The 45,687-nt window shown below is 57.2% G+C and carries 43 protein-coding genes and 1 rRNA gene; 14 read left to right on the plus strand and 30 right to left on the minus strand.

Annotated elements, in window-relative coordinates; all coding sequences use genetic code 11:
- Positions 1 to 59: 59 nt before the first annotated feature.
- The 12 genes from Q1K07_RS19590 to radC all read right to left on the minus strand — a co-directional run bounded on the left by Q1K07_RS19590 (position 60) and on the right by radC (position 11,616).
- The gene (locus Q1K07_RS19590) at positions 60 to 1,739 is read right to left on the minus strand and encodes an NAD-dependent malic enzyme (protein ID WP_300315086.1); all 1,680 of its coding nucleotides are present in this window, start codon (positions 1,737 to 1,739) and stop codon (positions 60 to 62) included.
- A 145-nt stretch (positions 1,740 to 1,884) separates the two neighbouring features.
- Positions 1,885 to 2,952 (minus strand): tryptophan--tRNA ligase, encoded by a 1,068-nt coding sequence (trpS, locus tag Q1K07_RS19595; protein WP_300315089.1) that lies wholly within the window; start codon positions 2,950 to 2,952, stop codon positions 1,885 to 1,887.
- A 92-nt stretch (positions 2,953 to 3,044) separates the two neighbouring features.
- On the minus strand, positions 3,045 to 4,160 hold the full coding sequence (gene ald / locus Q1K07_RS19600; protein WP_300315093.1) for an alanine dehydrogenase: 1,116 nt from the start codon (positions 4,158 to 4,160) through the stop codon (positions 3,045 to 3,047).
- Between the two features lie 295 nt (positions 4,161 to 4,455).
- Positions 4,456 to 5,124: a response regulator transcription factor gene (locus Q1K07_RS19605; protein ID WP_300315115.1), complete on the minus strand. Its 669-nt coding sequence runs from the start codon at positions 5,122 to 5,124 to the stop codon at positions 4,456 to 4,458.
- Positions 5,121 to 6,680 (minus strand): HAMP domain-containing sensor histidine kinase, encoded by a 1,560-nt coding sequence (locus Q1K07_RS19610; RefSeq protein ID WP_300315118.1) that lies wholly within the window; start codon positions 6,678 to 6,680, stop codon positions 5,121 to 5,123. The genes Q1K07_RS19605 and Q1K07_RS19610 overlap by 4 nt, the downstream gene beginning before the upstream one ends.
- A gap of 424 nt (positions 6,681 to 7,104) precedes the next feature.
- Positions 7,105 to 7,551, minus strand: a complete 447-nt coding sequence (locus Q1K07_RS19615; protein ID WP_300315121.1) for a thioesterase family protein — start codon at positions 7,549 to 7,551, stop codon at positions 7,105 to 7,107.
- Between the two features lie 20 nt (positions 7,552 to 7,571).
- Positions 7,572 to 7,895, minus strand: a complete 324-nt coding sequence (locus tag Q1K07_RS19620) for a DUF2007 domain-containing protein (RefSeq protein WP_300315123.1) — start codon at positions 7,893 to 7,895, stop codon at positions 7,572 to 7,574.
- A gap of 45 nt (positions 7,896 to 7,940) precedes the next feature.
- Positions 7,941 to 9,134, minus strand: coding sequence for a class I SAM-dependent rRNA methyltransferase (locus Q1K07_RS19625; protein WP_300315200.1), 1,194 nt, complete (start codon positions 9,132 to 9,134; stop codon positions 7,941 to 7,943).
- Positions 9,135 to 9,170: 36 nt separating this feature from the next.
- Positions 9,171 to 10,022, minus strand: a complete 852-nt coding sequence (gene mutM / locus Q1K07_RS19630; RefSeq protein ID WP_300315125.1) for a bifunctional DNA-formamidopyrimidine glycosylase/DNA-(apurinic or apyrimidinic site) lyase — start codon at positions 10,020 to 10,022, stop codon at positions 9,171 to 9,173.
- A gap of 86 nt (positions 10,023 to 10,108) precedes the next feature.
- The gene (rpmG, locus tag Q1K07_RS19635) at positions 10,109 to 10,264 is read right to left on the minus strand and encodes a 50S ribosomal protein L33 (protein ID WP_021819788.1); all 156 of its coding nucleotides are present in this window, start codon (positions 10,262 to 10,264) and stop codon (positions 10,109 to 10,111) included.
- A 31-nt stretch (positions 10,265 to 10,295) separates the two neighbouring features.
- Entirely contained in the window at positions 10,296 to 10,532 is a 237-nt protein-coding gene (rpmB, locus tag Q1K07_RS19640) for a 50S ribosomal protein L28 (RefSeq protein WP_149283334.1), read from the minus strand.
- Positions 10,533 to 10,941: 409 nt separating this feature from the next.
- A complete protein-coding gene (radC, locus tag Q1K07_RS19645) occupies positions 10,942 to 11,616 on the minus strand; it encodes a DNA repair protein RadC (RefSeq protein WP_300315127.1) in 675 nt (224 codons plus the stop codon).
- 173 nt (positions 11,617 to 11,789) lie between these two features.
- On the opposite strand from radC, the gene coaBC reads away from it, so the two are divergent.
- The 5 genes from coaBC (at position 11,790) to slmA (ending at position 16,733) form a co-directional block, all read left to right on the plus strand.
- Positions 11,790 to 13,082 (plus strand): bifunctional phosphopantothenoylcysteine decarboxylase/phosphopantothenate--cysteine ligase CoaBC, encoded by a 1,293-nt coding sequence (gene coaBC, locus Q1K07_RS19650; RefSeq protein ID WP_300315130.1) that lies wholly within the window; start codon positions 11,790 to 11,792, stop codon positions 13,080 to 13,082.
- A gap of 21 nt (positions 13,083 to 13,103) precedes the next feature.
- The gene (gene dut, locus Q1K07_RS19655) at positions 13,104 to 13,571 is read left to right on the plus strand and encodes a dUTP diphosphatase (protein ID WP_300315133.1); all 468 of its coding nucleotides are present in this window, start codon (positions 13,104 to 13,106) and stop codon (positions 13,569 to 13,571) included.
- Positions 13,572 to 13,616: 45 nt separating this feature from the next.
- The gene (locus Q1K07_RS19660) at positions 13,617 to 15,002 is read left to right on the plus strand and encodes a phosphomannomutase/phosphoglucomutase (RefSeq protein WP_300315136.1); all 1,386 of its coding nucleotides are present in this window, start codon (positions 13,617 to 13,619) and stop codon (positions 15,000 to 15,002) included.
- A gap of 79 nt (positions 15,003 to 15,081) precedes the next feature.
- The gene (gene argB / locus Q1K07_RS19665; RefSeq protein WP_300315138.1) at positions 15,082 to 15,993 is read left to right on the plus strand and encodes an acetylglutamate kinase; all 912 of its coding nucleotides are present in this window, start codon (positions 15,082 to 15,084) and stop codon (positions 15,991 to 15,993) included.
- 128 nt (positions 15,994 to 16,121) lie between these two features.
- Positions 16,122 to 16,733: a nucleoid occlusion factor SlmA gene (slmA, locus tag Q1K07_RS19670; RefSeq protein WP_300315140.1), complete on the plus strand. Its 612-nt coding sequence runs from the start codon at positions 16,122 to 16,124 to the stop codon at positions 16,731 to 16,733.
- A 69-nt stretch (positions 16,734 to 16,802) separates the two neighbouring features.
- Here slmA and Q1K07_RS19675 read toward each other — a convergent pair whose 3' ends face one another.
- The 5 genes from Q1K07_RS19675 to ftsY form a co-directional block, all read right to left on the minus strand.
- Positions 16,803 to 17,333: a GNAT family N-acetyltransferase gene (locus Q1K07_RS19675; RefSeq protein ID WP_300315141.1), complete on the minus strand. Its 531-nt coding sequence runs from the start codon at positions 17,331 to 17,333 to the stop codon at positions 16,803 to 16,805.
- Positions 17,334 to 17,519: 186 nt separating this feature from the next.
- Entirely contained in the window at positions 17,520 to 18,389 is an 870-nt protein-coding gene (gene rpoH, locus Q1K07_RS19680; RefSeq protein ID WP_300315144.1) for an RNA polymerase sigma factor RpoH, read from the minus strand.
- A 161-nt stretch (positions 18,390 to 18,550) separates the two neighbouring features.
- Positions 18,551 to 19,582 carry a permease-like cell division protein FtsX gene (gene ftsX, locus Q1K07_RS19685; protein ID WP_300315146.1) on the minus strand — a complete coding sequence of 344 codons (1,032 nt, stop codon included), beginning with the start codon at positions 19,580 to 19,582 and terminating at the stop codon, positions 18,551 to 18,553.
- Positions 19,579 to 20,247, minus strand: a complete 669-nt coding sequence (ftsE, locus tag Q1K07_RS19690) for a cell division ATP-binding protein FtsE (RefSeq protein ID WP_300315149.1) — start codon at positions 20,245 to 20,247, stop codon at positions 19,579 to 19,581. Before ftsE ends, ftsX begins: the two co-directional genes overlap by 4 nt.
- A complete protein-coding gene (ftsY, locus tag Q1K07_RS19695) occupies positions 20,244 to 21,671 on the minus strand; it encodes a signal recognition particle-docking protein FtsY (protein WP_300315152.1) in 1,428 nt (475 codons plus the stop codon). The genes ftsE and ftsY overlap by 4 nt, the downstream gene beginning before the upstream one ends.
- A gap of 94 nt (positions 21,672 to 21,765) precedes the next feature.
- Here ftsY and rsmD point away from each other — a divergent pair, with 94 nt between their 5' ends.
- Entirely contained in the window at positions 21,766 to 22,389 is a 624-nt protein-coding gene (gene rsmD / locus Q1K07_RS19700) for a 16S rRNA (guanine(966)-N(2))-methyltransferase RsmD (protein WP_300315154.1), read from the plus strand.
- Complete coding sequence (locus Q1K07_RS19705) at positions 22,349 to 23,320, plus strand: LysR family transcriptional regulator (RefSeq protein WP_300315157.1); 972 nt, start codon at positions 22,349 to 22,351, stop codon at positions 23,318 to 23,320. Before rsmD ends, Q1K07_RS19705 begins: the two co-directional genes overlap by 41 nt.
- Before the next feature lie 4 nt (positions 23,321 to 23,324).
- On the opposite strand, the gene Q1K07_RS19710 is transcribed toward Q1K07_RS19705, so the two are convergent.
- Positions 23,325 to 24,830: an AbgT family transporter gene (locus tag Q1K07_RS19710; protein ID WP_300315160.1), complete on the minus strand. Its 1,506-nt coding sequence runs from the start codon at positions 24,828 to 24,830 to the stop codon at positions 23,325 to 23,327.
- Between the two features lie 52 nt (positions 24,831 to 24,882).
- Positions 24,883 to 26,040 (minus strand): M20 family metallopeptidase, encoded by a 1,158-nt coding sequence (locus Q1K07_RS19715; protein ID WP_300315163.1) that lies wholly within the window; start codon positions 26,038 to 26,040, stop codon positions 24,883 to 24,885.
- Between the two features lie 233 nt (positions 26,041 to 26,273).
- Here Q1K07_RS19715 and Q1K07_RS19720 point away from each other — a divergent pair, with 233 nt between their 5' ends.
- Positions 26,274 to 26,495: a cell division protein ZapB gene (locus Q1K07_RS19720; RefSeq protein WP_300315202.1), complete on the plus strand. Its 222-nt coding sequence runs from the start codon at positions 26,274 to 26,276 to the stop codon at positions 26,493 to 26,495.
- 37 nt (positions 26,496 to 26,532) lie between these two features.
- On the opposite strand, the gene rimI is transcribed toward Q1K07_RS19720, so the two are convergent.
- From rimI to Q1K07_RS19760, 8 genes are all read right to left on the minus strand, one after another.
- Positions 26,533 to 27,000, minus strand: coding sequence for a ribosomal protein S18-alanine N-acetyltransferase (gene rimI / locus Q1K07_RS19725; RefSeq protein ID WP_300315166.1), 468 nt, complete (start codon positions 26,998 to 27,000; stop codon positions 26,533 to 26,535).
- Positions 26,993 to 27,874 carry a hypothetical protein gene (locus tag Q1K07_RS19730; RefSeq protein ID WP_300315169.1) on the minus strand — a complete coding sequence of 294 codons (882 nt, stop codon included), beginning with the start codon at positions 27,872 to 27,874 and terminating at the stop codon, positions 26,993 to 26,995. Before Q1K07_RS19730 ends, rimI begins: the two co-directional genes overlap by 8 nt.
- Positions 27,871 to 28,182, minus strand: coding sequence for a BolA/IbaG family iron-sulfur metabolism protein (locus Q1K07_RS19735; protein WP_149283296.1), 312 nt, complete (start codon positions 28,180 to 28,182; stop codon positions 27,871 to 27,873). The genes Q1K07_RS19730 and Q1K07_RS19735 overlap by 4 nt, the downstream gene beginning before the upstream one ends.
- A gap of 65 nt (positions 28,183 to 28,247) precedes the next feature.
- Entirely contained in the window at positions 28,248 to 29,672 is a 1,425-nt protein-coding gene (locus tag Q1K07_RS19740) for an MFS transporter (protein WP_300315173.1), read from the minus strand.
- Positions 29,673 to 29,957: 285 nt separating this feature from the next.
- A complete protein-coding gene (locus tag Q1K07_RS19745) occupies positions 29,958 to 30,344 on the minus strand; it encodes a hypothetical protein (RefSeq protein ID WP_300315177.1) in 387 nt (128 codons plus the stop codon).
- 187 nt (positions 30,345 to 30,531) lie between these two features.
- The gene (lysS, locus tag Q1K07_RS19750) at positions 30,532 to 32,067 is read right to left on the minus strand and encodes a lysine--tRNA ligase (RefSeq protein WP_300315179.1); all 1,536 of its coding nucleotides are present in this window, start codon (positions 32,065 to 32,067) and stop codon (positions 30,532 to 30,534) included.
- 149 nt (positions 32,068 to 32,216) lie between these two features.
- Positions 32,217 to 33,315, minus strand: a protein-coding gene (prfB, locus tag Q1K07_RS19755) for a peptide chain release factor 2 (RefSeq protein ID WP_366945098.1) whose coding sequence is annotated in 2 segments (ribosomal slippage) — positions 32,217 to 33,239 and positions 33,241 to 33,315 — 1,098 coding nt in all. Because the reading frame shifts where the segments join, the coding sequence is not laid out codon by codon here.
- Positions 33,238 to 33,510, minus strand: coding sequence for a hypothetical protein (locus Q1K07_RS19760; RefSeq protein WP_300315206.1), 273 nt, complete (start codon positions 33,508 to 33,510; stop codon positions 33,238 to 33,240). The genes prfB and Q1K07_RS19760 overlap by 78 nt, the downstream gene beginning before the upstream one ends.
- A gap of 186 nt (positions 33,511 to 33,696) precedes the next feature.
- On the opposite strand from Q1K07_RS19760, the gene Q1K07_RS19765 reads away from it, so the two are divergent.
- The 5 genes from Q1K07_RS19765 (at position 33,697) to Q1K07_RS19785 (ending at position 41,171) form a co-directional block, all read left to right on the plus strand.
- A complete protein-coding gene (locus tag Q1K07_RS19765; protein WP_300315181.1) occupies positions 33,697 to 35,322 on the plus strand; it encodes a peptide ABC transporter substrate-binding protein in 1,626 nt (541 codons plus the stop codon).
- A gap of 151 nt (positions 35,323 to 35,473) precedes the next feature.
- Entirely contained in the window at positions 35,474 to 36,400 is a 927-nt protein-coding gene (oppB, locus tag Q1K07_RS19770; RefSeq protein ID WP_300315184.1) for an oligopeptide ABC transporter permease OppB, read from the plus strand.
- Positions 36,401 to 36,428: 28 nt separating this feature from the next.
- Positions 36,429 to 37,331 (plus strand): ABC transporter permease, encoded by a 903-nt coding sequence (locus Q1K07_RS19775; protein WP_300315186.1) that lies wholly within the window; start codon positions 36,429 to 36,431, stop codon positions 37,329 to 37,331.
- 21 nt (positions 37,332 to 37,352) lie between these two features.
- On the plus strand, positions 37,353 to 38,990 hold the full coding sequence (locus tag Q1K07_RS19780) for an ABC transporter ATP-binding protein (protein WP_300315189.1): 1,638 nt from the start codon (positions 37,353 to 37,355) through the stop codon (positions 38,988 to 38,990).
- A gap of 198 nt (positions 38,991 to 39,188) precedes the next feature.
- Positions 39,189 to 41,171 carry a DUF4139 domain-containing protein gene (locus tag Q1K07_RS19785; RefSeq protein WP_300315192.1) on the plus strand — a complete coding sequence of 661 codons (1,983 nt, stop codon included), beginning with the start codon at positions 39,189 to 39,191 and terminating at the stop codon, positions 41,169 to 41,171.
- On the opposite strand, the gene Q1K07_RS19790 is transcribed toward Q1K07_RS19785, so the two are convergent.
- Together Q1K07_RS19790 and Q1K07_RS19795 are read right to left on the minus strand one after the other, a co-directional pair.
- Positions 41,143 to 42,018: an alpha/beta hydrolase-fold protein gene (locus Q1K07_RS19790; RefSeq protein ID WP_300315194.1), complete on the minus strand. Its 876-nt coding sequence runs from the start codon at positions 42,016 to 42,018 to the stop codon at positions 41,143 to 41,145. The two genes, Q1K07_RS19785 and Q1K07_RS19790, sit on opposite strands and share 29 nt — an antisense overlap.
- A 64-nt stretch (positions 42,019 to 42,082) precedes the next feature.
- Positions 42,083 to 44,233: a TonB-dependent siderophore receptor gene (locus Q1K07_RS19795; protein WP_300315196.1), complete on the minus strand. Its 2,151-nt coding sequence runs from the start codon at positions 44,231 to 44,233 to the stop codon at positions 42,083 to 42,085.
- Between the two features lie 160 nt (positions 44,234 to 44,393).
- Here Q1K07_RS19795 and Q1K07_RS19800 point away from each other — a divergent pair, with 160 nt between their 5' ends.
- On the plus strand, positions 44,394 to 45,380 hold the full coding sequence (locus Q1K07_RS19800; RefSeq protein ID WP_300315198.1) for a helix-turn-helix domain-containing protein: 987 nt from the start codon (positions 44,394 to 44,396) through the stop codon (positions 45,378 to 45,380).
- A gap of 211 nt (positions 45,381 to 45,591) precedes the next feature.
- On the opposite strand, the gene rrf is transcribed toward Q1K07_RS19800, so the two are convergent.
- A 5S ribosomal RNA gene (gene rrf / locus Q1K07_RS19805) occupies positions 45,592 to 45,687 on the minus strand; the annotation flags it as partial.

Raw genomic sequence — 45,687 nt, forward strand, 5'->3', positions numbered from 1 at the left:
GCTTATAGCTTATAGCTTATAGCTCTACAGCTTATAGCTCGAGTCGCTATGCGACTCGCTTAGAAAGCCCGACGACGATAGTCGCGGTAGTCCGGTTCCCAGCATACCTGCTCGATGGCACGGCGCAGCTTGGTACCATTCGTCTTGAGCGCGACGCCTTCCCCTTGGGCCTGTGCCGCCACATCGAAGGCAATAGACTTGGAAAGCTCACGAATGGATGACAATGGCGGCAACATGGCGCCTTCACCATTCTTGACGATCGGAGCTTCACGAGCCAGCGCACGAGACGCCGCCATCAGCATGGAATCCGTGACCCGGCGAGCGCCAGCAGCCACGACACCCAATCCAATGCCAGGGAAGATATAGGCATTGTTGCACTGCGCGATGGGAATCGTGCGGCCATTGATCTCCACCGGAGCGAAGGGGCTACCCGTCGCAACGAGAGCCTCGCCATTGGTCCATTTGAGAATATCCTCTGGCTGCGCTTCAGCACGCGACGTGGGGTTGGACAGCGGCATGATCAGAGGCTTGTCGCAACCTGCATGCATCGTCTTGACCACATCTTCAGTAAAGATGCCCGGCTGGCCACACACACCCAGCAGAACGGTCGGCCTGACCTGCTTGACCACCTCAAGCAGATTCTGTCCATCCCAACCTTCTACACGGCTGGTGGGATGGGCCAGACGGACCTGGAAGTCACGCAACCAGCTCTGATCATCCGTCACCAGGCCTTCACGGTCGACCATGAACACTCGCTCACGCGCCTGCGTTTCGCTCAAGCCTTCTGCCATCATGGATTGAACGACCATCTCGGCAATACCACAGCCGGCAGAACCCGCTCCAACAAAGACCACGCGCTGATCGGCCATGCCTTCACCACGTGCCTGACAGGCGGCCATCAAGGTACCCACGCACACAGCGGCAGTACCTTGAACATCATCGTTGAAGCAGCACAGCTCATCACGATAACGCTCCAGCAACGGCATGGCATTGGCCTGGGCAAAATCTTCGAACTGCAGCAAGGCCTTGGGCCAACGACGCTTCACTGCCTGGATGAAGGTCTCGATGAAGGCATCGTACTCATCCTGACTGATACGCGAGTGGCGCCAGCCCATATAGCGCGGATCGTCGAGCAAAGTCTGGTTATTGGTGCCAACATCCAGCATGATCGGCAGCGTATTGGCCGGGCTGATGCCACCACAGGCGGTGTACAGCGACAGCTTGCCGATCGGAATTCCCATACCACCGATTCCCTGGTCGCCCAGCCCCAGAATACGTTCGCCATCCGTCACCACGATGACCTTGACGTTATCCTTGGTCGCACTGCGCAGAATGTCATCCATGTGCTCGCGATCAGGGTAGGAAATGAACAGGCCCCGGTGATTGCGATAGATGTTGGAAAACTCTTCACAGGCCTTGCCGACCGTAGGGGTATAGATGATCGGCAGCATCTCTTCGAGATGTCCTGAAACAAGGCGGAAGAACAACGTCTCGTTATCGTCCTGGATCGCACGCAGGTAGATATGACGATCCAGGTCCGTCTGGCACTGCTGGTACTGATGATAAGCGCGCTCTACCTGTTCATCGATGGTCTCGACATTCTGCGGCAACAGGCCAATCAGGTTGAACTGCAGGCGCTCTTTCTGGGTGAAGGCACTGCCCTTGTTCAACAGAGGCATTTCCAGCAGGGATGGGCCGGCGTAGGGAATATACAGAGGACGCTTGGGTTGTGTGCTCATTGCTTATCTCATTCTATGTCTAGGCGCACGACAGCAGGCTAATGTCGTACAGGCCCAAATCCATGTTGTCGGCGCTCTCAGCACCCATCGTCAGCAACTCTATCACGCTGTCGTGTGACAACAGCGCAAGTTGCCTGGGAGGGAATCAGATGAAACGCCCAAGACCTGCGGCGATGCGCAGCCTGTCCATCAATGGCGCCGCCTGTGCCCGAGCCTTCTCGGCACCTTTCTGCAATACGGCCTCGATATAGGCCGGATCCTCGAGCAACGCCAGGTAGCGCTCACGGGGTTCGCGAAGGTGCTCGTTGAGATATTCGAAGACACGGTTCTTGGCATCTCCCCAGCCAATGCCTGCCGCATACTCCTCGCGCATGGCCTGGGTGTCCTCGGCACTGGCGAAGGCAGAATATATCTGGAACAACGTACAGGTATCCGGATCCTTGGGTTCACCAGGCTCCAGGGAGTTGGTCTTGATCTTGCGCACCAGCTTGAGCAGCTTCTTCTCAGCCACGAACAACGGAATGGTGTTGTTGTAGCTCTTGGACATCTTGCGCCCATCAAGGCCATTGAGAACCTGGACCTTTTCGTCTACCACGGCTTCCGGCAGAGTGAAGAAGCTTCCCTTGTACAGATGGTTGAAGCGCCCCGCCATGTCCCGCGCCATCTCGATGTGCTGGATCTGGTCACGGCCCACCGGCACCTTGTTGGCATTAAACATGAGGATGTCAGCCGCCATCAGCACCGGATAGCCGAACAGCCCCATGGTCACGCCTTTGTCCGGATCCTGGTTGCCGGCTTCTTCGTTCTCGGCGACCGCTGCCTTGTAGGCATGGGCACGGTTCATCAATCCCTTGGCGCAGACACAGGACAGCATCCAGGTCAACTCGGGGATTTCCGGAATATCCGACTGACGATAAAACGTAGCGTTATCGGTATCCAGTCCCAGGGCCATCCAGGTGGCGGCAATCTCCAGACGCGACTCCTGCACACGCTTGGGATCCTGACACTTGATCAGGGCATGCAGGTCGGCGAGGAAATAGAAGGACTCGACATTGGGATCGAGGCTAGCCTCGATGGCAGGCTTGATGGCACCAACGTAGTTGCCGAGGTGCGGCGTACCCGTAGTGGTGATGCCAGTAAGCACACGTGTCACTTTCTGAGACTGGGGTTGCCCGGTCGAAGCCTGGGCGGAGAACGCTGACGTTGCGGACATTAGGTCGAACTCTGCTGACTCACGAATGCCCGCTATGGTAACGCGCTGCCCCGCCCATGGCTAAGGAAACACTCTCAAATTGGCGACACAGGTCATTCCAGCAGCTTTGCTGGTGCAACATGCTCCATGCCAAAGGCTTCTGCCACTGCGGCATACGTCAACTGACCGCCATGCACATTGAGGCCTGCGGCAAAGTGAACGTCGTCACTCAAGGCTCGGCGCCAGCCCTTGTCCGCCAGGGCCACGACAAAAGGCTGCGTGGCGTTGGTCAGCGCCTGGGTCGAAGTTCGCGCTACGGCGCCCGGCATGTTGGCAACACAATAATGCACGACACCATCCACCACATAAGTGGGGTCAGCATGCGTGGTGGGGTGGCTGGTCTCGAAACAGCCACCCTGGTCAATGGCCACATCCACCAGCACCGATCCTGGCTTCATGTCCGCCAGCATATTGCGGCTGATCAACTTGGGCGCGGCCGCTCCCGGCACCAGCACCGCACCGATGATCAGGTCAGACTCTCGCACAGCCTCCTCAACGCTATCCGCGGTGGAGAATACCGTCTTCATACGGCCTTGATAGCGATCGTCCAGCACTTCCAGACGCGGGATCGATCTGTCCAGCACACTGACTTCCGCCCCCAGTCCCAAGGCCATGCGTGCTGCATTCTCTCCGACAACACCACCACCGATCACCGTGACCCTGGCCGGCGGCACCCCCGGAACACCTGGCAGCAGGATACCCGCTCCCCCCTGAGCCTTTTCCAGGCTGTGCGCCCCGGCCTGTACCGCCATACGGCCAGCCACCGTACTCATTGGTGCCAGTAGCGGCAAACCGCCCTGTGGCGCGGTGATGGTTTCATAGGCAATGCAGGTGGCACCACTGGCCAGCAAGCCACGCGTCAGCTCTTCTGCAGCGGCCAGATGCAGATAGGTAAACAGCGTCTGGCCGGAGTGAAGACGCTCAACTTCCTCTGGTTGCGGCTCCTTGACCTTGAGGATCAGCTCAGCGCTCTCCCATAAGGCCGCCACATCGACTTCAATCTTTGCACCAGCGGCAATATAGGCGTCATCAGTGAAGCCCGCGCCTTCCCCGGCACTTTCCTGAACCACTACCTGATGGCCACGAGCACACAGCTCACGGGCACCACTGGGCGTCAAGGCAACGCGATATTCGTGATTCTTGATTTCCTTGGGTACGGCAATATGCATGTCTACAGCCCCCTGGTCTGGGCCCTGCCTGTCATGGCTAGGCATCTTGCCCACCGCCCAGGCCGCCTCATGGTTGAAGTTGAAAAACCGTCAACTTCATTACAGCACAAGAGTTTTTTGCTGTGGATCAACCATGATAAAAACGGAAAAACAGTCATTCGGCATTTTCTCAGCCGAAAATCACTCGACAGACAAAGGGATTGTCAGCAAGAACTGCGGTACTTACGCCCAAAGTACTACCCCATCAAGGAAGGCTCATCGAAGGGTAAAGCCCAATATCAGGGCAACGCACTGTCTAACGGGAGTCATCATAGCGATACCCTGTCCCGCGCACCGTGGTAATACGACAGGAATAGCGGCCAAGCTTCTTGCGCAGGCGAGCGATATAGACATCGACGGTATTGGTCATAGGGTCTTCATTGAGTCCCCAGACCGAACTGAGTATGCGCTCACGACTCAGGACTCGCCCCCGATTGGCCAGCAGCAACGCCATGAGATCCCGCTCACGAGTGGACAGCTCCACTACTTCACCAGCCACCATCAGGCACAAGGCATCACGATTGAACAGTACATCATCAGCGCCAGGCTCGGAGGGAGCAAAGGCCGCAGCACGCCGGTGCAGCGCTTCGATACGGGCAATCAATTCATCGAAACTGAAGGGCTTGGATAAATAATCATCCGCCCCTCGACGCAATCCCGCGACCTTTTCGTCAATAGCGTCCAGGGCCGTCAGCATCAACACAGGGACATGATTCCCCGTTGCTCGCAGTCGCGAACACACTTCATGCCCCGAGATCCCTGGTAACACAATGTCCAGGAGCACCACATCAAAGACATTGTCACGCAACATTGCCAGACCTGACTCACCATCTGCACAATGTGTCGCGCACCATCCTTCACCACGCAACCCTCGACAGATAAAGTCAGCAACTCGATCCTCATCCTCGATCACGAGAATATTCACGCACTCGCCTCGTCGAAAACACTCCAAGGCAGGTCAATATAGACCACTAAACCTCCTCCATGGCGATCATGCAGGCCTGCTTCACCACCGTGGGCTCTTGCTATGGCCCTCACGATAGGCAACCCCAGGCCACTCCCTTCGGTATGTTGGTATGCAGCATTGGCTCCGCGAAAGAAACGCTCGAATACCAGCTCCTTGTCAGAATCAGCCAACCCGGAGCCGTCATCCTCGACGGAAATACGGTAGCCGCCCTGCCGCACCTGGAGACTGACCGCCACATGCACTCCTCCATGCATGGAAGCATTATGCAAGAGTGCTAGAACCGACTGCCTCAAACGCAGCCGATCACCATGGATAATGGCCCGCGACAATGCCGTGTCCAGAGAAACCTGTCTTGGTGACAAGCTCAGCGCATCCTTGAGGAAGGCAACCAGATCCACTCTCTCATGCTGTATATTCAGCTCTCCACCTTCCTGGCGGGCAATGAACAACAGGTCGTCGATCAATGCTGAAGTGTGAGCCGCGGCTTCACGCGTACGACAAAGCGCTTCGCGATACTCCGCCTCTGATGTGCGGCGTCCGCGCAACGCCACATCACTTTCGCCATGGATGATGGTCAATGGAGTCTTGAGCTCGTGGCTGACCTCTGCCAAAAGCCGTCGCCGGTTGACTTCCGCCCTATGGGCTTCCTCCAGCAGCCTTTCAAGCTCCTCTGTACGCTCTGCCACAGCACTTTCCAGCATGGCATTCTGCCGCTCGAGGGCCTGGCGGTGCTTGCCGACATCCGCCGCCAACTGGTTGATCAGGTGGCTGATGTGCCCCACTTCATCACGCCCTGTCACCACGATCGGGCGATTGAATTCACCGGCGCGCATATGCTCCACACCTTGCATCAAACGTCTTAACGGCGCGGCAACCCGGGCCCGGTAATAAAATGTCACCGCGAGCGTCAGAGCACTGGCAATCAGAGCGAACACCATCGCAATGAGACGAATCCGCTGCGCGCCTTTCTCCAGCTCACGGCGCGCAGCATCCGCCTCCTCACTTTCTTCCCTGATCGCATCTTCCATGAGCGAACGAAACTCCTGATCAATCTTCTCGTCCAGCAAGTCGGAGAAACGCAGCCAGCGTGTCACAGGGTCAAGGCTGCGCCCAGTTCGAATCAAGTCTTCGAATTCATATATCAATACGTTGATCTTGTTGGCGATTTCATCCATCACCACCAGTTCTTCCCGCTCCTGTTCTCCGGCCAGACGAATTTCAGCAGCAATGATCAAGCGTATTTCGTTGATATCATCGAACACGCGACTGATCATTTCTCGCTCACCAACCCCACCATCCTGATCGCCGATGACGATGGCATCTCCAAACTGCTTGAACAACTGATAGCTATGTGCTGACAAGCGCAAGTGCGTGCTGTAGGAGCGATGGGCCAGATTCATGCGCTCTGTCAGCCTAGTGGTACGCTCGACATTCCAGTACGCCAGCAAAGCCCCGCCAAACGCCATGGTCAACAGGATCAGGGTATAACTTGCCACCACACCAACAATCTTCATGACTCATCCATGAGTGAGATCTTTACCTGTGACAACAATGGTGGTTTGCCCACCGAGCACCATCCGTTACCTGAAGCACAAGGATATGGCTATTCCAGCGTCGATACCGGCAGGCAGAAGCGAGCAAGTACCAGGCGCTATAAACCACTGTCATTCGGGCACCGAACAAGCCGAGTTTGAAACCCATCGGGCATTACCGGGAATACACTCAGGCTGGAAGGGGTTCATGCAAGTCATCGCGAGATCCTCTGTATTGCGCCAGCACACGGATGCTACGGATGACACAGGATCAAGTCCTGACAATAATGTGAGACAAGCATGAACATAAGATGAATAAATAGTGATGAGGCCGAGCCCAGGACACTACCTTCAGGCGCATGGCAATAAACGCCAATGTCGGCAGCGCTCAATCCCCCAGAACGCCTCAGCTGGACACGATGGCACGACCATAGCCGCGAATGAAAGATGCGGGCAAACGCTTCGGACGACCGCTGGATAGTGCAATGCAGGCATAACGGGTACACGCACGCAGTAACGTCACACCATCAGCCAGACGCTGCAGCTGAAAGCGACGTGTCAGGGTCAACCGGCCATCACATTCCACAATCCAGGTTGCCATGGCCAGCTTTTCCCCAAGGAAACACGGAGCCAGATAATCCAACTCATGACGATGCACGGCCATGGCCCGATCAAGCTCTCGATAATGCTCCAGGGTCAGCCCCAGATCATTGGAGTGCGCCCAGCTGGCCTGCTCCACCCAGCGCAGATACTGAGCATTGTTCGCATGTCCGTAGTGATCGATGGCCTCTTCGTCGACCTCTATCTCAGTGATGAAAGGGTCAGGCAGATCCCATTCGAGTTGGCAACTCATCGCTCCTCCCTCACTTTCCTTTACTCTTCCCTTAAGTGGCCGCACTTCCAGCAGGTATCGAAGGCGCCCTCCAGATGCTCTCCGCATCGCGAACAGCGCCAATCAGGGTTGGAACTTTCCTTTTCCAGCGCATCGCGCACCAGCGTTTCCGCCCGATAGCGATTATGTGCCGCCACCCATACTTCTGGCTCACACTCAAGCAGCGGCAGCTCGCCCGCGCCACCGCCCAAGGTCATGTTGCGCAGCTCACAGGGAATGCCGGCAGCACAGAGCAGATTATGCACATGGCCAACCAGAAGGGCATTGCTATGGGAAAAGACACGAACCCACTCGACACTCGCCATAGTTACCTCCCGGCTGGGCAACGCTATTGCACTGTGATGCTGGCATCAGTCACGAAAGACACGAACGCCCAAGGCCTTGAGATAGGACGTCTCGGGAATCGCCGGGTGCACCGGATGGTCCGGCCCCTGATGACCCTGGAACAGAATCTGGCCCTGTCGATCCTGGTGCCGGATGGCCCCACGCACGACTTCCGTGAGTCGCTCACTCGCCAGGTGCATGGAGCAGGACGCGGACAACAACAGGCCATCACGCCCCAGCAGACGCATGGCAGCACGGTTCAACTTGGCATAGGCTCGTTCGCCATTGGGGATATCCTTGCGCTTCTTGATGAACGCCGGGGGATCAAGAATCACTACATCGAACTGCTCACCTTCCGCCTTGAGCGCGGTAAGCACATCGAAAGCATCGCCCTGCCCCACAGCCACCTGTTCATGCAGACCATTGAGCGCAGCATTCTCGGCAACGCGATCCAGCGCCGTCGCACTGGCATCCACGCACAGGACTTCACTGGCACCGTGAGCTGCGGCCTGAATACCCCAACCTCCAACATAACTGAAGAGGTCCAGCACACGCTTGCCGGCTACCTGCTGATTGAGCCAGGCACGGTTGACGCGGTGATCATAGAACCAACCCGTCTTCTGGCCATCGATTACCGCCGCAGCAAAGTTGACCCCGTTCTCCCTGAGCAGAACCTGATCCGGCAGCTCGCCCTTGATCACCACCACATCCTGGTCGAGGCCTTCCTGGCGACGGCCGCTGGTATCATTACGCAGCACCACGCAGGATGGCTTGATAACCTTGTCCAGGGCATCCAGCAGCTCATCCTTCACCGCCTCCATACCAGCTGTATTGAGCTGCACGACCAGCACATCGCCAAAACGATCGATCACCAGACCAGGAAGCAGGTCACCTTCACCATGTACCAGGCGGTAATATGGCTCGGAAAACATGCGCTGACGCAGCGACAGGGCCTGATTGAGACGATGAACCAGCAAGGAGCGATCCAGGCGCATGCTCGGATCACGCGATACGATGCGCGCACAGATCAACGAGTTGGGATTGACGTAGGCCAGCCCCATTGGCTTGCCGTTGGCAGCCTCAACAATCGCCTGCTCACCAGTCTGAAAACCCTTGAGCGGCGTTTCGGCAATATCGATCTCGTTGGAGTACAGCCATAGATGGCCTGCCTTGAGGCGGCGGTCGGCATTCTTTTTCAAGCGCAGTGAGCGGGTCACGATAGGAATTCTCTCGTACAGGGAATGTGGTGAAGCAAATCAATGCTGACAATGGGGGCAGAACACACTGGCCCGCTGCCCAAGGGTGACGCGCTTGAGTTCAGCGCCACACTGCTGACAAGGTTGGCCGTCACGGCCGTACACCCGAAGTTTCTGGACAAAGTAACCAGGCTCGCCTTTACCGCTGACGAAATCCCGCAGCGTCGTTCCTCCCTGGGCAATGGCAGCAGCCAGCACTTCCTTGGCCGCGGCAGCCAGGGCGTCATAGCGCTCCTGCGAAATACGCCCCGCAGCACGACGGGGATCGATACCGGCCATGAACAGTGCTTCGCTGGCATAGATATTCCCTACCCCGACCACGATAGCGTTGTCCATCAGGAAAGGCTTGACCGCCATCTTGCGTCCACGAGACAGGTCGAACAGGCGAGAACCATCAAAAGCCTCCGACAATGGCTCAGGACCAAGGCGGTTCAAGCGCGGATCACCGCCTTGGTCCTGCCGCAACCAGTCGACGAAGCCGAAACGACGTGGGTCTCGGTAACGCAGGATCATCCCGTCTTCGAGTACCAGATCGACATGATCATGCTTTCCGGGCAACTCACCAAGAGGCACGATTCGCAGGCTGCCAGACATGCCCAGATGCCACAACAGGGTGCCTTTTTCGGTCGCGCCACACCCATCGATCACTGCCTCGGAAACTATTGGCAGCTTCAGGTACTTGGCACGCCGAGCGATAGTGCCAATACGACTCCCTACCAGACGTTCAGACAGATCATCAGGCACCGGCACGCGCAAGCGCGACTCGCGCACGATCACCTCACGAACCTCTCTCCCCTCCACATGCGGAGCGATACCGCGGCGCGTGGTTTCGACTTCAGGCAGTTCAGGCATGGCAGCGACTTTCCTTTAGGCCTTCACGCAAGAACCCGACGCAAAGGCCGGGTTCCAGGGTAGCACCAGAAGCGTTGGATCAAGAATTACTTGATCTTGGCTTCCTTGTACATCACGTGCTTGCGAACAACCGGGTCAAACTTCTTCATTTCAAGCTTGTCCGGAGTGTTACGCTTGTTCTTGTCGGTGGTGTAAAAATGGCCGGTACCGGCGCTGGACACCATACGAATCTTGTCACGCATCGGAGTTCTCCCGTCTTGGTATTAGCGAAACTTAAACGCGCTCACCGCGCTTACGGATATCGCTGAGCACCTCTTCGATGCCCTTCTTGTCGATGATGCGCATGCCCTTGGAGGAAACGCGCAGAGTCACGAAACGCTTTTCGGACTCCACCCAGAAACGGTGGGTGTGCAGGTTCGGCAAGAAACGACGACGAGTCTTGCGCTGGGAGTGTGAAACATTGTTACCAGTCACCGGGCGCTTGCCGGTAACCTGACATACTTTGGACATGAGAGCCTCCAACCGCGTGGCGAGTTGTTCAAAACCTGTCGGGCAAACCGGGAAGGGCGAGGAATGCTGAGCATCATGACGCTGCATGCACTGCTCATGGTGCCAGCCTCGGTCTACGAATCGCTCCATAAACGTCTGGCCTGCCAATCCTCTAGCCCACGAATAAGCCCCGTGCTTTTGACCCAAGGGAATTCAAAGGGTGCACTTTATAGCAGATATACGCACCCCTAGCAAGGAAAGCGGTAAACATACACCGCCATTCCCGCAGGTTGCCAGTTTTTGGAAACATGCTGCTTGGCAACGCAGCACAAGCCGACCGTAAGCGCTGGCACTCACAGTACGGTGATTCGCCCATCCAGGCAGGTGGGCGATGCTTCCGCTTGTCATCCCCGATGGGGGAAAGCGCGCATTATAACCAACCTCTTTCGGCAAAAGACACCACTTCGGCATCTCCCACCACGAAATGGTCCAGCACGCGAATGTCGAAAAGCCCCAGCGCTTCGCGCAGGCGCTCGGTAATACGACGGTCGGCGTCACTCGGCTCCGCCACGCCGGAAGGGTGGTTATGAGCCAGAATCAAGGCACCCGCGCCTATCGCCAGAGCACGCTTGACCACCTCCCTAGGATAGACGGACGCACTATCCAGAGTGCCATGAAATAGAATTTCGAAACGAATGATACGGTGCTGGCTATCAAGAAAGATGGCGGCGAAGGCTTCATGATCAAGGTGGCGCAACTGGGCTGCCAGATAGGTGCGCACCTTGGCAGGAGAGGTCAGGGCATCCCCTTTGTGCAATTGGCTTTCCAGGTGGCGACGGCACATCTCCATGGATGCCTGGAGCTGTACATAAGCGGCCGTTCCCAGCCCCCGCTGGGCACAGACCTCGTCCCTTCCTGCTTCCAGCAAGGAGCGCAACCCGCCAAAGGCCACCAGCACATCGCGGGCCAGATCCACTGCCGAACGCCCGCGAACACCGACCCTCAACAGAATCGCCAGCAGCTCCGCATCCGACAGTGCGCCAGCACCAAGGCTCATCAACTTTTCCCGAGGGCGCTCTCCCTCTGGCCAATGACGTATCGACATCCATGTCTCCTTTTCATCCTTCTCGCACTTATTTCCTGCCTGTATCAACATCTCCCTGTCTTGCACGAGTTAATTTACCTGCCAACAAAGCGTGTATCAGCTCGCGTGCGCGGCTACGCATGATCTTGTGTACGGTGGTAAGGTAGAGCCTGAATCATTGTGCGGAATCATCCATGTCATCATCCTCACCATTCTTCTCCCCGTCGCACCCGGGACAGCGCATTCTTCTCGGCATCAGCGCGGGTATTGCTGCCTACAAGAGCGCCTTACTGGCCCGCTTGCTGGTCCAGGCGGGGTGTGAAGTCCAGGTGGTCATGACGGAAGGGGCGCAAGCATTTATTACGCCGCTGACATTGCAGGCCCTGACAGGACGAGCAGTACGCACCTCCCTGCTTGACCCTGCCGCCGAGCTGGGCATGGGCCACATTGAGCTGGCCCGTTGGGCCGAACGTATTGTGATTGCACCGGCAACTGCCGATCTCATGGCTCGCCTGTCTCATGGTATGGCCGATGATCTGCTCACAACACTGTGCCTTGCCAGCGATGCAGACAAGATTCTGGCTCCCGCCATGAACCAGGCAATGTGGCGTAACCCGGCTACTCAGCGCAACGCTCGACAGTTGCATCAGGACGGCTGGACGTTGCTGGGTCCCGATCAGGGTGACCAGGCCTGTGGCGACATTGGGCCAGGACGCATGATGGAACCGGAGGCGATCGCGGCCTTCCTGCTGGGCCACACGCAAGCGGAGACGCCGGAGAAAATCAGCCCTCCCTTCTGCTCCACTGAAGGTCAGGGCATTCATATCGTGATTACCGCAGGCCCGACCCGCGAGCCACTGGACCCGGTGCGCTACCTGTCCAATCACAGCTCAGGCAAGATGGGCTTTGCTCTGGCCGAAGCGGCAGTGGCCAGTGGTGCGCGAGTTACCCTGATTGCAGGCCCGGTGAATTTGCCAACTCCAGCAGGCGTCACCCGCCTGGATGTGGAAAGCGCGGTACAGATGCTGGATACCGCTGAAGGCTTGATAGATACCTGTGACATCTTTATCGGCTGTGCTGCTGTGGCCGATTATCGCGCTGAATCTCCCGCCGAACACAAGATCAAGAAACAGGATCATCAACAAGAACTGACGCTGCGCCTGATCAAGAATCCCGATATCATCGCCACCCTGGCAGCCCGTCCCGACAGCCCGATCATGGTCGGTTTTGCCGCCGAAACCCGGGATGTCGTGGCCTATGCCCAGGACAAGCTCAAGCGCAAGGGGCTGGACATGATCGTGGCCAACGACGTGTCTGCCGAACAGATGCAACAGGGCCTGGGCTTTGGCGGTGACCGTAATGCCGCCACGCTGATCTGGCGTCAGGGCGAGGACATTCTTACCCAGGACGAACCAGCTCAGGACAAGACTCAACTCGCCAGCAAAGTGATTTCCCAGGCCCTCAAGTGCCTGGAGCTGTCTTCCTGATCCGCTTTCCAAGGATTTATCATGCACCCTTCTTCCTCTCGCCCTCAGTTGGCTGTCAAAGTGCTCGACCAGCGTATTCTCGATCGCATGCCCCGCTATGCCACCAATGGTTCTGCAGGCATGGACCTGCATGCCCTGCTCGATGAGCCTCTGACACTCTCTCCGGGTGACTGCCAACTGGTACGTACCGGGCTTGCCATTCACATCGCCGACCCTGGCCTCGCCGGCATGGTCTTGCCGCGCTCAGGGCTTGGCCACAAACACGGTATCGTACTCGGCAATCTGGTTGGCCTGATTGATTCCGACTACCAGGGAGAACTGATGGTGTCGGTGTGGAACCGCGGTCAGACCACTTTCACCCTGGAGCCTTTCGAGCGCCTGGCGCAATATGTTCTGGTTCCTGTGGTCCAGGCAGAACTGGAAGTGGTCGAGGATTTCGACCAGAGCCAGCGTGGCAGTGGTGGTTTTGGCAGCTCTGGAAGGCACTGACACCGACACCGGTGACTAGCCAGCATTATCAGGAAGGCTCTCGTTATGACTCAGGTCCCCGCCACCATCTTTCGTGCCTACGACATTCGAGGCATCGTCGATGACACCCTTAATGAAGCCAGTGTCGAACTCATCGGCCAAGCCATTGGCAGCGAAGCACAGGACCGCGGTGAGAATCGTATCGTTGTCGCCAGAGACGGGCGTCTTTCCGGCCCACGTCTGCTGCCAGCCCTGATCAGAGGACTCATCGCCAGTGGTTGTGATGTCATCGATATCGGCATGGTGCCGACACCAGTGCTGTACTTTGCCACCCACACACTTGATGGCACCACGTCAGGCGTGATGCTGACCGGCAGTCATAATCCGCCGGACTACAATGGTCTGAAGGTGGTACTTGGCGGCGAGGCACTTTGTGGCAATGCCATCAGTGCACTCCATGAGCGCATTCAGCGCGCCGACCTGCGCTCGGGGACAGGCAGCGTAAGTCAGCATGACATGCGCCAGGCCTATCTGGATCGCATCACCAGTGACATCGAGATAGGTCGCCACCTCAAGGCAGTGGTGGATTGCGGCAATGGTGTGGCAGGCGAGCTTGGCCCAACATTGATCAAGGCCCTGGGTATCGATACCGTTGCATTGTTCGATGACATCGACGGCGCCTTCCCCAACCATCACCCGGATCCTGGCAAGCCCGAGAATCTCGAGGATCTGGCCAGGGCAGTAGCTGAACATCAAGCGGATATTGGCCTGGCCTTCGATGGTGATGGCGATCGCCTCGGGGTGATCACCCCCAAGGGCCGCATGATCTATCCTGATCATCTGCTGATGGCCTTCGCTGAGGACATGCTTTCTCGCAACCCGGGAGCTCGCGTCATCTTCGATATCAAATGCACAGGCAAGCTGATCGAGTTCATCGAAAATGCTGGCGGTACTCCAGAGATGTGGCGCACAGGCCATTCTCTGATCAAGGCGCGCATGAAGGAGACCGGCGCTCTGCTAGGCGGGGAAATGAGCGGCCACATCTTCTTCAAGGAACGCTGGTATGGTTTTGACGATGGCCTATACAGTGCTGCCCGCTTGCTGGAGGCCCTGACCCAATTCAGTGGTGATGCCGATGCCTTCTTCGAACGCTACCCGCAAAACGTGAGCACGCCAGAGATCAATGTCAGTGTCACTGACGAGACCAAGTTCGATCTGGCCGAACGCCTGGCACGCGAAGGTGACTTCGGCAGTGATGGGGTCAAGACTACACTCGACGGCATTCGTGTGGACTACACCGATGGCTGGGGCCTGTGTCGAGCCTCAAATACAACACCCGCGCTCGTGTTACGTTTCGAAGGCAGGGACCAAGCAGCCCTCGATAGTATTCGCGCCCGTTTCACCCGCGCACTCAACAAGGTGGATCCTGGACTGGTACTGCCCAGTAACTGATCCCGAATGGGTGTGAAGAGACATCATGTCAGGCCTTTTCACACACCCTCAGTATCATCGACAAGGAGATATCACGCTCATGAGCGAACAGGCCCGCGATCCGCGCCTGGTAGTGGAAGTCCTCTCTGAGGCTCTCCCTTATATCCAGCGCTTTTCCGGCAAGACTGTCGTGGTCAAGTATGGCGGTAATGCCATGACCGAAGACGCTCTGATAGATTCCTTTGCCCGCGACATGGTGTTGATGAAAGAAGTTGGTATCAACCCTGTTGTGGTCCATGGCGGGGGGCCACAGATTGGCGAGCTGCTGGAAAAGCTCAATATCGAGTCGCGTTTCGTCGGCGGCATGCGCGTCACCGATGCCGAAACCATGGACGTGGTAGAGATGGTGCTGGGAGGACTGGTCAATAAGGATATCGTCAACCAGATCAACCAGTGTGGCGGCAAGGCCATCGGCCTGACCGGCAAGGATGGCAGCCAGATCCGCGCCCGCAAGCTCAAGGTCGAGCACCAGAGCCCGGAGATGACGGCTCCCGAGATCATCGACATCGGTCATGTGGGCGAAGTGGAACACGTCTCCACCGATCTGATCGAAATGCTGACTGCCCGCGACTTCATTCCAGTCATTGCTCCCATTGGCGTGGATGCCGATGGACGCAGCTATAACATCAACGCAGACCTGGTTGCCGGCAAGGTGGCCGAAGCACTGAATGCCGAAAAGCTGATGTTGCTGACCAATGTCGCCGGCCTGATGGATAAGCAAGGCGAAGTGATGACAGGGCTGACTACCGCACAGGTCGACGAGCTGATCGCCGATGGCACGATCTATGGCGGCATGTTGCCGAAGATTCGCTGCGCACTGGATGCCGTTAAAGGAGGCGTGATCAGCTCTCACATCGTTGATGGCCGAGTACCCCATGCCACCCTGCTCGAAATCTTCACTAATGCCGGGGTCGGCACACTGATAACCAACCATCAGGAAAGTATTGCCTGATACACTCCATCCGTAGCTGACATTCAGGCACGGATTGATGACCCACATTCATGTGGGTCATCACGACCAGGGAACTCGAGTAACTGGCTCAGACCAGTAACGTCACCACGATAAAAGAACTCAATATCATGACGCAGGCAAGCACCCCACCCAGCCGCAGGGACCAGATTCTCCAGGCGCTGGCATTGATGCTGGAGGAAGACAGCGGCAAGCGCATCACTATCGCGGCCCTGGCACGCCAGGTCGGCGTTTCTGAAGCGGCCTTGTATCGCCACTTCCCAAGCAAGGCTCGCATGTACGAGGGGCTGATAAGCTTTATCGAAGAGACGCTGTTCGAGCGCATCAACCGGATTCTCGACGACCACCAGGAGGCACTGACACGCTGCCAGTGCATCATGACACTGGTGCTGGCCTTTGCCGAGAAGAATCCCGGACTGTCACGATTGCTTGGGGGCGACGTACTGACCGGTGAGACGGCACGCTTGAGGCAACGCATTCACCAACTGTTCGAGCGCCTCGAAACGCAGTTCAAGCAAATTCTGCGTGAGGCGGAGCTACGTGAAGGACGGCGGCCAGCAATTCCCGCCAGTGCGGGCGCCAACCTGCTGACAGTACAGATCGAAGGCCGTATCGCCCAGTATGTGCGCAGTGACTATCGTCATCGCCCCACCGAGCACTGGGAAGACCAGTGGGCAGCCCTGTCGTCTCAATTGCTGCGTGATGCCCCGGTTACCGCCTGAGAATGTCCACTCGGCCCTACCCCTCCCCGCATGGCGATTTTGGCCATTGAGGGGTAGGCCGATCCAGACTCACTGAGCGAGCTCCTCCAGGTTTCCAAAGCATTTCCGATATCTCAGCTCAGCGACCTCTCGCCCTCCCAGCCTGAATATCTGCCTTGAACCAAACTCGTAAGCGAAGCCCAGGGACTCGTAGAATAATGCGGCTCGTTGATTGCCTTCCAATAGCCAGAGCGTCACTTCCTTGCACCGAAGGGCAGCCAGCCTGCCACGACATTCTCGCCACAGCGCATGACCAATTCCCTGCCCCCAGCACTTGGGACAGACATAGAAGGCGTGGATCTCCCCGGTGTCAGGTAATGCATCCGGGTCGCGAGCATGACCATATACCACCCAGCCTTGGATGCCATCCGGCGACTCGGCCACCAATATCTTCTCATGGCCCTGCTGAATCACCTGCTCCCAGTAGGCCGTCTTTTCCTTGACCGAGAGATTCACCAGATAATCATCTGCCAGGATTCCCGCATATGCCGCCTGCCAGGCATGGACATGAATGCTTGCCACCTCCAGGGCATCTGCGTAGCGGGCCAGCCTGATCCTCACTCTCTTCCCCCTCTTCTCTTCTCCTCGCCCTTCCCCATCATGGCATGCTTGCACGATGCACAGGCCAGATACAACAATGCCCGGAACTCGTGGCCCGGGCATTGCTTATCCATCAAGCAGCAACTATCAAGTGTATCTACCAGCAAGTAGTATCTATCAGGCAATGCCTATCAGCGGTTATCGCGATCAGGCGGCAATCAGAGAATCACCAATCTGTTCACGAATCTTCTTCATGGCGTTCTTTTCAAGTTGCCGGATGCGCTCGGCAGACACGCCGTAGACATCAGCCAATTCATGCAGGGTGGCCTTGTCTTCGGATAACCAGCGCTGGGTAAGAATGTCTCGTGACCGCTCATCCAAAGCAGCGAGGGCCCCTTGCAAGCGACGGCTGGAGTCCTCTTCCCAGTCACTGTCCTCGAGCCGAGCAGCCGGGTCCTGGCCAGTATCTTCGAGATAATGGGCCGGAGCCTGGTAGATGCTGTCTTCATCGTCATCCGGTGCTGCATCAAAGCCAGCGTCATGAGAAGCCAGACGGCCCTCCATCTCACGCACTACCTCGGGCTTGACATCCAGATCCTTGGCAATGGCATCGACTTCGTCGTTGTTCAGCCAGGCCAAGCGTTTCTTGGCGCTACGTAGATTGAAGAACAGCTTACGCTGTGCCTTGGTGGTCGCAATCTTGACGATACGCCAGTTGCGCAGCACGAACTCATGAATCTCAGCTTTGATCCAGTGCACGGCGAATGACACCAGACGCACGCCTTGCGTGGGATCGAAGCGCTTGACCGCTTTCATCAGGCCAACATTGCCTTCCTGAATCAAGTCAGCCTGAGGCAGCCCGTAGCCTGAATAGCTGCGAGCGATATGCACGACAAAACGTAAATGAGACAGAACCAACCGGCGTGCAGCCTCCAGATCGCCTTCGTCATACAGGCGCCAAGCCAGCTCACGCTCTTCATCGGCTGTCAGTACAGCAATACCATTGACAGCCTGAATATAACCATTGAGGTCGTGCCCCGGTGATAGATGACCCACCGGCAGAAGACTGTTGCTCATGTGCAGATTGTCTCCTCAAAGACCAACAGGACTTTAGATGTATATGCAAATATCTGTATATGCGAACGATGACCGATCATTAGAGGGAATAGAAAAAGATAAGTTCCCCTTTAGTCGCAAATATTCGACATATCTAATATCGAAATCATTGGCCAAACCTTTCAACGTGGGCGTATGCCTGCCAAATGGCGACTCACCGCGATCCAGGCCCCTAGCCAGCCAAGAAGTGTACTACAGACCAGCAGCGTAATCGAACCCCATACTCCCAGACTCGGCAGAGTGTAGTGGGCACCATAGCTTTTGGCCAGGGCAGCCACCGGTGCCGCCAGCCAGCCACTCCCCAACGTCAGCAGACCCCAGGCCAACAGCCCGCCTCCCAGGCCATACCAGACACCGCTATACAGGAAAGGGCGGCGCACAAAGGCGTGTGTCGCGCCAATCAGAGTCACGACTTCAATTTCCTTGCGCCGGTTCTCGACCGCCAGGCGAATGGTATTCCCCACCACGAGCAACACACCCAAGCCAAACAACACAGCCAGCGCCAGGGTGACTCGACGCCCCAACTCCGAAAGCTGGCGCAGGCGCTCTATCCAGGCCAGGTCAAGACGCACCTCCTCGATACCACTCATGTCGCGCAGGCGTTCGGCCAGAGCCTCCATCTCATCTGGGTCCGGCTGCTTGGGAGCAATCACTACTGCCGCTGGCAAAGGATTTCCATCGAGTCGATCCAGCACATCATCCAGGCCCAGCGCCTGCTGGAACTCTTCCATGCCCTTGTCCGCAGTGATGAGGTGCGTTGAGCTGACTTCCGGCTGGGCACTCAATGCTTCCTGAATGCGCCCGGCTTCCGCATCGCTGACGCTATGATCAAGATAGGCCGTCAGTGTCGCACTGGCATCCAGTTCGGCATCAACCAGTTTGGCGCTGTCCAGGGTCAGCCACAACGCGCTCGGCAACACTAACGCGATGGCAATCGCCAGCATGGTCAGCACACTTCCTACGGGCTGGTGCACCAGGCGTCGTGCACTATCGAGACACATGGCACGATGATGACGCAACCATGCACGCCATTGCCCCTGAGGTTTTGTCGTATGCTGCTGGGCCCCCTTGCGGCGAGGGACCTGTGCAGTTTTCGGCTGCTCCTTCTGTGCAGCCCGCTGTGGAGACTGGCGCTGTCCGGGATGACGACTCATACGCCCCCCTCATCGCCCACCAGGCGACCATCGCTCAAGCGCAGAATACGATGATGCATGCGTGCGATCAGCGCGAGATCGTGGCTGGCGATCATGACGGTAGTACCGATGTGATGGAAGTCCTCGAACAGCCGCATGATGTCCGCCGACAGCTGCGGATCCAGGTTACCGGTAGGCTCGTCGGCAAGCAGCAGCGCAGGCTTGTTGACGACGGCTCGAGCAATGCCAACACGTTGTTGTTCTCCACCGGAAAGCTCAATGGGCAATGCCTTTTCACGGTGCAACAGCCCGACCTTGTCCAGTGCCGCACGTACCCGGCGCGCAGTATCTCGTGGAGACAATCCGCGGATTTCCAAGGGTAGCGCGACATTATGAAAAATCGATCGATCGAACAGCAGCTGGTGATCCTGGAACACCACACCGATCTGGCGGCGATAGAACGGCAACTGACTGGAGTGCAACCGGTCGATATCGTGACCGGCCACCAGAACGCGGCCACGACTGGGGCGCTCGAGACGCATGATCAGGCGTAGCAACGAACTCTTGCCCGCTCCAGAATGGCCCGTAAGAAACACCATCTCGCCACGCCGGATATGGAAGTTCAGGTGCGCGAGTGCCTCAAAGCGCCCTCCATAGCGCTTACCGACATGCTCGAAGACGATCATTCGTCAACGTCACCCTGGCCACGGTCGAACAGTGCGTCGACGAACTCGCGGGATTCGAAGGGGCGCAGATCGTCCAGCCCTTCGCCTACCCCGATGAAGCGGATCGGTGTCTGCAGCTGCTTGGCCAGTGCGAAGATAATGCCTCCCTTGGCAGTACCATCCAGCTTGGTAAGAGTGATACCGCTGACCTTGACCGCCTCATTGAAGGTTGACGCCTGGGAAAGTGCGTTCTGACCGGTCCCCGCATCAAGTACCAGCATCACTTCATGTGGTGCTTCGGCATCAATCTTGCCCATCACCCGATGGACCTTCTTCAGTTCTTCCATCAAGTGGCTCTTGTTGTGCAGGCGACCAGCGGTATCTGCTATCAGCACATCCACACCACGAGCCTTGGCAGCGGAAAGCGCATCGAAAATTACCGAGGCACTGTCCGCCCCCGTGTGCTGAGCCACCACTGGCACATTGTTGCGCTGCCCCCAGACCTTGAGCTGCTCTACTGCGGCAGCGCGGAAGGTGTCACCCGCGGCCAGCATCACGCTCAGCCCTTCACGCTGGAAACGCTGAGTCAGCTTGCCGATGGTAGTAGTCTTCCCCACACCATTGACGCCCACCACCAGGATGACAAAAGGCCCTTCTCCTCGAGGGATGCTCAGCGGTGCCGATACTGGCTCGAGCAACTCGGCCAGTTCATCCTGCAGCGCCCGATACAGCGCCTGGGGATCATTGAGCTCCTTGCGTGATACCCGATCGGTAAGAGAGTCCATGATATCGCTGGTGGCTTCGATGCCGACATCAGCCATCAATAGTTGGGTTTCCAGTTCTTCGATAAGGTCGTCGTCGATCTGCTTGCGTCCGAGGAACAGGTCCGCCAGCCCATCCGTGAGGTTGGCCCGTGTCTTGCCAAGACCTGAACGGATACGTGCAAACCACCCTTTTTTCTCGGACTGGCCATCTTCTGCACGCGTTGATGTCCTGGGCTTCTCCTGCAAAGCAGGCCCGGTAGCCTCACCTGGCTCGATAATGCTGGAGCCTTGGGCTGGCGGTGGAGCAACAGCACTTGGCTCTGGCTCTGGCTCTGGCTCTGGCTCTGGCTCTGGCTCTGGCTCTGGCTCTGGCTCTGGCTCTGGCTCTGGCTCTGCAGGCTGCTCATTGCCCGAGGATTCGGCAAGCGAATCCGGAACGATCCGGGAGGCCTCCGAGGAAACCAAGTCCATCTCGCTCGACTCCTGCTCGACCTGCCTATCCTCGCCATGAGCCCCTTCTGCCTCAGACACAGCCGCCTCAGCGGCATGACCTTCGACTTCCGTAGACGCAGGAGCTTCAGGCTCGACTGGCATCTCATCATCGACCGCTTGTGGGAGCTCCTGGGGCAGCTCCTCTTCACGATCCGAGTGTTTCTTCTTGCGCTTAAAAAAACCGAACATGGATGACCAACGCCTCAGCCGGTGTGAACGAACCGACACATCCTACCATTGCGCCCCATGACTGTGGACAAGGAGACGGGTAGAATCACGTCTCATGACAAGACGACGCCCCTCTTCCCCCCGTTCGAGCAAGCCCAGCAGCCGGAATCGCCAGGGAAAACTGCGCATCATTGGTGGTGATCATCGCCGCCGAATCTTGCCGGTTCTCGACAAGCCCGGTCTGCGTCCTACCCCAGACCAGGTGCGCGAAACACTCTTCAACTGGCTGACTGGTGAACTCCATGGGGCGCACGTACTGGATCTGTTCGCCGGTACAGGAGCACTTGGTCTGGAAGCCTTGTCTCGAGGGGCCAGGAAAGCCACTTTCGTGGAACGAGACCCTGACGTAGCCCATGCCATTGAGGCCAACCTCACGACCTTGGACATTCAAGACAGTCGTGTGATCAACACCGATGCATCCTCACTGCTCCAGGGGCCGGCCCCCGCCGCCTCCTTTTCTATCGTTTTCCTCGACCCGCCCTTTCGTATGGACCTGGCAGCGCCATGTTGCACCGCCCTCGAAAATGCTGGCTGGCTGGCAGAGGAAGCCTGGATCTATATCGAGGTCGAGGCCAATCTGATACCAGACGTACCAGCCAATTGGTCATTGCACCGGGAAGTTCGGGCCGGCGACAGCCATGGGCGCCTCTACTACCGGAAGATGGTGCCATCTGCTTGAATCAAGCCGCATTGCAGCCAGGGTTCGCAGCACGACAACGTTACTCGACAAACGCGCACATTATCTCTATGAAATGGCCAACTGTGGCGGTATTCGAGCGGCAGCAGAGCATCTCAATGTCAGTCCTTCGGTAGTCAGCCGGCAAATCCGACGCCTGGAATCGAGCCTCGGCATGGCGTTAGTAGAGCGCCAAGGACGTCACTTGCACCTTACTGAAGCCGGCCGCCTGATTGCCGATGCCCACAGGGCCCAGCGACGCCTTCATGCAGACCTCAGCGATGCACTCTCCAGGATGCGCAACCTCCAGGCAGGCAAGGTGGTGGTATCTGTTGGAGATGGCTTCATTGATAGTTTCATCCACAACGTTCTAAAAAAGGTGGCACGTCACTACCCCGATGTCATGATCGAGATCAAGACCGGGATCTACTATCCTCGAGAGCCCCATGACATGGTGATTGAGGATGAGGTTGATATTGCCATCACTTATGGCCCAGTCTCGGATCCACGATTAACGATACATTCTTTCATTCGTGGCACCTTGTGTGCTCTGGTCTCGCCTCATCATCCACTGGCAATTCAGCACAGCGTCAGTGTTGAACAATTGGCGCGCCACAAATTGATTTTCCTGCCTGATGTTTCCGGCTCACAACAATGTGTCAATGCAGTATTTCGTGCAGCGGGCATCCCTGTTCCCCCGGCTTATCGCTGCAATCTGCACTCGGTTTCACGGCGCATGGCTAGCGCAGGTATCGGGGTCGCCTTCATGACGGCTGCCGCTGCACACGAAGAAATCAGGCGCGGGGACCTCATGGCAATCCCCATTGACCACCCTGTCGCCAGAGAAACCCAGGGCAACCTGGTGCGTCGCACAGGCCGGCGGCTGTCTCCTGCCGCCGGCTATCTGTGGAAACTCATGCTGACCATGCAATGATCACTCAACTTGCCATCATGTAGACCCCCGGACCAATGGGCAGTCCCAATGTCAGCCACAACATGAGAAACGCGGACCACGCCAACAGGAAGCAGACCGATAACGGCAACATGGTGGCCATCAAGGTCCCAAGCCCCATATCTGCTTTATAGCGCTGCATATAGACCAGAGCGACAGAGAAATAGGGGCTCATGGGGGAAATGATATTAGTGCTTGAATCCCCTATGCGGAACATCGCCAACACAAAGGCCGGATCGAAATCGATCATCATCAACATGGGCACGAATACGGGTGCCATCAGAGCCCATTGCGCTGATCCACTGGTCATGAAGACATTCAACACCGCACTCATGATGATGAAGGCCCCTACCAGCGGCAGTCCTGTGAAACCAGTATGCTGCAATATATTGGAGCCTTCGATGGCAATGAACTGGCCAAGCTCCGACCATTTGAAGTACGCAATAAATTGAGAAATGGCAAAAAACAGTACCAGGGTGGGGGCTAGTTCACGAGCGGCTTCCGCCATTCGATCAGGAACATCCTTGGCCTGTTTGATACGTCCTGTACTGAGGCCATATGTCATGCCAATGGCGGCAAAATAGCCAAACATCAAAGGCACCAGTGATTTGAGAAATGGAGAGGGAATCAGCCCTCCTTCTGGATTACGTAGAGGTGATGCCTCTGGCAGTACCGCCAGGATCACAGCACCTACATATACCAGGGTGACAAGCCCGACACGCTTGAGGCCACGCACCTCATCGACACTCAGCTCATGGTGCTCCACGCTGACATGTGCAAGCTGCTCCACCGGCAGAGTACGGTTCAACCTAGGCTCCACGACACGGTCAATGACCACAGTACCAACGACAGCCAGCACGAATACCGAACAGGCGACAAAATAGTAATTGTCCACTGGCGAGACATAGGCGTCCGGGTCAACAAGGCGGGCCGCCTCGGTGGTAATACCCGAGAACAACGCATCCCCGACTGTCACAAACAGGCTGGCATCAAACCCCGCCCCGGCTGCCGCATACGCAGCAGCAGCGCCAGCTATCGGGTGGCGCCCGACGGACTGATAGATCATTGCCACCAATGGGATCAGGATCAAATAATTGGCATCAGAAGCGATACTGCCGGAAATACCGGCCATGAACACAATGAATGTCAGTAGTGAAGCAGGAGCCTTGGCCACTGTCACCTGCATCAATGTCGATAACAGCCCCACCTTGTCTGCCAGACCAATGCCAAACATGACCACCAGAATCAGCCCTAGTGGAGGAAAGTTAATAAAATTACTGACCACGCTGGTCAGCATGAACTCTATGCCGGCACCAGATAGAAGACTTTTTACTGCCACTTCCGCCCCGGTCTCTGGACTCACTGCGGTCACCCCGAGCGCAGAGAGGACGGTGGATAAGACAATGACGACCATCGCCAGTATCACAAATAGTACAAAGGGGTGGGGCAGCTTGTTGCCAATACGCTCGATTGAGGAAAGAACAGCTTGCATGAGATTCCTCGCCTTGTTGTATGTGTTGTTGTAGGTTCAGGGGAAAAAGGGATCAGCTCGTTCCCATCAGCGCTTCAGCCAACGCCACAAAGGTCCCTGCGGCCACCGGTAAAATGGCGTCATTGAAGTCGTAATGCTCGTTATGCAGGTATGCCCCCTGCTCACCATTACCGACAAAGAAAAAGCAGCCTGGTACCTGCTGCAGGTAAAATGAAAAGTCTTCCGCGCCCATGGTCGGCATGTAATCGATCTGTTCGATTCTGGGGCTAACCTCATGTTTACGTGCTATTTCCAGCACTCGCTCAGACCATTCCGCATCATTGACCAAAGGCGGAACATGATGCTGATGTTCCATCTCGTAAGTAGCGCCATGTGCAGAGCAGACTCCGCTTACCAGCACCTCCAGCCCCCCCACTAGAGCATCTCGCGCTTCCGGGCTGTCGCTGCGGATGTTGATCAGCAATTCTGCCGAGCCTGGGATCACATTCGCTGCATCTCCTGCATGGAAGGCAGCCACAGTGATCACCCCAGCTCGCAAAGGAGATTTATGACGTCCCACCATGCCTTGCACCTGCTGCACGATGCTCGCTCCCACATAGATAGGATCCACTGCAAGATGTGGCATGGCAGCGTGGCCAGAGCGCCCGTGGACGATCACCCGATAGGTATCATTGCCGCCCATCGCCGACCCAGGTTTGACGAATACCAGTCCAGCCTCAAAACCAGGGCGATTGTGGTAGCCAAAGATGGCATCTACACGCGGAGAATCAAGCACTCCAGCCTGCACCATCTTCTCCGCACCATTACCGCCTTCCTCGGCGGGCTGAAACAATAGCTTGAGGTGGCCGCATAACGTTTCCCGGCGTTCCATGATGGCTTCAGCGGCAAGCATCAATGCCGCCGTATGCCCATCATGACCACAGGCATGCATCCGCCCCTCATGCACAGAGCAATATGCGGATTGATTGGCCTCGACAATCGGCAAGGCATCCATATCAGCACGAAACGCAAGTACCGGCCCCGGCTTCCTGGTATCCAGCTCGGCCACCACTCCGGTGCCCGCGATACCTCGACGAACGCTGTACCCCAGCGTTTCCAGGCGTTCAGCCAGCAATGCCGATGTGCGGTGCTCTTCGAACTTGAGCTCTGGGTGCTGATGCAGATCATGGCGCAACGCCACTGCACGCGTGAGTTGAGAGTCAGTGAACATGAAATGGTCTCCCACCAGTGATCGGAACACTGACCACTATGTGAGTCAGACACACAGTAAAGAAGGCCCGGAACTGCCATCTTTGTTGCCTTTCAGGCAACAATATGACGAAATTTCCGCGTCGCTCTCTTGAGACGCTTGTTCCCCGCTCCTTGCGGCGTTACGCTCAGTCTCACGACCCGCCGGATGGTTGCCCGACGACACATAGCCAGCATGCCAAGCAGGAGATAATGATGAGCATGGAACTCTTCAACCAGCTCGAACAGAAAGTCACCAGTGCCGTCGAGGCCCTGGAGTTGCTGAAGATGGAAGCCGAGGAGCTGCGCGAGGAAAACGCTCGCTTGAAGCAAGAACGCGAAGAATGGGAACGTCGCCTGACAACATTGCTGGGCAAGTTCGACGACGCTGCTGAAGAAGCTCCGGCACAAGACGCGCCTGCCACTCAGAGCTTCTGAGACACTATTTTCAGTCCGGCGCCTCTCGCGCCATGCGTTACTGAAAGGCCAGAGACATCAGGCAAGCGTCTTCCCTGATGCTCTGGCCTTTTTGCGGCGGATAATACCCCTTCCTTATACCATCCTGCTGAAAACCCAGGCTGCGATACAGTGCTATCGCGCTGTCATTGCTGACGCGCACTTCAAGCAACAAGTGCTCGACTTTCCATGCCTGCGTCGTCTCGATCACCGCTTTCATCAATCGAGTGCCCAACCCGTTCCGACGTAATGATGCCGCCACCATGATAGCTTCCAGTTCAGCATCAAAGGGTTGCCGAGCCACCACGGCATAAGCAAGCAGGTCATCGCCATCAGCCACGGCAAGTACGCGATGTTGCTCGCTGCTCAGTGCATCTGCCAGCAACTGCGGCGACATCAAGCGACTGGCTCCGGATGACTCCAGCTCCAGCAGGGCATCGATATGAGAAAAAGCCAGCTCGATGATCGGCCAGGATGGTTCAGACACGTTCCTCGGCTCCGTTCCCTGGTTCAGCATGGATCTGGTTCCAGAGAGCTTTCCAGTTTTCAAGCTGTGGCCAGAGGGTCCGCTTGGCTTCAGCACCAGCCAGCAGGGAGGCAAGGCTTGGGCCTTTCCACAATGGCAGTTCGAGAGTGCGGCTCTTCCCATCATCATCATCGACGACACGATCAAGAGTCTCATCCGTACCAAACATCAGAACCCTTTCTGGCTTCCAGCCACGGCGCCCACGCCCCGTGACAAAAGCCTTGAGCCCTTGGCGAGCTTCCTCCAACGGCTGGCGTACAGGCAGGCCTTCGGCCAAGGGCCAATGCAGTACCTCGAAAACTGGACGTTGCTCGCTATGAACGCCTGCCGCCCCCAGGATGTTGGCCAACAGGCGCTGCTGCTCGACATTCATGGGGTCTGTCTGTGCCACCAGCACCAGCCAGCGACCATCGATGCAACCCACCAGGCAGGCAAAAGGTAGAGCCTCCGCAGGCTCTGCCATTGGCATGTCAGTGTCTGGCACGACCACGGAAGTGCTATCACCGCTTTCAGGGACAATATCGCCTAACAGGGCGCGCGCCTTGCGCGGGCCCCTTGGACCTGATGGGGCGGCGTTTTCCGGTCTCTCGGCAGGTTCTGCCGCCTGTTCGGAAGCATCCGCGCACTCTTGGCCGGCAACGCTATCGTCCAGCAGGGCATGCAACCGGTCGGCACCTCGAGCAGGTGCCACTTCAGGTTCGGGCTCAGGCCAGTCACAGGATTCCGTTTCACGCGCATTGGGTAACTGGTAGCGGGCGACCCAAGCCGTCAGGCCCATGGCTTCTAGATAGGCAAGCCTCTGAGGCTCCGGAGTCATGCGAGCTTCGGAGGTCACGAGTGCCCGCCACCCATGCATCCTGGGGAGTCAGGACGAGTTGCACCGCGTGCTTCCCATTCATGGGGGGTATAGAGATGCAGCGCCAGAGCGTGGACCGGTCCGGAAAGCTCATCGGCCAACAGTGCGTAGATCTGCTGATGACGTTTGACAGGCATCAGCCCAGCAAAACGCTCAGACACCAGAGTCACCTTGAAGTGAGTCTCCGAGTTCGGTGGCACACTGTGCATGTGGCTCTCGTTCTCGACCACCAACTCGGTGGGCTCAAGGGCCTTGAGTTTGTCTTCGATGGTCGTCTGAATGCTCATCTTGGATTCTCGGCTGAAAGAAGTTGAGTGATGCTATTCGTAGAGTCGATATTCATTGTACGCCTTCAGGGCGTTTCGGACGATGCCCCAGCCTTGCGTGCCGCGCGTTGTACTTGTTGAGCCTCGCCGGCGCGGCGAATACGAGTCAGGCTGATCAGCAATGCCAGCGCGGTTGTCAAAGCGCCAACCCATAGTGCCAACTGCACGCCAGCACCTGCGGCCAGACACAACCCGACTATCGCCACCCCGAGAGACTGCCCTACAGTTCGCGTGGTACTCATCACGCCAGAAGCGCTGGCGCTTCGCTCTTTCGGTACGCTGCTCATCAGCTCACGGTTATTGGGTGGCTGGAACAGGCCAAAGCCAAGCCCGCACAACGCAGTCCGCCACATGCTGTCCAGCACACCGGCATCATTCGGCAACATTGCCAGGCTGAACAGCCCCATCATCAACAACGCCAACCCTGCACTGGCGACCAGGCTGGGATTGAAGCGATCGGCCAAGCGTCCCGACACGGGGCCAATGAGCATGATCGTCAATGGCCAAGGCGTAAACAACCAGGCGGTGTGCAAGGCAGAGAAGCCCATTTCCTGTTGATAGAAAAAGGAAAGCGCTACCACCGCCAGGCCCTGGCCAATGAAGGAGGCTCCTTGAGTCCCTACTGCCAGTGAAAATCGTGGCTCCCGGAACAAGGACAACGGCAGCAATGGATATGCAGCGCGCTGCTGGCGAACGACAAAGGCGGTACCAGATATCAGCGTCAGTGCCAGCCAGCCGAGTATTTCCAGGCCAGGAGCCCGTTGCCCAATGGCTTCCATGGCCATGAACACCCCACTCAGCATAGCAATGGAGGCCAATGCACCCAAGGCGTCGAAGCTACCTTCTCGACGCGGTTCGCTGGGTAGCGCTCTCCACGACATGATCAGCGAGATAATACCGAGAGGCAGGTAGAGAACAAACAACCAAGGCCAATCTGCTACCGACAGGATCACGCCACCGATGGAGGGGCCTACAGCATAGCCAATGGCCACTATCAGAGCAGAAAGGCCAAGGGCGCTGCCCAACAGTCGTGAGGGAAATATCGACCGATACAGCGATGGCCCGATGGACAGCGTCGCAGCCGCCCCAAGCCCCTGCAAGGCACGGCACACCAGCAATGTCTCGAAATTAGGGGCAAGGGCACTCCCCATGGCAGCCAGCGTGAAGATGGCAATGCCGAATACATAGACCTTGCGACGACTGAGTAATTCGCTCGCTGCCGCACATACCAGCAGCATGGCAGCACACACGATCTGGAACACATTGGTGATCCACACCGCGCGCGCGTCAGTAATCCCAAGATCCCTGGCCATCGTCGGCAGTGCAATATTGATCATGGTGACATCGATCACTGACATCAACGTGGAAAGCGTCAGCGCCACAACAGCCAGGCGGCGATCAGCACTGGGCAAACCATCGTCACCCTCACGATCAGAGAACAGACGGCTCATGCATAGCACCCATTGAACAGATTACAACGATGGACTTATTGGCCAAGGCTGAGAGCCTCGGCCACAACCACTTGTCAGCAGCTTTTCAGCCACCTGCACAAGAGAAGGACGACCCCTTGCTCGTGCAAGGAAGGAAGAACGAGCAAGGGCATCTTGCCAGCCGCCGTCAGAACGGGGTACAGAAGGCGCTACATGCTGCAGCTATGTGCCAGGAAGACCTGCAGACCGAGGGCGGCAATGCATCAGCGCGCCTCTTGATAGCCCCGGTTGCTTGGTCCCGGCCGCTTAGTCCTGGTCGAGATCCGCCAATAACTCATCATCCACTTCGGACACTTCCAGAGCAGCCTCATTATCCAGGTCTATGGCAAGATAGCTGTGCTCGACTTGGAGAAAACGCTGGAACAATGCCCAATCAAGTGTTTCTGGCCATTGGCGCTCATCTTCTTCCCAGGCGCGCAGTTCATTTTCCAGCACCTCGAGATAACGCTCACGAACGTACGCTTCCAGCGCCTCGGGCGTGTCCATCTCCGGGATCAGGTAGATGGTGCTTTCGCGATCGACGTCACTCAGGGTCAAGTCGTCATCACCCACAGTAGGCTCAAGCGCATTGATCCAATCGACGAAGTGCTGGGTCGGTCTAACGCTTAGAGCGGAACGGTTAAGCAGTTTCATCGTGGTCTCCTCGACGTCGAAACGCAGCCATTATGGGGTCTCTCTCGGCTTACGCCAAGGAATCCCTCGTTTTCAGGTGAAGAATTCCTGCATGCATGGCCACCCTTGCAAATCCCGGCCACTATACCAGCAGCCGAGACAATAGCTTACTCCTTCGCTTGCAGACGCATTTTTCCGCGCAGTTCGCTCAGTTGCCTTCCGAACCACTTTCCGGACGCATGGCCGGGAATAGCAGCACATCGCGGATCGACGGGCTATCGGTGAACAACATCACCAGGCGATCGATACCGATGCCCTCACCTGCAGTGGGTGGCAACCCCACTTCCAGGGCCCGTACATAGTCGGCGTCGTAATACATAGCCTCAAGGTCACCGGCATCCTTTTCTGCTACCTGAGCGCTGAAACGTTCGGCCTGGTCTTCGGCATCATTGAGCTCGGAGAAGCCATTGGCGATCTCGCGCCCACCGACGAAAAACTCAAAACGGTCGGTGACGAAAGGGTTGGCATCATTACGACGCGCCAGCGGACTAACTTCGGCTGGGTATTCCGTGATGAACGTTGGTTGATCGAGCCTGGATTCGGCGACTTCCTCGAAAATCTCGGTCTGGATCTTGCCCAAGCCCCAGCCTTCCTTGACCTGAATATCCAGACGGCTTGCCAATGCCCGGGCACTGTCGAGGTCATCAAGATCCGAGGCACTGATATCTTCGGCATGGGCCAGGATAGCTTCACGCAGGGTCATGCGTACGAAAGGCTTGGCCAGATCATAGGTCGAGCCCTGATAGTTCAGGGTCATCGTGCCCAGCACCTTTTGAGCAATCTCGCGCAACATTTCCTCGGTCAGGTCCATCAACGCCTTGTAGTCCACATAGGCCCAGTAGAACTCGACCATGGTGAACTCGGGATTGTGGCGAGTCGACAAGCCTTCGTTGCGGAAGTTGCGGTTGATCTCGAACACACGCTCGAACCCACCAACCACCAGGCGCTTGAGGTACAGCTCAGGGGCAATGCGCAGGTACATGTCGATATCCAGCGCATTATGATGGGTGACAAACGGACGCGCAGTAGCACCACCGGGAATCGGCTGCAGCATCGGCGTCTCGACTTCCATGAAGCCACGTTCTTCAAAGAAGCGGCGCATGGCACTGACGATCCCGGCCCGGGTCGCGAACACTCCACGCGACTCCGGGTTCATGATCAGATCCAGATAGCGCTGACGATAGCGCGCTTCCATGTCAGTGAGGCCATGGAACTTGTCCGGCAACGGACGCAGGCTCTTGGTCAGCAGGCGAGCCTCGCGCATCATCACGTAAAGATCGCCCTTGCCAGACTTGTGAACCGCGCCTTGCCCGGCAACGATATCGCCAATATCCCAGCCTTTGATATCTTCCAGTACAGCTTCCGGCAGCCCTTTCTTGTCAACATAGAGCTGGATCTGGCCACTGACATCCTGGATGACAATGAAGGGGCCGCGCTTGCGCATGATACGTCCGGCCACCGCAGCTTCACGGCCGAGGGTTTCCAGTGTGTCCTTGTCCTTCTCCCCCAACTCGTCCTGCAGCTCGGCAGCCAGGCTGTCGCGCCGGAAATCGTTGGGAAAGACGCTGCCGCCCTGCTCAGCAACCTGTTGACGGCGAGCGGCCAGCTTGGCACGGCGCTCAGCGATCAGTCGGTTTTCTTCCTGGGCGATATCGGCGTTGGTGGGAATGTCCTGATTGGCCATGGCTAACTGCTACCTGTCTCGTATCACTGATGACGATCAGCGACTCTGAAAGTGTGCGGATAATCACTGACACCACCAGACGAAAACCGCTGACCTGCTGCGACATGCATGCAACTCAGCGGCTTCCGAACGACAGCGTCGAAACGGTATTACAATCCCTGCTTGAGGCTGGCGACGATGAAGTCGTCAAGATCGCCGTCGAGCACCTTGTCACAGTTACTGGTCTGAACAGAGGTGCGCAGATCCTTGATGCGTTGGTCATCCAGTACGTAGGAGCGGATCTGACTGCCCCAGCCGATATCAGCCTTGGCATCTTCGGCTTCCTGCTTGGCAGCATTACGCTTCTGCATTTCCACTTCCCACAGCTTAGCCTTCAACTGCTTCATGGCGAAGTCGCGGTTGGCGTGCTGGCTGCGCTGGCTCTGGCACGATACCACGACGCCAGAAGGTTCGTGGGTAATACGTACCGCCGAGTCCGTGGTGTTGACGTGCTGACCACCGGCACCGCTGGAACGATAGGTGTCGACGCGCAAATCCGCCGGATTGATATCGACTTCGAAGCTGTCATCGATTTCAGGTGACAGAAACACCGAAGCAAAGGAGGTATGACGACGTCCGCCGGAATCAAATGGGCTCTTGCGAACCAGACGATGCACGCCCGTCTCAGTGCGCAACCAACCGAAAGCATAGTCGCCCTGCACATGCACCGTGGCCGATTTGATACCTGCCACTTCACCCGCAGACAGCTCGGTGATTTCGGCCTTGAAGCCGTGGCTTTCCGCCCAGCGCAAGTACATGCGCAACAGCATATTGGCCCAATCCTGAGCCTCGGTACCGCCGGAGCCTGCCTGGATATCCAGGTACGCGTTGTTCTCGTCCATCTCCCCCGAAAACATGCGCCGGAACTCAAGTTTCTCCAGGTCGGCCTTCAGGGAAGCAAGTTCGCCCTCTACCTCAGCAACCGTATCGGCGTCTTCTTCCATCTCAGCCAGCTCGAGCAGATCACGGCAATCCGCCAGCCCTTGATCGAGAGTATCGATGGTAGCGACGACAAGCTCCAGAGAAGAGCGTTCCTTACCCAATTTCTGGGCATTGTCTGGATCATTCCAGACAGCAGGATCTTCAAGCTCGCGAGAGACTTCTTCTAGCCGATCTTTCTTCTCGGCATAGTCAAAGATACCCCCTCAGGACATCTGTCCGCTCAGACAGGTCCTTGATGAGGTTATGAATCGGGTTGGTTTCCAACATAGCGATCGCCTTTCCGCGCGGGAAAATTGCAGCCAAGAGAGGCTGCGATAAAGGGCGAAGATTATAGCCAAAAGGCGTAGCTTCGTCATCCCGCAGCACGGATTCATCCCCTGACACCAGCCGTTCATCGACGAAACGTAATGCATTATGAGAATTTTCATTTGGACAAGGTTGTGCTGACAGCGCGATGGTCAAGAGGCATCGAGGAGCGGAGTAGAGAAATGAGCCTCCCCCTCCAACAAGAACAAAAGAAGCGCTAACCAACTGCCAGACAGGACGCCGCCAAGGACCCGCTTCCTTTTATTGCGAAGCGGGTATTACAGGGCTGGCAATACGGGTGCTGGCAATACGGATAGTGTTTCTCGCAACGCAAAGGAACCCATGACAATGACTGTCACCTCTTCCCGCTGGGCTCGCCGCCTGGCATTGGCCACCGGCCTGTCATTATCCGCCTTGACGCTGAACCCAGCCCTCGCCACGACCTTGAATATAGGGGTGGCCGGAGAACTGGCCTCCTTCGATACCTCCAAGGTGTCTGGCGGAGTGTGGGAATCTCAGGTGCTGATGGATGTCTATGAAGGCCTGGTGAAAGAGTCTCCCGATGGCGAAATTCTGCCAGGCATGGCAACCAGCTGGGATGTTTCCGAGGATGGAAAGACCTGGACATTCCACCTGCGTGAAGGTGCGAAATGGTCCGACGGCGAGCCTGTCACGGCTGAAGACTTCGTGTTTGGCTGGCAGCACCTGATTGATCCCGTCAGCGCTTCCAAGTATGCCTACATGCTGTATCCTGTGGTCAATGCCGAAGAGGTAAATGCCGGCAAGAAACCGGCGGACGCACTTGGCGTGGAAGCCCCCGATGAACGTACCTTCGTGGTTCATCTGAAGACACCGGTCCCCTACTTTCTTGAGCTGCTGACCCACTACACCGCCTACCCTGCCCCGAAGCATACCTGGGACGAATACGGCCAGGACTTTGTCGATCTCGACCATATCGTCACCAATGGCGCCTTCACCCCCACTCGCTGGGTATCGCAGTCCACCATCACCACGGTCAAGAACCCTGAATACTATGATGCTGACCAGATCCAGCTCGATGGTGTGCGCTATCACACCATCGAAGACCGCAATGCTGGTGTGTCACGTTTCCGGGCCGGGGAACTCGACATCATGCGCGAGTATTCCTCCAGCATGTATTCGCTGCTGAAAAAGGAACTGCCCGACGCGACCCACATGGCCCCTTATCTGGGCAGTTACTACTACATACCCAACCAGCGTGACGGCCATCCGACCACCGATCCACGAGTACGCGAGGCACTCAACCTGGCGGTCCGCCGCGAGGTCCTCTCCCAGCAGATTCTTGCAGGCACCTTCCTGCCTTCCTTATCTCTAGTGCCACAGGGTATCAGTCATTACGAGCCCCAGAACGTCATCTTCAAGGATGCCAACGGCAACGACATCACCAAGGATATGGACGCACGCATGGCCCGTGCCAAGGAGCTGCTTGAGGATGCCGGCTACGGCCCGGACCACCCTCTGAAATTACGCCTGAGATACAACACCACCGACGAGCACAAGAAGGTCGCCGTGGCAGTATCCGCCATGTGGCGCCCGCTGGGAGTCGAGGTCGAGCTGGTCAATGCAGAAGCCACAGTGCATTACCAGACCATCGCCCAAGGTGACTTCGATATCGCCCGTGCTGGCTGGATCGCCGACTACAACGATGCCGAGAATTACCTGGCGCTGTTACGCAGCGGTGTTGGCAACAACTATGGTGCTTACTCCAACGCGGAATTCGATGCGCTCTACGAGAAGGCCGCCAATACCATGGATGCCGATGAACGCCAGGCCATCATGCAACAGGCTGAGTCATTGGCTCTGCAGGACAATGCCGTTATCCCCCTGCTCTATTACGTTTCCCGCAACCTGGTGAACCCCAAGCTCAAAGGCTGGGAAGACAACGCTGACGACGACCACCCGTCACGCTGGATTTCCTTCGAAGAGTAATGCCGCAACGGCATGGCCCAGGGAAACCCCTGGGCTTCACAGATAGCCTTCGTGACGCGAAAGTGACATCTCACCGAGCAGTACTGTGATCTACGCTTGCATCACGTCGCGCCCCACTCGAGCTTTGAGGAGCCTTGTTGAGGAACTCGACATGCTGAGCTACACCTTGAAACGGCTGGCCCAGGCCATTCCGACAATGTTGATCGTGATCACCATTGCCTTCTTTCTGATGCGGATTGCACCTGGCGGCCCCTTCGATGGCGAACGCGCCCTCCCCCCCGAAATTGAAGCCAACCTGATGGCTGCCTACCACCTGGATCAGCCACTATGGCAGCAATACATCACCTACCTGGGCAACTTGCTCCAGGGCGATTTCGGCCCTTCCTTCAAGTACAAGGACTTCAGCGTCACTGAGCTGATCATGCAGGGCTTCCCGGTGAGTTTACAGATTGGCAGCCTGGCCATGCTGTTGGCCCTGGCCGTTGGCCTGCCACTCGGGATCATTGCCGCGCTGAAGCGCAACAGCAGCATCGATTACATGGTCATGGGCACAGCCCTGGCCGGAATCGCAGTCCCCAACTTCGTCGTCGCCCCACTACTGGCACTCACCTTCGGGGTACTGCTTGGCTGGTTGCCCGCTGGCGGCTGGGATGGTGGAGCCATACCCAACATGATCCTGCCGATAGTGGCCCTGTCGATTCAGCAGATCGCCTACATTGCCCGCATGATGCGCGCCAGCATGATCGAGGTGATGAGCAGCCACTACATTCGCACTGCTCGAGCCAAGGGACTGAGCGAGCGTGAAGTGGTCTGGCGCCACGCGCTTCGCCCCGCCCTGCTGCCCGTGACTTCCTATCTGGGTCCTGCCATTGCCGGGATCATCACAGGCTCCGTGGTCATCGAACAGATCTTTGGCATCCCTGGTATCGGCCGCTACTTCGTTCAGGGCGCCCTCAATCGCGACTATACCCTGGTGATGGGGACCGTCGTGTTCTACGGCGCACTGATCGTGCTGATGAATCTGATCGTCGACCTGATCTATTCCGCTCTGGATCCACAGATTCGCTACGACGACTGACGTCGAATAGCCAACGCAGGACAACAACATGACCACTCCATCCGTGACGAGCGATCACTCCGTATCGGTCAGTTCAAGCACACCTGCTGACAGTCTGGGCCGTGATGCCTGGCGTCGCTTGACCAGGAACAGGGCCGCCATGGTCAGCCTGGCATTGCTCTGTCTGATCACCGTGACCTGTATCGTCGGCCCTTGGCTACTTCCCTGGGGTCTGGCCGACGTCGACTGGAACGCCTTCGATGTCGGACCGACCCTGGAGGGCTTCCATCTACTCGGTACCGACGCCAACGGCCGTGATCTGCTGACACGCACACTCTACGGAGGCCGAGTCTCACTATCCGTGGCACTAGTGGCTACCTTCGTCAGCTTGATCATCGGGGTGCTTTACGGCGCCATTTCCGGTTATGTCGGCGGCCGCGTCGACAGTTTGATGATGCGCTTCGTCGACATCATGTACTCGCTGCCCTTCATGTTCCTGGTGATCCTGCTGATGGTGGTATTCGGGCGCAATATTTTCCTGATCTACGCGGCCATTGGCGCGGTGGAGTGGCTTGACATGGCCCGTATCGTACGCGGTCAGACGCTTTCCCTAAAGCAGCGAGAGTTTGTCGAGGCCGCCCATGCTCTGGGCGTCAAGGACGGTAAGGTTGTCACCCGCCACCTGATTCCCAACGCCATCGGTCCAGTCATCGTCTATGTCACCCTGACCGTGCCCAAAGTCATCCTGCTGGAAAGCTTCCTGTCGTTCCTCGGTCTCGGCGTACAGGAGCCACTGACCAGTTGGGGGGTGTTGATCTCAGAAGGTACTGACATGATGCAGACCTCCCCCTGGATGCTGCTGGTCCCTTCGGTATTCCTGGCACTGACCCTGTTCTGTCTCAACTTCCTCGGCGATGGGCTCAGGGATGCCCTCGACCCGAAGACCCGCTAAGCCGACAAGGAGTCCCGCACCATGACAGAGACACCCCAGATGACAGCGCCAACCCAGCAAACCACCAAACCATTACTCGAAGTCGATGGACTGTCAGTGGATTTCGACCTGCCGCACGGCCAGGTACCTGCGGTGAAAAACATCAGTTTCACCCTTTCCCCAGGGGAAACCCTGGCCCTGGTCGGCGAATCTGGCTCCGGAAAGTCGGTCACCTCCACCGCCACCATGCGCCTGCTGCCTGAGTTGGCCAATGCCCATGGCGCCATCCGCTTCAAGGGAGAAGACATACTCCAGGCTACGCCCAAGCGTATGCGCCGTATCCGTGGCGGCAACATTGCCATGATCTTTCAGGAGCCGATGACCTCATTGAACCCGCTACACCGCATCGGCTATCAGATTGGCGAAGTCCTCAATCGTCACAAGGCACTCAAGGGACGAGCCGCTCGTGCTCGAGCCGTGGAGTTGCTGACACAAGTCGGCATTCCAGAGCCCGAACGCCGCATCGACAGCTTTCCCCATGAGCTGTCCGGCGGACAACGCCAACGGGTGATGATTGCCATGGCCTTGGCAGGCGAGCCAGAACTGCTCATCGCCGACGAACCGACCACGGCCCTTGATGTCACTGTGCAGGCCCAGATTCTCGAATTGCTCAAGGAGCTGCAGCAACGCTATGGCATGGCCATCCTGTTCATCACCCATGACCTGACCATCGTGCGCCACTTCGCTGACAGGGTCTGTGTGATGCGTCGTGGCGAACTGGTTGAACAAGGCCGGACCCAAGCGTTGTTCGCCAATCCCCAGCACCCCTATACCCGCATGCTGATCGATGCCGAGCCCCGTGGCTGCAAGGATCCGGTAGATGAAACACAGCCGGTGTTATTGCAGGCCAAGGAGGTGCGTGTGCGCTTTACCACCAAAAAGCGCTGGCTGGGCAAGAGCGATGTCTTCGATGCGGTACGTGGCATCGATCTCAGTATTCGTCGCGGCCAGACCGTGGGAATTGTCGGTGAATCCGGCTCAGGAAAGTCCACGCTAGGGCGTGCGTTGTTGCGCTTGCTCGATAGCGAAGGCGAAATCCACTTTGCTGATACTCGTCTTGATGGCTTGGACAAAAGCGCCATGCGCCCCATTCGTTCACGCCTGCAAGTGGTATTCCAGGATCCCTTCGGCTCCCTCTCTCCACGCATGACAGTAGGCGAGATCATCGGCGAGGGGCTGAAGGTTCATGCGCCACATCTATCTAGGGCCGAGCGAGATGCCCAGGTCATCAGCGCTCTCCAGGAGGTCAGCCTGGATCCGGCCATGCGCAACCGCTATCCCCACGAATTCTCAGGAGGCCAGCGTCAGCGCATCGCTATCGCTCGAGCCTTGGTGCTGAAGCCAGAATTTCTCCTGCTGGATGAGCCAACTTCCGCCCTGGACCGCTCTGTGCAAGTCACCGTCATCGACTTGTTGCGCGATCTGCAGAAAAAGCACGGACTGACGTACCTGTTCATCAGCCATGACCTCGCCGTCGTGCGGGCACTTTCCGATACGGTACTGGTGATGAAGGACGGTGTTGTCGTGGAGCGAGGTGATGCCGAAGGGCTCTTTGCCAACCCTCAGACCGACTACACCAAGCGTCTGTTGGCCGCCGCTATGCTCGAAAACGTAGCCTGATGCCATAAACTGTTCGCCCACCAACTTCCTCGGCTAACCTGTGAACCATGCAGGCATTCAGGGCAAGGCAGGTGAACAATGGAAAAGTCGGACGTTCGGGCTCGGATAATCAAGTCCAGTTCAGGCAAGTTCGGGACTGGCAGGACCAAGCAGCATAAGCCCACACCTTGTGGCAACTGGCGCAAGACGCTTGCGATCATGACAGTGACCTTACCTGCCTCTGTTCTACTGCCGCCCGCATGGGCGGCAGATGCACTTGTCGATTCGCATATCGATAGCATCACGCTCTCCCGCGGCGGCCTGGCCGAAATACAGCGCAGTACTCGCGTAAATGCCGACAGCAAACTACATCTGGAAGTCCCTCTGGAACAGGTCGACGATATTCTCAAGAGTCTGGTGGTGCAGGATCCACAGGGGAGTGTCCAGGGCATGAGCCTGGACGGCCTGGCTGCCGTGGAAGAAACCTTTCGCCGCCTACCCTTCAACGCTGAACAGCTCAGCTCCTTGCCTGAACTGGTGGCCACGCTTCAAGGCGTACAGATTCGCGCCAGTTCCCAGGGGCGTACCCTGCAGGGGACGGTTCTGGGCGTGACCGAGCGGCCAATGGCCGTTCAGGATGGTCAGCTTGTCAGTGAACCTGTGCTGTCGCTGATGAATGAAGATGGGCAAATGGAAGTCATGCGGCTGGGCACCGATGCTACCATCGAGATCCTCGACGCTACCATGCGCGAACGAATCGCCGATGCCGCCCGGGCCAGTGGAAGAGGAAATACTGACCAGGTACGCGAAATTACCATCGCTCTTGCCGGCGACAGCGAGCGCGAGGTCACACTCTCTTATGTCGTATCAGCCCCGGTCTGGAAAAGCGCCTATCGCCTGGTCATGGATGAACAGGGCTCCCAGGCCAGACTGCAAGCCTGGGGGGTGATCGAAAACGCCAGTGGCGAAGATTGGGATGACATCTCACTGACGCTGTCTTCTGGCGCCCCTGTGACACTCACTCAGCGCTTACATCAACGCTACTGGCACCAGCGTGAAGAGATCCCGGTGATGATCGGCGCCTCAGCGGCCCCAGAACCGGACGACGCCAAGCAAGTCGCTATAGGTGCAGGCCACCCCCAGCTACAACGCTTTTCTCAAACAAGGATGGCAGCGGATATGGTGGTTGCCGAGGCTGCACCTTCGCCCCGCTCCATCGCAGGTTCGAGCCAAAAGGCCGACACCAGTGAAGGGGCAACCCAAGCCAATTACCGCCTTCCTCACCCTATCGATCTTGCCTCAGGCCAGACCCTGGCCGTGCCCTTTATCGACGGCGAAATACCCGCTCAACAGGTTTCCGTGTTCCAGCCAGAAGCGGGTGGTACCCACCCTATCGCGAGCCTGCAACTGGTCAACGATACCGGTACCAGCCTGCCCGCCGGCATCCTGACCGTCTATGATCGAGACAATGGTTATATTGGTGATGCCCAGCTCAGAGAGCTGCCCGATGGTGAGAGCCGCATGGTCAGTTTTGCTGCTGACTCCAAGGTTGAGATCAGCACCATGAACACCCCCGAAGAACAGACCCAGGTCTCCATCGTTGACGATACCTTGCATGCTATCCACACATCACGCAGAGTCACGACCTATACCATCAAAGGGGCTGAAGACGCGCCTCGTACCGTCATTATCGAGCATCCTCGCCAGGACGGTTGGGATTTCTCCTCACCAGAACTCGACATCACCACACCGACACATTATCGGTTACGCGTGAATGTCGAAGCAGGACGTGAGCGTGATGTTGTGGCCACCCAGGAACGACGTGACACGGAAGTCATTTCCTTGTCAGATACTGACGCTGGCAGCCTCTTTGCCTGGTCGGGCAATGCGGTGGATGCCGATACAGCCAAGCACCTGTCCGATCTTGCTGAGCTGAAACGGCAGGTCAGCCAAGCTCAGCGAGAGGCAGATGAAATCACTGCCCAGATCAAGCGTTCCGAAAGCAGCCAGGCTCGTGTTCGTGACAACCTCGCGGCAGTGCCACCTGACAGCGAATTAGGGCAACGCTATCTCAATATGCTGGAAAACCAGGAGAATCGCATTGCCCAGCTCGAAGATGAGCAGCAAAAAGCCCGGGCAACAGTACGTGAGCGAAAAGCAGCTATCGACGCCTTCATTCGCCAGTTGTCAGGAACTTCATGACCTGACGAGCGGCGGGCCACATCACACTGCCATGGTCTTCTCCTGCAAACACCACCTGTTCATGGGTCAGCAGTGAACATTGCGCGTCGAGCAACTGACCAAGCGCGATGGTGTTGTCGACCATCGCCCGTTGCTCGCGCAGCTTGGAGAGGATTTCATCCTCGTCAGGCCGGGGCTTCTGTTCATCACCTCCGACACCCAACAGCAGACGATGCCCACGCAGCGCTTCGCACCATGTTGCGTCCTGAGCAAGCTGGCCAAACTCCGTGAGCAGTTGGCCCTGATTCCACCATAAAGAAGGGCTGATGGCGATGTAATCACGGAAACACTCTGGACAAGTCTGCAGCACATGAAGGGCGAACAAGGCGCCATATGAGTGACCCAGCAAGGCCGTACGTTCATCGTTTACCGCATAACGCTCGGCAATTGCCGGTTGCAGGGTATCCATGATGAAGCGCAGGAAATCCTTGGCCCCACCTTGGCCGTCACCAATACCGTCCCCAGGAGGAGTGTAGTCGAGAGCTCGCTGCTCAAGGGCGAAGCGCTCCACTCCAGGATAACCAATGCCTACAATCAACAACGGTAGAGCATTGCCACTCGGTCCATCCCGAATCAGCGTCTCACGGGCTTCCCGCAGCAGAGGGAAACGTGCGTTCCCATCCAGTACATAAAGTACCGAATAACCTTCTTTTGGTGCCGGCGCGGAAGGCAACGCTACTTCAATGTGGTAGGTCCTGCCCGGCTTGCTACTGCTCTCCAAGTCGAAGGCTTCGCTGTGCGGAAGAACAACGGCTTCAGGCTCCGAGGAAGCCACGCCCTGTCCATTAGCTGGAGTCATCATAGTCATCAGCACGATCCCTAGCGCTGTAATAAAAAGTCCTGAGGGTAGTAAACGCTGATCCAGCGTATCTTCAGAAGTCATAACGCAATGTGGCAACGGCACTGGCGGGGGCCCCAGGGAAGTTGAAGGTGTTGGCAGCACCGACACGGGTGTAGTAGTCACGATCGAAAATGTTGTAGACGTTGAGCTGGCCACTCAACTGGCGAGTGAAGTCATAACCAAGCATGGCATCAAACACCGCATAACCTGGCGCTTCGATACCACTGCTGGTACTGAAGTCGCTGACCGCCGTCATGCCACCACCGACATGCAAACCATCCAGAGCACCGCCTTCGAAGGAATACTTGGTCCACAGATTGACCTGATTTTCCGGCATCAACGAGAAAGTGATGTCATCAGGCGTCTCTTTCTTCACTTCGATATCCATGTAGGTGTAACCGAAGATTAGATCCCACTGGGGCGTGATGCTGCCAATCACTTCCAGTTCGGCGCCAGTAACCTCGACCTCACCGCTATCGATGTAGTAGTCGGCACCAGGGTCCGAGGACGATGCAGCGCGATGACTGTCAGTCAGGCTAAAAGCACTGATACGAGCATTCAGGTCACCATCCAGGTAAACGCCCTTGATGCCCAGCTCGTATTGATCACCTTCGCGCGGATCAATGAGATTACCACTGGCATCGATCTGAGTCTGAGGTTTGAACACTTTGGAGTAACTGCCATACAGCGAGTGATTCCAGTCCAGATCATAGACCAGGCCCGCATAGGGAGTGACAGCCGTGTCATCCATGGATGCCTGGCTGTTCCCTGCCCTATCGTTGTAGTGCACATCGAAATGACTGACACGGGCACCGGCAATCAGAGCCAGCGACTCGAGAGGACGCAATATTACCTTGCCATAGGCGCCGGTTTCCTCAAGCTGTGACTGATAATCACTGAAACGGAAACCCGGTACCCCTGCTTCAGCAGAAGAGAGAATGTCCACATAGCTCAGGTCATTGAGCTCGCCCTTCATCACCGGACTGGAGGTCAATCCGCGCGCACGTCCTTGCTGGCTATCGGTGTCATAGTCCTTGTAATCGACCCCCACGACAAACTCGTTGGCGTTGCCGAAAGCATCAAAGGCCTGGGTATAACTGGCATCCAGTGACAACGCCTGTTCATCGACGACACTACCAAATCCGGCAACACCAAGCCGACCTTCCTCATCCAGGGCACTGCCACCGAAGGCATAGTTCATATCCGCATCACGATCACTGTAACGTGCTGCAAGGCGCCCATAACCACCATTGGTGAAGCGATGCGTCAGCTCGGCAATGACGTCATACGACTCGCTGTCGAAGTTGTTCCAGTCAGCACCATAGAAATCCTCACGGTGGCCATAGAGCAGATTGCCGTTACTGTCGAGCGGCTGCCCATTGTTGACGACAATATCCCGGGCATTATGGATGAACCCGAGCGACAGCTCGGTAGCGTCGGTGAGGTCGATGTCCAGTGCCGCATAGAGGTCGGTCTGCTCATTTTCGTTATCATCGACCCACTCCGGCTGCTGGGTCTGCTCGGCGACCAGTCGGCCACGTATACGTCCCTGGCTATCGAGAGGACCGGAAACATCGATCCCTGCGCGATAATCATGTTCAGTACCGACACTACCGGTCAACTCACCCTGAAAACTGTCCGTGGGACGCTTGCGGACTAAGTTGACGATACCCCCCATCTCACTGGTGCTGTTGAACAGCCCCGAAGGGCCACGCATGATCTCGACTCGATCAAAGGCCGCCAGCGAGGGCAAGGTGCCATTGATACTGGCCATCGGTGCTGGCAAGCCATCAATGCTGTAGGCATCGTACTCGTAGCCGCGAGCGAAAATCGATGAACGTCCACTGTCGTTGCTAAGCGTGCGCACACCTGGCGTATGACGAGCCAACTGATCAAGAGTGCTGAAATTCTGGTCCTTGATGGCCTCATGAGTCACCACACTGACCGACTGCGGAATATCCCGCAGCGCCGCCGGCACCTTGGTACCTACTGTAACCGCATCGACGGAATAGCCCCCCGTCGCCTCGCTAGGCAGCATGTCATAAAGCCGCACTCCGACGACGCGCTCGGTGCCAAGATCCACCTCGGCTGTCACCCCCTCCTGAGCCGACACTCCTGTCGACAGCGTCAGTACACTTCCAGCGCACAGCGATTGAAGTACCCACCCCTTGTTCTGCTTCATGATTCCCTTTGCCCGCCAATAAGCTTAATGATAACGAGTTGCATTTCTTATTTATGATGGGCATTGTTACATCCTGCAACCGGCATTACCTTTGCCCGGCTACCAGTCATATTTGCGGACACGGCAGAAATGCCGATCCGGCTCAATCAGGACATGCAAAGTGGGAGTCTTCAACAACTCGCCTCTGGTGGGCCTCAGTGACATTCGTTCACTGGCCAGTGTACTTACCCAGGATCATCGCTGCTCCACCACCATGCAGCCTCTCGGCCAGGCCCCGCTATTGGGTCACATGTACCAACACGAGGTACAACCGGGGCTTTTCCTGCGCATCAATCGAATACGCGATCGTGTCGGCCTTCATAGTGAAGCCCTGCTGTCACCAGGCTTGAAAGTAGCGATGGTATGGAAGGGAGAGGCTCGCATCAGCCTGGCGGGGCAGTCCTTGATGCTTGGCCAGAACAGCCGCTTCAAGGCCATGGTTGCAGCCCTGGATCATCCTGCAATCTTTCAGCGTCAGGGCATCAAGGGTGGCATCGAATACAGCGTGGTACTGACCGCAACTCCAGCCTGGCTATTGCGCCGCCTCGGCCACAGCTCGGCACTCGGGCTCTTCGGTGCTCCGCTAGGCCAGCAATTTCCTGAGCTGCCGATCAGGATAGAGTACTGGCAACCCTCCCAGAGCCTTGTCCACAAACTCGAGTCCCTGGATATCTCATCCACAGCCACTTCTCTGCGACTGCTTGATCTTGAGGCTGTGGCGCTCAACCTGATCAGTGAATCACTCGCCGCCATCGACTCCCCCGTCACCCACACTAGCTTCCCCTCACAGGACTGGACACAGAGACTGGAGTACTTGATCAACAGTGGAGAAGCCGGCCAGTTGAGCCAATCACAGCTCGCCCAGCGCCTCGGCATGAGCTTGCGTCAGCTACAGCGCCGATATCATCGGAAATGCGGTGCCCCACTAGGAGAGCACCTGCGACAGAGAAGGCTCCGACGTGCCCATGACGCCCTTACCCACGAGTCCATCAGTATCGAAAGCGCCGCCGCCATTGCCGGCTACAACAGCGCTGCAAACTTTGCCACCGCCTTTCGCAAGGCCTACGGCATGACCCCTAGCGCCTGTCGAAAGCAGGGGAAAAAGTGAGCTTCGAGCAGCATGGTGACACCGCTGAGGGCTGTGCCAACCTCCAGAAACGCAACAACCCCAGCCATCGCTGATGGCTGGGGTTGCTCTGAATATTGCGGGCCTTGAGCTGCCTGGTGCCACAGCACTGCTCGCGGCCCGAGCGCAGCGTGCTCGTCGCTCGACGAAAAAAAATCCCCCGGACGTATCCGGGGGATTTTTTCGAATAGATGCCTGACGATGACCTACTCTCACATGGGGAGACCCCACACTACCATCGGCGCTGAGCGGTTTCACTGCTGAGTTCGGCAAGGGATCAGGTGGTTCC

The sequence above is a fragment of the Halomonas sp. genome, from assembly GCF_029263665.1.
In the GTDB taxonomy this organism is placed as follows: domain Bacteria; phylum Pseudomonadota; class Gammaproteobacteria; order Pseudomonadales; family Halomonadaceae; genus Halomonas.

Coding starts and splice junctions, on each gene's coding strand:
- Q1K07_RS19590 (WP_300315086.1), bottom strand. CDS start 1,739: ATGAGCACACAACCCAAGCGTCCTCTGTATATTCCCTACGCCGGCCCA.
- trpS (WP_300315089.1), bottom strand. CDS start 2,952: ATGTCCGCAACGTCAGCGTTCTCCGCCCAGGCTTCGACCGGGCAACCC.
- ald (WP_300315093.1), bottom strand. CDS start 4,160: ATGCATATTGCCGTACCCAAGGAAATCAAGAATCACGAATATCGCGTT.
- Q1K07_RS19610 (WP_300315118.1), bottom strand. CDS start 6,680: ATGAAGATTGTTGGTGTGGTGGCAAGTTATACCCTGATCCTGTTGACC.
- Q1K07_RS19615 (WP_300315121.1), bottom strand. CDS start 7,551: ATGAGTTGCCAACTCGAATGGGATCTGCCTGACCCTTTCATCACTGAG.
- Q1K07_RS19620 (WP_300315123.1), bottom strand. CDS start 7,895: ATGGCGAGTGTCGAGTGGGTTCGTGTCTTTTCCCATAGCAATGCCCTT.
- mutM (WP_300315125.1), bottom strand. CDS start 10,022: ATGCCTGAACTGCCTGAAGTCGAAACCACGCGCCGCGGTATCGCTCCG.
- rpmG (WP_021819788.1), bottom strand. CDS start 10,264: ATGCGTGACAAGATTCGTATGGTGTCCAGCGCCGGTACCGGCCATTTT.
- rpmB (WP_149283334.1), bottom strand. CDS start 10,532: ATGTCCAAAGTATGTCAGGTTACCGGCAAGCGCCCGGTGACTGGTAAC.
- radC (WP_300315127.1), bottom strand. CDS start 11,616: ATGTCGATACGTCATTGGCCAGAGGGAGAGCGCCCTCGGGAAAAGTTG.
- coaBC (WP_300315130.1), top strand. CDS start 11,790: ATGTCATCATCCTCACCATTCTTCTCCCCGTCGCACCCGGGACAGCGC.
- dut (WP_300315133.1), top strand. CDS start 13,104: ATGCACCCTTCTTCCTCTCGCCCTCAGTTGGCTGTCAAAGTGCTCGAC.
- Q1K07_RS19660 (WP_300315136.1), top strand. CDS start 13,617: ATGACTCAGGTCCCCGCCACCATCTTTCGTGCCTACGACATTCGAGGC.
- argB (WP_300315138.1), top strand. CDS start 15,082: ATGAGCGAACAGGCCCGCGATCCGCGCCTGGTAGTGGAAGTCCTCTCT.
- slmA (WP_300315140.1), top strand. CDS start 16,122: ATGACGCAGGCAAGCACCCCACCCAGCCGCAGGGACCAGATTCTCCAG.
- rpoH (WP_300315144.1), bottom strand. CDS start 18,389: ATGAGCAACAGTCTTCTGCCGGTGGGTCATCTATCACCGGGGCACGAC.
- ftsX (WP_300315146.1), bottom strand. CDS start 19,582: ATGAGTCGTCATCCCGGACAGCGCCAGTCTCCACAGCGGGCTGCACAG.
- ftsE (WP_300315149.1), bottom strand. CDS start 20,247: ATGATCGTCTTCGAGCATGTCGGTAAGCGCTATGGAGGGCGCTTTGAG.
- ftsY (WP_300315152.1), bottom strand. CDS start 21,671: ATGTTCGGTTTTTTTAAGCGCAAGAAGAAACACTCGGATCGTGAAGAG.
- rsmD (WP_300315154.1), top strand. CDS start 21,766: ATGACAAGACGACGCCCCTCTTCCCCCCGTTCGAGCAAGCCCAGCAGC.
- Q1K07_RS19705 (WP_300315157.1), top strand. CDS start 22,349: ATGGGCGCCTCTACTACCGGAAGATGGTGCCATCTGCTTGAATCAAGC.
- Q1K07_RS19710 (WP_300315160.1), bottom strand. CDS start 24,830: ATGCAAGCTGTTCTTTCCTCAATCGAGCGTATTGGCAACAAGCTGCCC.
- Q1K07_RS19715 (WP_300315163.1), bottom strand. CDS start 26,040: ATGTTCACTGACTCTCAACTCACGCGTGCAGTGGCGTTGCGCCATGAT.
- Q1K07_RS19720 (WP_300315202.1), top strand. CDS start 26,274: ATGAGCATGGAACTCTTCAACCAGCTCGAACAGAAAGTCACCAGTGCC.
- Q1K07_RS19735 (WP_149283296.1), bottom strand. CDS start 28,182: ATGAGCATTCAGACGACCATCGAAGACAAACTCAAGGCCCTTGAGCCC.
- Q1K07_RS19740 (WP_300315173.1), bottom strand. CDS start 29,672: ATGAGCCGTCTGTTCTCTGATCGTGAGGGTGACGATGGTTTGCCCAGT.
- Q1K07_RS19745 (WP_300315177.1), bottom strand. CDS start 30,344: ATGAAACTGCTTAACCGTTCCGCTCTAAGCGTTAGACCGACCCAGCAC.
- lysS (WP_300315179.1), bottom strand. CDS start 32,067: ATGGCCAATCAGGACATTCCCACCAACGCCGATATCGCCCAGGAAGAA.
- Q1K07_RS19765 (WP_300315181.1), top strand. CDS start 33,697: ATGACAATGACTGTCACCTCTTCCCGCTGGGCTCGCCGCCTGGCATTG.
- oppB (WP_300315184.1), top strand. CDS start 35,474: ATGCTGAGCTACACCTTGAAACGGCTGGCCCAGGCCATTCCGACAATG.
- Q1K07_RS19775 (WP_300315186.1), top strand. CDS start 36,429: ATGACCACTCCATCCGTGACGAGCGATCACTCCGTATCGGTCAGTTCA.
- Q1K07_RS19780 (WP_300315189.1), top strand. CDS start 37,353: ATGACAGAGACACCCCAGATGACAGCGCCAACCCAGCAAACCACCAAA.
- Q1K07_RS19785 (WP_300315192.1), top strand. CDS start 39,189: ATGACAGTGACCTTACCTGCCTCTGTTCTACTGCCGCCCGCATGGGCG.
- Q1K07_RS19790 (WP_300315194.1), bottom strand. CDS start 42,018: ATGACTATGATGACTCCAGCTAATGGACAGGGCGTGGCTTCCTCGGAG.
- Q1K07_RS19795 (WP_300315196.1), bottom strand. CDS start 44,233: ATGAAGCAGAACAAGGGGTGGGTACTTCAATCGCTGTGCGCTGGAAGT.